The sequence below is a fragment of the Streptomyces flavovariabilis genome (assembly GCF_000725785.1).
Taxonomy (GTDB): Bacteria; Actinomycetota; Actinomycetes; order Streptomycetales; family Streptomycetaceae; genus Streptomyces; species Streptomyces hawaiiensis.
This window is the reverse complement of the sequence record NZ_JNXD01000012.1, coordinates 171,374-228,654: the sequence shown is the minus strand read 5'-3', so window position 1 is coordinate 228,654 and position 57,281 is coordinate 171,374. Positions and strand designations below refer to the sequence as shown.

Genomic DNA, 57,281 nt, shown 5'->3' with positions numbered 1-57,281 from the left:
CGACGGGCGTCCACGGCGCAACCGCCGTAGCCGAAGGAGTCGGTTCCGCCGTCGCCGGTCGCGCCGCCGGGCTTCACCGGGGTGACCTCGGTCCACTTCCCGTTCGTCGTACGCAGCTTGTGCACGCTGCCGTCGGACTGGCCGTTGGGTCCGGGGGCGTCGGCGTACGTCACGTACAGCTCGCGCGTGTGCTTGTCGTACGCGGCCCGGACCGGCACCCGGGCGGCGGTGCCGGCGGGCTGCCCGGGGACGGCCTCCCAGGTGGTGCCGTCGGCGGTTCTGTAGAGGTTCGCGGACGTGCCGTCGGAGTCGCCCCAGCCGGCGTAGACCGTACGGCCCGCCGCGACGAGGAGGGTGACGCCCTGGCCGGTGGCGCTGGGGGCGGCCGGGAAACTCACGGCCTTGAACGTCGCGCCACGGTCGGTCGACTTGAGCAGCCCGTCGTGCCGGGTGCCCAGCCACAGGGTGTCGCCGTCCCGGGGGTCGACGAGGAGCCGCTCGCCGCACCCGCGGCCGTCTTCGTTGGCCCCGAGCTTGACGGTCAGGTCGGTGCGCTTCCAGGTGGCGCCCCGGTCCTCGGAGCGCAGCACGGCCCCGTTGCCGGCCCAGGACTGCGCGTATGTGCCGAGGGAGAGGTACAGCCGGTTCGGATGGGCGGGGTCGACGGCCATGGCCTCGACGCCGAGCAGGTTCCAGTCGTCCCAGCCGATGTGGTCGGTCAGCGGCGTCCACCGGTCGGTCCGGTCGTCCCAGCGGTAGGCGCCGCCGATGTCGGTGCGGAGGTAGGCGAGTCCCCTGACCGACGGGTGGAACAGCACCCCGGTGACGAACCCGGTGCCGCCCTGGACGGCGTTGCGCCAGCGATATCCGCTCTTCGCGGCGGCCGCGGGCGGGACGGCGGCGGCGTGCCCCTGAGTGACCGGGAGGGAGACGACCGCGGCGACGGCGGCGGTCCCGGCCAGCACGGAACGTCTGCTGAGGTGGAACGTGCTCATGACATACCTCGGTTCTTGCAGAACAGGGAGGGGTGGATGCCCTTTTCTTGGGGACGCGGGGAACCGCGCGATCGACCACGGCGCAGCCGCGCTCGACACACAGACCGAAAGCCCTACGGCGAGAACTCGGCCATGAGGTCTCAGCCCTTGATGGCTCCGGTGAGCATGCCTTTCTTGAAGTGCCGCTGGACGAAGGGAGAGGCGACCGCGACGGGAATCAGCGCGAGGACCATGACGGCCATCTGCAGGCCCAGGGCGGAGAGTTGCCCGGTACGAACCGCCTGCTGAAGACCGGTCGGCGCCTCGGTGTTCTTCTGGACCAGCTGGATGAGCACGTTCTGCAGCGGCATCATCTCCTGGTCGGTGAGGTAGATGGAGGCGTTGAACCAGGCGCTCCAGTACCCCACCGCGTAGAACAGGGAGATGACCGCCAGCACCGCCCGTGACAGCGGCATGATGATGGTGAGCAGGATGCGCAGGTCACCGGCCCCGTCGATGCGGGCGGACTCGGTGAGTTCGGGCGAGATGCCCATGAAGAAGGCCCGCAGGACGAGGATGTTGAAGACACTGACCGCGCTCGGCAGGACCAGCGACAGGTAGGTGTCGGTGAGGCCCAGCGACTGCACCAGAAGGTACGTCGGGATGAGGCCGGCCCCGAAGAACATGGTCGCCATCATGGTCATCAGGAAGAACCGGTGGCCCAGACTGCCCGGCCGGGACAGGCCGTAGGCCGCGAGCACCGACACCGCCATCGAGAACAGCGTGCCGAAGAGCGTGACCCCGACCGAGACCATGATCGCCCGGCTGACCTGGCCGCCGCTGAGCAGTTCGGTGTAGTTGACGAAGGTGATGCCCTGGGGGATCACGACCAGACCGCCGACCCGGTCGATCACCGGCTTCGGGGAGAGGCTGGTGACGATCACGATCCACAGCGGTCCGAGCACCGCCAGGCAGCACAGCAGGAGGAAGCCGCTCTTGGCGGTGATTCCGGCCTTGCTGGGCGGCTCCTCCCACACGGGGCGGGCGGGAGCCTTGAGGCTGCGGACGAGCTGCGTGTTGAGGCTCATTTCTTGTACACCCCCTGCTCGCCCAGCAGGTGTGCGAACTTGTTCGCGCCCAGGACGAGACAGACTCCGATGGCGCCCTTGACGAGGCCGACCGCGGCCGCGTAGCTGAAGTCGCCGTTCTGGATACCCATGTTCCACACGTAGGTGTCGAGGACCTCGCTGGCCCCCGCGCCGACCGCGTCCCGCTGGAGCAGGAACTGCTCGAATCCGACGCTCAGCGCGTCGCCCACCCGCAGCACCAGCAGCAGCGCGATCACCGGGCGCAGCGCGGGCAGCGTCACGTGCCACATGCGCCGCCAGCGTCCCGCGCCGTCCATGGCGGCGGCCTCGTAGAGGTCGGTGCTGACGGCGGCCAGCGCGGCGAGGAAGACGATGATCCCCCAGCCGGCGTCCTTCCACACGGCCTGCGCGGTGACCAGGTACTTGAACAGGTCCGCGTTGGTCATCAGGTCGAAGCCGCTCCAGCCGTGGTCCTCCAGGGTCTGGGCGATGATGCCCGCGCCGCCGAACATCTGCTGGAAGACGGTGACCACGAGGACCCATGAGAAGAAGTGCGGCAGATACATGATCGCCTGCGCCACCGCCCGCACCCGGGGCCTGATCACGCTGTTGATGAGCAGCGCGAGGGCGATGGGGATCGGGAAGAACAGCACCAGCTGGAGCGAGAACAGCACGAGGGTGTTCTTCGTGGCGCTCCAGAACAGCGGGTCGTCGACCATCCGCGCGAACTGCTCCACGCCGACCCAGGGACTGTGGAAGATCGCCGTGACGCCGTTGCTGGAGGCGTATGGATCGTAGTCCTGGAAGGCGACGACGTTGCCGAGCAACGGGACGTAGTTGAAGATCAAAAGCAGCACGATGACGGGCAAGGTCATCAGGATGAGCGCGCGGTCCCGGCGCAGGCGGATCCGCCAGTGGACCTTGCCCGCCTTGCCCGCCTTGCCCGCCTTGTGCGGCACCCCGTCCTTCGCCACCGCCGTGGCGACCGCGACCGTCGGCTCCTCGACGGCCGCGGGAGGACGAGTCCCGTCGGGCCTGCTCCCGGCCGTGAGAGACATCAGTTACCGCTGCCGTTCTTGTCGATGAGCTCCTTGTACCAGTCGCGCAGCTTGTCGCCGCCGGAGGACTTCCAGGTGGAGATGGCCTGCTGGACGTCGGACAGCTTCTTGTTGCCGCGCACGTAGTCGATCTCCAGCTGCTCGAACTGGCTGGAGAGGTTGGCGTAGCGGGACGGCTCGACGATGTTCATGCCGAAGGTGGAGGTCTTCTTCATGAAGGCCCCCATCCGCTGCTGCCACTCGACCTGCTTGCGGGCGATGTCCGGGAGGTCGGGGTGGGCGTAGTAGGCGGCCGGCGCGGCCAGCATCACCCAGGCGTTGAGCACTTCGGAGTTGCCCAGGTCGTTCTTGACCGGGACGCCGTCCTTGACCGTGTAGTGGGTGCCCTCGACGCCGTAGTCGACGAGCATCCGCTCCTTGGTGCCGTAGGGCGCGGCGGAGAAGTTTGCGGCGGCCAGCGCGTTCTCGATCGTCGCCTTCGAGGCGCCCTTGCGGATCAGCGACCAGATGGTGGCGGGCTGGGACGCGTACAGCGTCGGGTTGCCGCCGTCCGCGCCGAAGAGGTCGATGGCGTCGATCTGGAGGTCCGGGTTGGACTGGGCCTGTTCGGCGGCCTTTCCGTACCAGTCGGCGATGTTGGTGTTCCAGACCAGGATCTGCCCGGCGGCGAAGCGCTGGCCCGCGTCGCCCGAGCGTGCCTTGTCGTCGGGGTGGACCACGCCCGCGTCGAACAGCTTGCGGACCCACTCCAGGGCTTCCAGGTACTCGGGCTGCTCGACGCGGTAGGTCAGCTTGCCGTCGGATCCGGTGTCCCAGCCGATCGTCCCGGAGCCGCGGACGCCGAAAATGCTCCACGCCGACCAGGTCATGTCACCGCAGGCCCACACCTTGGCCTTGGAGCTGGTGGCCTCCTTGGCCCAGCTCATGAACTCGTCGGGCGACTTGGGTACCGCGTAGCCCTTCTTGTCGAAGAGGTCCTTGCGGTACAAGGGCGTGATCCAGTTCGCGGTGGCGGCCGGCATCGGGATCCCGCGCAGTGCGCCGCCGAAGATGCCCATGCGCCAGGCGTCGGACGGTATCGCGGCCAGGTTCGGGTACTTCTTGACCTTGTCGCCCGCCAGGTAGGGGCCCAGGTCCATGAACTTCGCGGTGACCGCGTTCGCGATCTTGCCGACCAGTTCCCAGCCGGGCACGACCACCATGTCGGGTATGGAGCTGGAGGCGAGGACGGCGCCGAGCTTCTGGCCGTAGGTGTTGCCGTCCTGGTTCTGCCAGGTGACCTTGGTGCCCGCCGCAGCGTCGAGCGCCTTGTAGTAGGCGCAGCCGGCCTTCGGCGGGGACCCCCAGAACGGGGACATGACCTTGAAGGGGGCGCCGGTACCGAGCTTGTCCGGGACCGACGTGGAAAGCCCCGCGAGGTCGACCTTGCCGGTGTATCCGGAAGCCGAACCGTTCTTCGAGGGCAGGTCCGGCTTGGCGACCGTGCTGGCGACGAACGCCGGGAGCAGCTTGTCCGCGGCCTTGCCCGACGTCGTCCCGTCCTTCGAGCCGCTGTCCGACCCGCCGCAGGCGGCGAGCAGCGGTACCCCGCCGGCCACGGCTGCGGTGGCGACCGCCGTGGAGGCGAGGAAACTTCTCCGGCTCGGTCCGGAGGAGGCGGCGTTCGGCGTCATTGCGTCAACCCTTCATGGCGCACCAGGACACCCGGCGGAGGGCCGTCGGCTGCGGTGTCTCGAGTGGAACTGGCTGAGCCGAAGCGATACTCCGACGCGTGACGCGGAAGGTGCACCACCGGGTGGCGGACTTCACAGTCGAAGCGCTTCGATGTTGCTGCGAGGTTAAGTGAACACCCAGGGGTGCACAAGGGGCGATTCCAAGATTCCTCCGAGGTGTGCACGAGCACGTACGGCTCCAGCGGGGCGTTGGTATGGCACCCCGAAGCTCGGAGTTGTTGCGCCGGGGTGTCTTGACACCCACCCCTGTGCCGATCGAGCATCGAAGCGCTTCGAAAGAGCCTTGCCGCTCCATCGCAAAGGGATTCCCACGTGACCGCACACACGCCGCCCATGCCGCCGTTCCGCGATCCGCGCCTGTCGTTCGCCAAGCGGATCGACGACCTCCTGTCGCGGCTGACGGTCGAGGAGAAGACCGCTTTCCTGCACCAGTTCGCGCCCGCGGTCGAGCGGCTCGGGGTCGCCGCCTTCCGCACCGGCCAGGAGGCCCTGCACGGCGTGGCGTGGATGGGCCCGGCGACGTCGTTCCCGCAGGCGGTCGGCCTCGGCGCCACCTGGAACCCGGAGCTGGTGCGGCGCGTCGGCGACGCGGTGTCCAAGGAGATCCGCGCGATGCGCGCCAAGGACGACCGGGTCGGCCTCAACGTCTGGGCACCGACGGTCAACCTGCTGCGCCACCCCCTGTGGGGCCGCAACGAGGAGGGCTACTCGGAGGACCCGAAGCTCACCTCGGCGATCGCCACGGCCTACACGCGCGGCCTGCGCGGCGACCACCCCACCTACTGGCGCACCGCGCCCGTGCTGAAGCACTGGCTGGCCCACAACAACGAGACGGACCGCTCCACGACGTCGAGCTCGGTGCGCCCGCGCGTGCTGCACGAGTACGATCTGCGGGCCTTCCGCGAGACGGTCGAGGCGGGCGCGGTGGCCGGGGTGATGCCGGCGTACAACCTGGTCAACGGCCGCCCCAACCACGTCTCCCCGTACCTGTCCGAGCATCTGCGGACCTGGACCGAAGAGGACCTGCTGGTCTGCTCGGACGCGGGGGCGCCGAGCAACCTGGTCGACTCCGAGCACTACTTCGACACCCATGAGGAGGCCACCGCCGCCTCCCTCGTCGCGGGCGTCGACAGCTTCACCGACCACGGCACGGACTCCTCGCAGATGACCGGACGGCTGCGCGGCGCCCTGGCACGCGGTCTGCTGACCGAGGCCGATCTCGACACGGCCGTCCGCCGCCAGCTCTCGGTCCGCTTCCGGCTCGGCGAGTTCGACCCGGAGTACGACCCGCACGACGCGACCGGCGAGTTCGACACCCCGGCGCACCGCGCCCTCGCCCAGGAGGCCGCCGAGCAGGCGATCGTGCTGCTCAGGAACGACGGGGTGCTGCCCCTCGCCCCGGGCACCCGCATCGCGGTGGTCGGGCTGCTCGCCGACGAGTGCAAGCTCGACTGGTACAGCGGCACGCTCCTGCACCGCTCGACCCCGCTGGAGGGCCTGTACGAGCGGTTCGGCGCGCAGCGGGTGGAGTTCGCGGAGGGCGTGGACCGGGTCCGGCTGAAGACCTCCGCGGGTGCGTTCCTGCACGTGCCGGTGGCCGAGGAGGCCCCCGACGAGGTGCGCGGCGCCGAGGGCGCGCTCGACCCGGCACTGCTCGCGGGCCGCACCGACCTGCCCGCGCTCACCACCCACGCGACCGGCACCGAGCTGGCACTGGTCGACTGGGGCGAGGGCGTCCTGACCCTGCGCGCCCCCGACGGCCGCTACCTCTCGGTCGCCGAGGACGGCTACCTGCGCGCCTCCGCCGACCAGCCGGGCGGCTGGATCGTGCAGGAGACGTTCCGGCTGGAACCGCACGGGAACGGACACCTCCTGAAGCACCTGGGGACGGGCCGGCACGTGTGTGTCTCCGCCGACGGCGTGAAGGTTGCCGACGAAGATCCCGAGGTCTTCGAGCTGGTCGTCGCCGAGCGCGGCGAGGAGACGGTGGCGCGTGCCGCCGCCCAGGCCGACGTGGTCGTGGTGGTGGCGGGCAACGACCCGCACATCAACGGCCGCGAGACCGAGGACCGTACGACCCTGCGACTGCCCGCGCACCAGGAGCGGCTGTTGCGGGCCGCGCGTGCGGCGAACCCGGCGACCGTACTGGCGCTGGTCTCCGCCTACCCGTACGCCGTCGACCCCGCCGGGCTCCCGGCGGTGCTGTGGACCGCGCACAGCGGCCAGGCGGCAGGCACCGCCCTGGCCCGTGTCCTGGCCGGTGACGTCTCCCCCGCCGGGCGCCTCCCGCAGACCTGGTACGCCGACGACGCCGACCTGCCCGGCCTGCTCGACTACGACGTGATCGGCGCCCGTCAGACGTACCTGTACTTCGAGGGGACGCCCCTGTTCCCCTTCGGGCACGGCCTGTCGTACGCGTCGTTCGCGTACGGCGACCTGACGGCCCGGGTCGAGGACGCGACGGTGCGGGTCTCCTTCTCCGTCACCAACACCGGTGACGTCACGGCCGACGAGGTGGCCCAGCTCTACACCCGGGCCGTCGGCGCGTCCGTGCCGCGTCCGCGCCGCGAGCTGCTGGACCACCGCCGTGTCACCCTTTCCCCGGGGGCGACGGCCGAGCTGGCCTTCGACGTCCCGCTGACCGCTTTCGGGTTCTGGGACGTGGCCCAGGACCGGTGGCGCGTTGAGCCGGGCGGGTACGAGCTGCTGGCCGGGGCGTCCAGCGAGGACGTCCGGCTGCGGACGACCCTGACGCTCGACGGTGAGCCGACCCTGCCGCGCGCGGTCGTCGCGCACGGCCTCCCCGCTGCCGGGTTCGACGAGCACAGCGGTATCGAGATCGTCGACCGGACGAAGGTGTCGGGCGACGCGGTGACGCCGGTGGACTCGGCGGCGGGCGAACTGGTCTACCGTGCCTGCGACTTCGGACGCGGCATCTCCGGCGTGACGGTGGAAGTGGCCGGTGAGGGCTCGGTCGAGCTGTCCCTCGACGGCGGCCCGGCACTCGCGGTGCTGTCGACCGCCGTGCCCACATCCGGCCCCTACGACTACGTCTCGCTGAGCGCGTCCGTCGTCGCCGCGGGCGTCCACGACGTGCACCTCAGGCTGCGCGGCCCGCTGCGGCTCGCGCACGTCGGCTTCTCCGGCTGAGGGTCCGGAGCAGGCCGGCGCCAAGAAGGGGCCCGGCACCGGAAGGCATCGGTGCCGGGCCCCTTCGCAGAGCTTATATGAAAATGGTTTCCATAAGCCAGAGGGTGGACTAGAGGTCGATGCCGGTGAGGACCAGCACCCGCTCGTACGTGTAGTCCTCCATGGCGAACCGCACGCCCTCGCGGCCCACGCCGGACTGCTTGACGCCGCCGTACGGCATCTGGTCGGCGCGGTAGGACGGCACGTCACCGATGACCACGCCGCCGACCTCCAGGGCGCGGTGGGCGCGGAAGGCGGTCTGCAGGTCGTGGGTGAACACACCCGCCTGGAGGCCGTACTTGGAGTCGTTGACGGCGGCGAAGGCCGCGGCCTCGCCGTCCGCCTTCTGCACGGTGAGGACCGGCCCGAAGACCTCCTCGCAGGAGAGCGTGACGTCGGCGGGGACCTCGGCCAGGACGGTCGGCGCGTAGGAGGCGCCGTCGCGCTTTCCGCCGGTGAGCAGCCGGGCCCCGGCGTCCACGGCCTCCTGGACCCACGTCTCCACGCGCCGGGCGGCGTCCTCGCTGACCAGCGGGCCGACGTCCGTCTTGTCGTCGCTCGGATCGCCGGTGACCTGGGCCTCGACGGCGGCGACGACGCGCGGCAGGAGCCGGTCGTACACCGAGGCGTCGGCGATGACCCGCTGCACGGAGATGCAGGACTGGCCGCCCTGGTAGTTGGAGAAGGTGGCGATGCGGTTCGCCGCCCACTCCAGGTCCTCGTCGCTCGCCCAGTCGGCGAGGACGACGGCCGCGCCGTTGCCGCCCAGCTCCAGGGTGCAGTGCTTGCGCGGCACCGAGTCCATGATCGCGTAGCCGACCTTCTCGGAACCGGTGAAGGAGATGACGGGCAGCCGCTCGTCCTGCACCAGGGCCGGCATCTTGTCGTTGGCGACCGGCAGGATGCTCCAGGAGCCCGCCGGCAGCTCCGTCTCGGCCAGCAGCTCGCCGATGATCAGGCCGGACAGCGGGGTCGCCGGAGCCGGCTTCAGGATGATCGGGGCGCCGGCGGCGATGGCCGGGGCGATCTTGTGGGCGCAGAGGTTCAGCGGGAAGTTGAAGGGCGCGATGCCGAGCACGACGCCCTTCGGGAAGCGGCGGGTGAGGGCGAGCCGGCCCTGGCCGCCGAGGTCGGTGTCGAGCCGCTGGGCCTCGCCGCCGTTGAACCGCCGGGCCTCCTCGGCCGCGAACCGGAACACGGACACGGCCCGTCCGACCTCGCCGCGCGCCCACTTCAGGGGCTTGCCGTTCTCGGCGGAGATCAGCTGCGCGATCTCCTCGGTGCGCTCGGCCAGGCGCTTGCTGACGTGGTCGAGGGCGGCGGCCCGGACGTGGGCGGGGGTGGCGGCGAACTCGTCCACAACGGCGTGCGCGGCGGCCACGGCCTCCTCGACCTGCGCGTCCGTCGGCACACTCACCTCGCCGACGAGCCGCCCGTCCCACGGGGATGTGACGTCGAAGGTGTCCTCGCCGGTGGCCTGGCGGCCGGCGAGCCAGAAGGCGTAGGTGGCCGCCACATTGTTCTTTGGCATAGGGGTTCCGGCCCTTCGGCGTTGGGGTGATCCTCTGCTACGGGACCAACGGTAGGCGCGAGGTGGCCGAAGGGCGTTTGTCCGGGTCGTAGCAGTGAGGGACGCGGACACTCCGGTTTGGCTACTCGGTGGTGGTCGCCTTCAGGGCGAGCCAGAGCTCCATCCGGACGTCCGGGTCGTCCAGGGAGCGGCCCAGGATCTCCTCGACCCGGCGCATGCGGTAGCGCAGGGTGTGGCGGTGGACGCCGAGTTCGGCCGCCGCCGCGTCCCACTGGCCGTGCTTGGACAGCCAGGCGCGCAGGGAGGCGACGAGGTCACCGCGGCCGGTGGCGTCGTGCTCGTTCAGCGGCCGCAGTATCCCGTCGGCGAACGCCCGCACCGCGTCGTCCGCCAGCAGCGGCAGCACCGATCCGGCCGCCATCTGCTCGTGCTCCACGAGGACGCGTCCGCGCCGCCGCGCCACCGACAGCGCCTGCCGGGCCTGCTTGTACGCGGCGGACGCGGCGATCGGCCCGGCCGGTGCCGACAGGCCCACGACCAGTTCGTCGTCCTCACCGCCCGGCACCTTCTCGCGTATGCCGGCCCGGGCCGTCTCCAGGGCGGCCGCGTACTCCCCGCAGGCCGCCGCGGCGGCACCGCCGTCCGCGGCCAGCACCACCAGCCGCTCCCCCTCCGGCACCACCAGCACGGCCTCACCGGCCCGGGCCGCCGCGGACTCCACGACGTCGGCGAGCGCCGCGAGGGGGTCACCGCCGGTGTCGGCCGCGGCGAGCGCTGCGGCCGAGGGCCGCTCGACGGGCGGAGCGCCGTTGCGTGCCTCGGCCCGGGCCAGCGCGGCCGACGCCGACACCGGCACCCGCTCCGCGACCATCATCCGGAACGGCGCGTCCAGCAGTTCGCCGTACAGGTCCCCGGCGACCGCGCGGGCATGGTCCGGCTCCCCGGCCAGCAGCATGCGCAGCACCGCCGCACCGACCCGCTGCTCGGCCGCCTGGAGGGACCGGGAGCGTTCCGTGGTGAGGGTCAGCAGCGCGATGGCCGAGTGGACGGCGTAGCGCTCGGCGGTGCCCGGGGCGGCGGCCGTACCGACGGCGAGGGCCGCCCGGGGCCGCCGGCCGGTGCCGATGGTGTGCAGCTCGACGCGGTCCTCGTTCTCCGGCCCGCCGACCACGGAGGAGGCGGGCGCGGGGCGGTCCCGCAGCTTCTGCACGTCACCGGTGAGCCGCGCGGCGCGCCGCCCCGCCCACTCCGGTGCCGCGGCGACGACCGCGCCCGAGGCGTCGTACAACGCCGCCCATCCGTCGACCTGCGAGGCCAGCGCGGCCAGCAGCCCCTCCGGGCCGCCGGTCTGGGCCTGCCGGGTCAGCTCGCGCTGGGCGGCGAACCCGGCGGTGACGGCCCGGTACTGGTCGGCGGCGATCGCGGCGGACACGGCCTTGCTGATGGCGAGGAACGGGGTGCGGCGCGGCACCTCCAGCAGCGGCAGGCCCTCCTCCTCGGCCGCGTCGACGAGCGCCTTGGGGATTTCCTCGTAGTTGACGCCGACGGCGAAGCCGAGCCCCGCCACTCCGGCCCCGGCCAGCCGCCGCACGTAGCGGCGCATGGCCTCCGGGTCTTCGGCGTCCAGCTTGAGCGCGGTGATCAGCAGCAGTTCCCCGCCCTCCATGTAGGGCACGGGGTCGGCGAGCTCACTGGGGTGCGCCCAGCGCACCGGCACGTCGAGGCGGTGTTCGCCTGCCCGCACGGTCAGCTTCAGCGCGGAGTGGTGGACGAGCGAGGCGAGCGTCGGGGGCATGAGGCCTTCTGCGTCAGGGCTGTGTGATCTCTGTGGTCTTTTGGCCGCAGCGTATGAACGACCTGTGACGATTCTGCCTCACCGTACGATCCCCGCGTACCCGCACGGCTGGAAAGGGGTCAGCCCCGCAGATCCACCAGCAGCGGTGGCGCGTGTTCACCCTTGACGTCGGTCAGCGACAGCACCGCGTGCCCCGCCGGCACGCCGTGCGCCAGCTCGGAGGCGGACCAGCGCTCCCGCTCGACCTGCCGCACGGTCACCGCCCGCGCGGTCGGCGCCTTGCCGGTGATCACCCGGCGCAGCATGTGCACGGCCTTGCCCGCCGGGGTCTCCGCGATGATCTGCCGGTCGGTGACGTCGCGGGCCTCGGTCCACTCCTTGCCCCAGACCTCGGCGAAGTCCTGCCCGTCCCACGGCGTGAGCCCCGCCAGCGCCATCCGGCATCCGGTGGCCCCGAGCAGCGGCCCCCGCAGCGGCCGGGCCACGTCGTCCAGGGTCCGCAGGGTGAGCACGACTCCGGCGTTGCCGGACCGCAGCCGCTGGATGCCCCGCACGGCCTCGGGCGTCACCACCCCGGTCGCGTCGTCCAGCAGCAGGCACGCGAACAGCGACCGGTCCTCGCGTACGGCGACACTCGCCGTGAACTGCGCGAGCACGAGCCGGGCCAGCATCCGCGAGGCGTCGGCGTGCCCGCGCTGGGGCAGGTCGATGCGCACCCGCACCGGGTGGTCGAGGGCCTTGAGCGTGAAGGGCCGGGACTGCCCGGAGGTGTCGAAGAACCCGGCGAAGGCGGGCCGGTCGAGCAGCGCGACACGGTCGCCCAGCACCCCGGCGACGTCCCCGGGCTGCCCCATCTGCCGCTCCCGGGCGTCGAGCTCCCGCAGCAGCGACTCCTGCCCGGCCTCGTGGAGCCCCTGCCGCAGCTCGGCGAACGGCCCCGGCGCGCCGTCGAGCAGCTGCCGCAGCTCGGGCACGGAGGGGAAACGCCCGTGCACGGCCCGGAACGGCCCGAGCAGCTGGGCGAGGACGGTGGTGGAGCGGCGGCTGTCGCTGCCGGGATGCGGATCGGCGAGATCCCCGACGAGCGCCTCGGCGAGCACGGCAGCGGCCTCGTCCGGGTCGGTGCTGCCGCCGTACAGATCGAGGTCGTACTCGGAGTCCTGGTTCCCGATCCGTACGACCACGTCATACGCGTCGGCCGGTCCGAGCCCCGCGCCGGCCGCCCCGACGACGACCACGGCGGCACGCCCGGCGAGGGCGTGCAGACAGAGCGACTCGGCGAGGGGGCGGACGACCGTCCCGGTCTTGCCGGAACCGGCCGGGCCGACGGCCACGAGCGAGGTGCCGAGCAGGTCGGGCCCGAGGGCCAGCCCGGTGCCGCGGTAGGCGTACGGGTTGCGGGCGTCGTCCACGGTGGTCCCCAGCCGCACCTGTCCGGTGACGAGGTCGTGCCGGGCGAGCCGGGCGGGCAGGTCGCGCTCCCCGGAGGGGTGCAGGCACGCGGCGGCACCGTCCTTGAGCACGGCGCCGCTGAACGTGGCGAGGCTGTGCCGTCCGGTGCGGACGCCCTGCCAGGCACGGAGGATCCGGGCATGGTCGACGTCCCGCATCAGCCCGGAGCGGGCCTCGGCGGCGAGGCGCTCGGCGGCGTCGGCGGCCCCGGCGGCGCGCAGTTCGTTCCACTGGGCCGGGTCGTCCTCGGGGGCCGTACGGGCCTCCAGCGCCTCCGGCCGGCGGAAGCGGGGGGTGACGAAGCGGCGCCACACCTCGCCCCAGCGGCCGAGCCGGGCCGCCCCGACCATGATCCCCAGGGCGACGAGCAGCTCGTACCCCCGGTAGACGATGAACGTCCCGGTCTCCCCGAGATCACTGTCGCCACCCCGCCAGGCGTCGGGAACGATCAGGTCGAACGGCACCCACCACCAGTTGCCGAGGTACCCGTTCTGCAGCAGCGACCAGATCAGCCATCCCACGAGGAAGGCGATCAGCGCGCCGCTCAGCAGCTGCCGGGAGGGGATCTCCTCGGGCTCTTCCGCGGGCCGCGGCCGGTGCCCGAACCGCCACACGCCCGGCGCGGCGTCGGGACGTGGCGCGCGCAGCCAGGTGAGGAACGCCGACCCGTCCGGCAGCGGCGGCATCCCGGGGGCCCGGGGCGGCCGGGGCGGCATCGCGGGCACCTGAGGAGGTCCCGCCGGGCGCGGCACGGGGCTCGCATGCGTACCCCGCGCGTCGTGCGTCCCGTCGCTGTCCATCGCCCTTGCCCCCTGACCTGCCGCTCCGTCCACCGTCAGCGAGCCAATCTAACGCCCTCCGCTGGGGAGTTCACCGCTTACGCGGCCGGGTCCTGGGCACCGGTCCACGTAACTGCCATGTCCACCCCGGACAACGCGCTCCGCCGACAACGCCCACATGGAGCATGCCCACCCCCCTTCCCCCGCCCTAGCCTGCGAGAAAAGAAGCCGAGCGTCCGTAAGAGACCATCCGCACCACCCCCAGGAGCCCCGCATGACCGCACTTCCGCAGGAGCGCCGCGTCGTCACCGCCATTCCCGGTCCGAAGTCGCAGGAGCTGCAGGCCCGCCGTACCGCCGCGGTCGCGCAGGGCGTGGGGTCCGTGCTGCCCGTGTTCACGGCGCGTGCGGGCGGCGGGATCATCGAGGACGTCGACGGCAACCGACTGATCGACTTCGGGTCGGGCATCGCCGTGACGTCCGTGGGCGCCTCCGCCGAGGCCGTCGTACGACGGGCGTCGGCGCAGCTCGCCGACTTCACCCACACCTGTTTCATGGTCACGCCCTACGAGGGGTACGTCGAGGTCGCCGAGGCACTCGCCGAGCTGACCCCCGGTGACCACGCCAAGAAGAGCGCCCTGTTCAACTCCGGCGCCGAGGCCGTCGAGAACGCCGTGAAGATCGCCCGGTCGTACACCAAGCGGCAGGCCGTCGTGGTGTTCGACCACGGCTACCACGGCCGCACCAACCTCACCATGGCGCTGACCGCGAAGAACATGCCGTACAAGCACGGCTTCGGCCCGTTCGCGCCCGAGGTGTACCGGGTGCCGGTGGCGTACGGCTACCGCTGGCCGACCGGGCCCGAGAACGCCGGCCCCGAGGCCGCCGCGCAGGCCATCGACCAGATCAGCAAGCAGGTCGGCGCGGAGAACGTCGCCGCGATCATCATCGAGCCGGTGCTCGGCGAGGGCGGCTTCATCGAGCCGGCCAAGGGCTTCCTGCCGGCGATCAGCCGGTTCGCGAAGGACCACGGCATCGTCTTCGTCGCCGACGAGATCCAGTCCGGCTTCTGCCGTACGGGCCAGTGGTTCGCGTGCGAGGACGAGGGCATCGTCCCGGACCTCATCACGACGGCGAAGGGCATCGCCGGCGGCCTGCCGCTCGCGGCCGTCACCGGGCGCGCCGAGATCATGGACGCCGCGCACGCCGGCGGCCTGGGCGGCACCTACGGCGGCAACCCGGTCGCCTGCGCGGGTGCGCTCGGCTCGATCGAGACGATGAAGGAGCTCGACCTCAACGCCAGGGCGAAGAACATCGAGTCGATCATGAAGGCCCGCCTCACCGCCATGGCCGAGAAGTTCGACCTCATCGGGGACGTCCGGGGCCGTGGCGCCATGATCGCCGTCGAGCTGGTCAAGGACCGCGCCACCAAGGAGCCGAACCCGGAGGCGACCGCCGCACTCGCCAAGGCCTGCCACGCCGAGGGCCTGCTGGTCCTGACCTGTGGCACCTACGGCAACGTGCTCCGCTTCCTGCCCCCGCTGGTGATCGGCGAGGACCTGCTGAACGAGGGCCTCGACATCATCGAGCAGGCGTTCTCCCGCATCTGAACCCCGGTTGCGCGCATCTGAGCCCCCGTCGGGGCAGGTGAGCCGCCCCGGTTCCGCTACCGGGGCGGCGAGCGTCAGAGCGTGTGAAGAAGGTGTGCGAGGTGGATGACAGGGGGCCCTACGGCCTGTCCTGTGCCCTGCCCCTGTCGTAGGTTCTACCCAGATGAGAGATACACCCCGCCCACAGGGCACTGTGGGTGACATCAGGCCGGGGCCTCCCCAGCTTCGACCTGGTCGTGCCCTCGCGCACACAACCGGAGCCTGAGGCTCTGGATCTCCTCACCGATCGGACGGTCGCCCGCCCCAAACCCCCCGGGGCGCGCGACGTTCCGGTCCGGACGGCCGCCCCGGAACCACCCCCCCCTGTTCCGGGGTGGCCGACCTCCCTTTCCGCCCCCTTGTGCGGCGCCGTGAGTCGTATCAGGCCTTCGTGGCCGGCGCGGGCTCCGGGCGGTGAATCCCCCGCGGGCGGTACCCCAGGACGTCGGCCAAGCCGAGAACGTCCGCGAGCAGCCAGATGATCGCGAGCCACATCTCCGTGCCCTGGAGGCCGGGGGCGCGGCCCGGGCCGGTGCCGTCGGGTGTGGGGCCGAAGCCGAAGCCCTCGCCCGGGTGCCAGCGGCGCAGCGCGGCCGTGAGCTGAGACGCCGCCCAGGCGCGGGCCTCCTCACCGCGATGGGTGATCTGCCGGGCGCAGAGCCACAGGGGGTGGATCACGTCCAGGACGTTGCAGGCGTTCTCGCGGCCGGGTGCGAAGTGACGGGGGTCGCGAGCGTGGTCGAGCACCGTGTCGATCACCCGCTCCGCGTACGGCACGGGCAGGCCGAACTGGGCGAAGGAACCGCGGGTGAGCCGGTAGTAGCCGTTGACCATCTGCTGGCGCCCGGACATCCGGGTGGGTGAGCCCCACATCCCGGTCCACGGGTCGGCGTGGGTGTGCAGCCAGCCGAACAGCGCCTCCAGCGCCCCCGGCACGGCCGCCTCGCCCCCGGCCCGCAGGTTCCAGTGCGCGGCGGTGGCCCAGGAGTCGACCCACGCCCCGGCGTGCCAGGCACGGTCGTCCCAGGGCAGTCCGCCGAGGTGCCGGACCAGCCGGTCGGCCGTCGTGGTCCGCACCGCGTGGACCGGGTGGGCGAAGGAACTGCCGAGCAGGTCCAGCGCGTAGCCGACGCACAGCACGTGATAGGCCGCAGCCCCGTCCTCCGGCAGTCCGGCCGGGCCGGGGAGCGGTGGAGCCGCGCCGTACTCGGGGACCAGACCGGTCGCCGGGTCCTGCAACGCCCGGAGCCGCTCGACGTGCTCGGCGGCCGGCAGGTGCGGCGGTACGTCCCCCAGGAGCAGGTCGGCGATCTCGACGGCGTCGCAGTGGGCCCGCACGGTCGGCTCGGTGCCGGGCCGGTCGACGTAGCGGCCGGTGTCCGGACGCCAGGAGCGGTCCAGCAGGTCCGCCGCCTGCGCTCGGGCGGTCTCGGCGAAGGCCGTCAGTTCCCCGGCGAGGGCCTCGGTGCCGGCCGGGCGCTTCGCTCCGTGCGGCTCGCGCCGGTCCCGGATCCGGCGCGCGGGGTTGCCCGCCGCCACCGTCCACGCGGGCAGGTCCTTCGTCACGACGGCCCCCGCGCCGATGACGCAGTGGTCGCCGATGGTGACACCGTCCACGACGATCACCTGCGAGCCGATCCACACGTCGTCGCCGACCGTGATCCCCCGGCTGGTGACCGGCTGCCGATGGACCGGCAGGCCGGGCGCGAAGCCGTGATTGAAGGCGAGGAGCGAGCTGTGGGCGCCGACGCGTACGCCGTCCCCGAGGGTGACGGCGCCCCGCACCACCGTGAAGGGATTGATCGTGCAGTCGGCACCCGTGCGTATCTCGCCGGTGACGTAGGCCTGGGCCGCGATGTACGAGCGGTCGCCCAGGTGCAGGAGGTCCGGGTACACCGCGGACGTCTCCGCGACGAAGCAGCCCTCGCCCAGACGCACCTCCCCGGGTCCCGCGAGCAGCCGCTTCTGCCGCTGCTCCTGGGCTGCCCGCTGACCGTCCGAGGCCTGCCCGGCGAAGAGCCACGGACAGTGGTCGAAGAGGCCGTCGTCGTGTGACGGGTGGTTCACGTGATCCTCCGCAGGGGCCGCGAGTGGACGTGAGGGCTCGTGCCAAGCTGTGCCCCATGCCGATCTCCGCGAACCAGGAACGCGCCGCACTCCCGGGAGCCGTCGCCCTCCTGCTCGCCCTTCCGGCCCTCCTCTTCGCCCTGATCACCTGGCAGGTCGTCGCCGACGGCCCGCTCGTCCGGCTCGACGAGCGCCTCAGCCGCGTCCTCGTGAACCCGGACCGCTGTTCCGAGCTCCTCGCCGACCTGGGCAACATCCCGGTCGCCTGCCCGGTGCTCGCCGTCGCGCTCGGGTACGTCGCCGTACGCCACCGTCGCGCCGGGGCGGACCGCTGGTGGCTGCCCGTCGCCGCGGGGGCCCTGCTCATGGCCCTGGTCCCGGCGCTGGTCGTCCCGCTGAAGGTGCTCACCGACCGCCCGGGCACCCCGGCCGTCCCGCCCGGCACCGGCTACTACCCCTCCGGCCACACCGCCACCGCCGCCATCGCCTACGGCACCGCGACCCTGCTTCTGCTCCCCTGGCTCCGCACCGCCCTGGCCCGCCGCGCCCTGATCACCCTCTGCGTCGCTCTCGTCCTCGGCACGAGCTACGGCCTCGTCCGCCGCGGCTACCACTGGCCACTGGACGTGGTGGCCGGCTGGTGTCTGTGCGCGGTGCTGCTGTCGTCGCTGTGGCTGTTCGTCCGGACGGCGCAGGCACCCGGCCGGTCTCAGGCACCGGGGCCCTGACCGTCGTTCTGCGTCGCCGGCCCCGCCGCCGCCTCGTGCATCGCCAGTTCCAGCAGGGCCGGGTCCGTCAGCAGGCCGGAGCCGTCCGGTGGAACCAGCCAGCGGACGCCGCCGGGCGAGGAACGGCCCGGGTACGGCACGACGATCCAGGTGCCGGCGCCCGCCGTGCGGATGCCCGTGCCGAGCCACCGGGCCGCGGTGCCCGGCGGCACGAAGAACCCCATGCGGGCGTCGCCGAAGTCGACGAGCACGGGGCCCGGCCGGTCGAGGACGCGAGTGAGCACGTCGAGCGTGCCGTAACCGAGTTCGCCGGGCAGGATGAGCACGTCCCAGGCGCTGCCGGCGGGCAGCAGCGCGACCCCGAGCGGGTTGCGCTCCCACGCCCAGCGGCAGGCCCCGGGATCGGGTGCCACGGATGCGAGCCACTCGACCGCCGTCTTCGCACCGGTCATCGGAAAGACCCCCTTCTCCCTCACGAATCTCACGGCCGCCGCGAGGCATCCGTGAGGTCATCACGAGAGAGAAGGGGGTATCCCCCCGGCCATTACGCGGGTTCCGGCACGTCGTTGGAGTGAACCGGGTCACACGCGGTCGATCAGCTGTCGAATCCCAGCCCCAAGCGGTCCATCGTGCGCAGCCACAGATTGCGCCGGCCGCCCTGGGCGTCCGCCCGGGCCAGTGACCACTTGGTGAGGGCGATGCCCGTCCAGGCGAACGGCTCGGGCGGGAACGGCAGCGGCTTCTTGCGGACCATCTCCAGCTCGGTGCGCTCGGTGCGCTCCCCCGACAGCAGGTCCAGCATCACCTCGGCGCCGAACCGGGTGGCGCCGACGCCGAGGCCGGTGTACCCGGCCGCGTACGCCACCTTGCTCTGGTGGGCGGTGCCGAAGAACGCCGAGAAACGGGAGCAGGTGTCGATCGCGCCGCCCCAGGCGTGGCTGAAGCGGACGCCCTCCAGCTGCGGGAAGCAGGTGAAGAAGTGCCCGGCGAGCTTGGCGTAGGTCTCGGGGCGGTCGTCGTACTCGGCCCGGACCCGGCCCCCGTAGGGGTAGACCGCGTCGTAGCCGCCCCACAGGATCCGGTTGTCGGCGGACAGGCGGAAGTAATGGAACTGGTTGGCGCTGTCGCCGAGGCCCTGGCGGTTCTTCCAGCCGATCGAGTCGAGCTGCCCGGCGGTGAGCGGCTCGGTCATCAGGGCGTAGTCGTAGACCGGGACGGTGTACGAGCGGACGCGTCTGACCAGGTTCGGGAAGATGTTGGTGCCGAGGGCGACCTGACGGGCGCGGATCCGGCCGTAGGGGGTGCGCACGGCCATGCCGGGGCCGTACGGCTTCAGGGTCAGGGCGGGGGTGTGCTCGTACACGCGCACGCCCAGCTCCACGCACGCCCGCTTCAGGCCCCAGGCGAGCTTCGCGGGGTGCAGCATGGCGACGCCCCTGCGGTCCCACAGGCCCGCCTGGAAGGTGGGTGAGTCAACCTGCTCCCGTACGGCGTCGGCGTCCAGGAACTCCACGCCCTCGGCCAGGCCCCGGCGGGCCGTCTCCTCGTGCCACTCGCGCAGCTCCTGCGCCTGGTAGGGCTCGGTGGCGACGTCGATCTCGCCGGTGCGTTCGAAGTCGCAGTCGAGGGAGTGCCGGGCGACGGCCGCCTCGATCGCGTCGAGGTTGCGGTCGCCCAGCTCCTGGAGCTTGTGGATCTCGTCGGGCCAGCGGGCGAGGCCGTTGGGCAGGCCGTGGGTCAGGGAGGCGGCGCAGAACCCGCCGTTGCGGCCGGAGGCGGCCCAGCCCACCTCGCGGCCCTCCACCAGCATCACGTCCCGCTGCGGGTCGCGCTCCTTGGCGATCAGCGCCGTCCACAGCCCGCTGTAGCCGCCGCCGACGACCAGCAGATCGCAGGTCTCGGAGGTGGTGAGGGCGGGTTCGGGCCGGGGCCGGCCGGGGTCGTCCAGCCAGTACGGGACCGGCTGGGCGTCGGAAAGCGAACGGATCCACTGATTCATGGCGCTCGGGGCCATGATGTCAACTCCCTACGGCTATGCCTTGTGCCTGTTGCGGCGGCTTCCGGCGATCATGGAAACCAGGACGAACAGTACGGCGACGACGAACATGGTCGTGCCGATGACATTGATCTGAACGGGCGTTCCGCGCTGCGCCGAGCCCCAGACGAACATGGGGAACGTGACGGTCGAACCGGCGTTGAAATTCGTGATGATGAAGTCGTCGAAGGAGAGCGCGAAGGCGAGAAGCGCACCGGCAGCGATGCCGGGCGCCGCGATCGGCAGCGTGACCCGGACGAAGGTCTGGAACGGGCCCGCGTACAGATCCCGTGCCGCCTCCTCCAGCTTCGGGTCCATCGACATCACACGCGCCTTGACGGCCGTGACCACGAAACTCAGGCAGAACATGATGTGGGCGATGAGAATCGTCCAGAAGCCCAGCTGCGCGCCCATGTTGAGGAACAGGGTGAGCAGCGAGGCGGCCATGACGACCTCGGGCATCGCCATCGGCAGGAAGATCAGCGAGTTCACGGCGCCACGGGCACGGAACCGGTAGCGGACCAGGGCGAAGGCGATCAGGGTGCCGAGGAGCGTGGCGCCGAGCGTCGCCCAGAACGCGATCTGGAGGCTCAGGGACAGCGAGCCGCACAGTCCGGAGACGCCGCACGGGTCCTTCCAGGCGTCCAGGGAGAACTGCTGCCATTCGTAGTTGAAGCGCCCCTTCGGTTTGTTGAAGGAGAACACCGTCACGACGACGTTCGGCAGCAGCAGATAGCCGAGGGTCAGCAGTCCCGCCAGGACGACGAGATTTCTCTTGAGCCAGTTGACGAAGGGCATTTAGACCAGATCCTCCGTCCCGGACCTGCGGATGTAGAGCGTGACCATGAGCAGAATGGCCGCCATGAGGATGAAGGACAGCGCCGCGGCCGTCGGATAGTCGAGCACTCTCAGGAACTGCGTCTGGATGACGTTTCCGACCATGCGGGTGTCGGTCGAGCCGAGCAGGTCGGCGTTCACGTAGTCACCGGCCGCCGGAATGAAGGTCAGCAGCGTGCCGGAGACGACACCCGGCATCGACAGCGGGAAGGTGACCTTGCGGAACGTCGTCGAGGGGCGTGCGTACAGGTCGCCGGCGGCCTCGTGGAGCCGGCCGTCGATGCGCTCCAGTGAGGTGTAGAGCGGCAGGATCATGAACGGCAGGAAGTTGTACGTCAGACCGCACACCACCGCGAGGGGCGTGGCGAGGACGCGGTCGCCGGCGGTCCAGCCGAGCCAGCTGGTGACGTCCAGGACGTGCAGCGTGTTGAGCGCGCCGACGACCGGGCCGCCGTCCGCGAGGATCGTCTTCCAGGCGAGGGTGCGGATCAGGAAGCTGGTGAAGAACGGCGCGATCACCAGGATCATGATCAGGTTCTTCCAGCGGCCGGCGCGGAAGGCGATCAGGTACGCCAGCGGGTAGCCGAGCAGCAGGCACAGGATCGTCGCGGTGCCCGCGTAGAGCACCGAGCGGACGAACTGCGGCCAGTACGCGGACAGCGCGTCCCAGTACGTGGCGAAGTGCCAGGTGACCTTGTAGCCCTGCTCCAGGGAGCCCGTCTGTACGGACGTGGAGGCCTGGTAGATCATCGGCAGCGCGAAGAACACCAGCAGCCAGAGGATGCCGGGCAGCAGCAGCCAGTACGGCGTGAAGCGGCCCCGGCGCTTCGGGGGCTTCGGTTCGGGCGCTTGCGGCGCGAGGGGTGGTGGCGCCTCGGTGAGTGTCGACATCAGGCCGCCTCTTCCACTCCGGCATCGGCGTCCTGGGCGGCGTCCAGGCCGAAGGTGTGGGCCGGGTTCCAGTGCAGGACGACCTCGGCGCCGGGCACCAGGCGGGGGTCGCGGTCGATGTTCTGGGCGTAGACCTCGAAGTCGGAGCAGACCGGGCTGTCGACGACGTACTGCGTGGAGACGCCGATGAAGCTGGAGTCGGCGATCCGGCCCGTGATGCGGTTGCGGCCCTCGGGTATCTCACCGGCGTCGTCCGCGTGGGTGAGGGAGATCTTCTCCGGGCGGACGCCGACCAGCACCTTGCCGCCGGTGCCCGCGGGCGCGGAGCAGCGCGCCTCGGGCAGGACGAGCTTGCCGCCGCCCGCCTTCAGCACGATCTCCTCGCCGCTGGTGGAGTCGACCTCGGCCTCGATGAAGTTGGAGGTGCCGAGGAAGTTCGCGACGAACGTGGTGCGCGGGTTCTCGTAGAGGTCGGTGGGCGCGCCCAGCTGCTCGACGCGGCCCGCGTTCATCACGGCGACCGTGTCGGCCATGGTCATGGCCTCCTCCTGGTCGTGCGTGACGTGGATGAAGGTGATGCCGACCTCGGTCTGGATGCGCTTGAGTTCGAGCTGCATCTGGCGGCGCAGCTTCAGGTCGAGGGCGCCGAGCGGCTCGTCGAGCAGGAGCACCTTGGGGTGGTTGATCAGCGCGCGGGCCACGGCGACGCGCTGCTGCTGGCCGCCGGAGAGCTGGTGCGGCTTCTTGCGGGCCTGCTCACCGAGCTGGACGAGCTCCAGCATCTCCTCGACCTGCTTCTTCACCGACTTCAGGCCGCGCCGGCGCAGGCCGAAGGCGACGTTCTCGAAGATGTCCAGGTGGGGGAAGAGGGCGTACGACTGGAAGACCGTGTTCACGGGCCGCTTGTACGGGGGCAGGGCCGTCACATCCTGGTCGCCCAGGAAGACGGTGCCGGCGGAGGGTTCCTCCAGACCGGCGATCATGCGCAGGGTGGTGGTCTTGCCGCAGCCGGAGGCGCCGAGCAGGGCGAAGAAGGAGCCCTGCGGCACGGTCAGGTCGAGCGGGTGCACGGCGGTGAAGGCGCCGTAGGTCTTGGCTATGCCCGTGAGACGGACGTCGCCGCTGGGGTCGGTCTTGTTCGTCATGGTGGTCACGCCCCCGTCAGCTTCGCGAACTTCGCTTCGAACTCGGTCTCTTCCTTCGAGCTCAGCGAGCGGAAGGCGTGCGACTTGGCGGCCATGGCCTTGTCGGGGATGATCAGCGGGTTGTTCGCCGCGTCCTCGTCGGTCTTCGCCAGTTCGGCCTTCACGCCGTCGACGGGGCACACGTAGTTGATGTACGCGGCGAGTTCGGCGGCCGCCTTCGGCTCGTAGTAGAAGTCGATGAGCCGCTCGGCGTTGGTCTTGTGCCGGGCCTTGTTGGGGACCAGCAGGTTGTCGGTCGACGTCACGTAGCCGCTGTCCGGGATGAGGAAGTCGATGTCGGGGCTGTCCGCCTTGAGCTGGACGACGTCCCCGGCCCAGGCGACACAGGCCGCGAAGTCGCCGCTGGTCAGGTCCGAGGTGTAGTCGTTGCCGGTGAAGCGGCGGATCTGGCCCTTGTCGACGGCCTTCTGGAGGCGGGCGATGGCCGCGTCGTAGTCGTCGGCGGTGAAGTCGGCCGGGTCCTTGCCCATGTCGAGCAGGGTCATGCCGATGCTGTCGCGCATCTCCGACAGGAAACCGACCCGGCCCTTGAGCCTGGGGTTGTCGAGCAGATCGGATATCGACGTCACCTCGACGCCGTCGAGGGCCTTCTTGTTGTAGGCGATGACGGTCGAGATGCCCTGCCAGACGTACGAGTAGGCGCGGCCCGGGTCCCAGTCGGGGCTGCGGAACTGGGCCGACAGGTTGGCGTAGGCGTGCGGCAGGTTGGCCGGGTCGAGCTTTTGCACCCAGCCGAGGCGGATGAGGCGGGCGGCCAGCCAGTCGGTGAGGACGATGAGGTCGCGGCCGGTGTCCTGGCCCGCGGCGAGCTGCGGCTTGATCTTGCCGAAGAACTCGTTGTTGTCGTTGATGTCCTCGGTGTACTTGACCTTGATGCCGGTCCGCTCCGCGAACCGGTCCAGCGTCGGGTGGCGCTTGCCGCTGTCGTCGACGTCCATGTACTCGGTCCAGTTGGAGAAGTTCACCGTCTTCTCCTTGGACGAGTGGTCCTCGGCCGGGACGCCGCCCTTCGACTGGCCGGCCGCCGGGATGCCGCAGGCACTCAGCGTCCCCAGTCCGCCGGCCGCGAGCGCCCCGCCCGCGGAGGCGCGCAGCAGCGACCGCCGGGTGAGGGCGGCCCTGCCGTTGGTGAAACTCCGCCGCATGGCGGCCACTTGGGCCGGGGACAGGCGGTCGGGCTCGTACTGCTCCATGCGCGTGGTGCCCTTTCGGAGGGTGGGCGGCCGTTGGTCGGGCGGCCTGCGTACGACTATCGATCCCCGAAGACGGTGCGGTGCCAGTCCTTCGCGGCCACCGCGGTGTTGTCGAACATGACGTGCTTGATCTGGGTGTACTCCTCGAACGAGTACGCGGACATGTCCTTGCCGTAGCCGGAGGACTTGGAGCCGCCGTGCGGCATCTCGCTGATGATCGGGATGTGGTCGTTGACCCACACACAGCCCGCCTTGATCTCACGCGTGGCCCGGTTCGCCCGGTACACGTCCCGGCTCCAGGCGGAGGCGGCCAGCCCGTACGAGGTGTCGTTGGCGAGCGCGAGACCCTCGTCGTCGGTGTCGAACGGCAGCACGACCAGGACCGGCCCGAAGATCTCCGACTGGACGACTTCACTGTCCTGGGCAGCGTCGGCGATCAGGGTGGGCCGGTAGTAGGCGCCCTTGGCGAGCTCCCCCTCGGGTGCCTCGCCGCCGGTCACCACGCGCGCGTAGGCCCGCGCCCGGTCCACGAACCCGGCGACCCGGTCCCGCTGCACGTGCGAGATCAGGGGGCCGAGGTCGGTCCCGGCGGCGAAGGGGTCGCCGAGCCGGACCGTCTCCATCAGCGCCGCGGTCCGCTCCACGAAGGCGTCGTACAGCGGCCGCTGCACGTACGCCCGTGTGGCGGCCGTGCAGTCCTGCCCGGTGTTGATGAGCGCGCCCGCGACCGCGCCGTGGGCGGCGGCCTCCAGGTCGGCGTCGTCGAAGACCAGGAAGGGGGCCTTGCCACCGAGTTCCAGGTGGAGGCGCTTGACGGTGGCGGTGGCAACCTCCGCGACGCGCTTGCCGACGGCGGTGGAGCCGGTGAAGGAGGTCATGGCCACATCGGGGTGGCCGACGAGGTGCTCCCCGGCCTCCCCGCCGGTGCCGGTGACGATGTTGATCACACCGTCCGGGATCCCGGCGTCAGTGGCCGCCTGCGCGAAGAGCAGCGAGGTCAGCGGGGTGAGCTCGGCGGGCTTCAGAACGATGGTGTTACCCGCGGCGATCGCCGGGAGGATCTTCCAGGCGGCCATCTGGAGGGGGTAGTTCCAGGGCGCGATCGACCCGACGACCCCTATGGGCTCGCGCCGGACGTAGGAGGTGTGGTCCCCGGAGTACTCACCGGCGGACTGCCCCTGGAGAAGGCGTGCGGCACCGGCGAAGAAGGCGGTGTTGTCGATGGTCCCGGGGACGTCGAACTCCCGGGTCAGCTTCAGCGGCTTGCCGCACTGGAGCGACTCGGCGCGGGCGAAGTCCTCGGCCCGGTCGGCCAGGACCGCGGCGAACCGATGCAGGGCGTCGGACCGCTCGCCGGGGGTGGCTCCCGCCCACCCGGGGAAGGCCGCGCGGGCGGCGGCGACGGCCCGGTCGACGTCGGCCGTGCCCGCCAGCTCGTAGGTGAGGACCTCCTCGCCCGACGCCGGGTCGACGACCGCGTGCGTATGGCCGGAGGTGCCCCTGGTCAGGCGCCCCGCGATGAACTGCGCGCCCTCCGCGAAGCGCTCCTCGGCCGGGAATCGGTCCGGGGTGGCAGTGCCCGGGTTGTGCATGTCGCTCTCCTCCGTGTCCCCTGATGGGGCCGGCGTGGCTCAGGCTCGATTTGAGTGCCGATCCTGACAGAGGTATGCCACTCCAACAAGTGATTCCGTTGTTGATTTTTGGTTACGCGACGGAATCTGTCGACCAGGTGTCGAGTTCACCGCGAAAAGGCAGGACGCTGTGTCAGTGGTGCGTGCCAGACTCGCGTGCATGGAGAAGATCACGGGGGCGGTCGGCTCGCAGGAGGCCCTGATCAGGGCGGTCCGCGCAGGGGCCAGGATCAGGTTTCTGCACTTCTGGGGGCACCGGCCGCGGCCGGACGGCCGGATCGGGGCGAGCTGCCTGAGCCAGTGGTGGCCGGCGCCGTTCACGGTGAACGGCGTGGCGTACGCGACGGCCGAGCACTGGATGATGGCGGAGAAGGCCCGGCTCTTCGAGGACGCGGCGGCGGAGCGCGCCGCGCTGGCCGCCGGGCATCCCGCCGACGCGAAGAAGGCCGGGCGGCTGGTGCGCGGGTTCGACGAGGCGGTGTGGGCGCGGGAGCGGTTCCGGATCGTCGTCGAGGGCAGCGTCCACAAGTTCGCCGCGCATCCAGAACTGCTGGCGTATCTGCAGGGCACGGGCGACCGGGTGCTCGTCGAGGCGAGCCCCGTGGACCGGGTGTGGGGCATCGGACTGGCCGCGGACGACGAGGCGGCGATGGATCCGGAGCGGTGGCGGGGGCCGAATCTGCTGGGGTTCGCGCTGATGGAGGCGCGGGAGCGGCTGCGGGCAGCGGGAGCATGAGTGAGGGGCCGGTCCCCTGGACCGGCCCCTCCTGAACCCGGAGCTTCCGTTCAGGCAGCCGCGCCGAGCCCGCCCATGATGCTGGCGAACAGCAGGAAGCCCAGCAGCGGCAGGATCACGGTGGCGATGATGCCGCAGACCAGGCCCGCGGTCGCCGCGCCCTTGTTGGTGGCCTCACCGCGGGTGGCCCTGCCCCGGCCGATGGCGCCGAAGATGATCGCGAGAATGCCCAGGATCACGCCGAAGAACCACATGATGAACGTCACGCTGCACACCACGCCGATGATGCCCAGCACCAGCCCCGTGGTTCCCATGCCGTTGCTGGGCTGGGCGGGCATCCCGTAGCCCGGCGCCTGCGGGTAGCCCACGGGCGGCGCGGCGGGGTAGCCGGGGCTGCCCTGAGGGTAGCCGTAGCCCGGGCCGGGCTGCTGCGGATAGCCGTACCCGGGAGCCGGCTGCTGCGGCGGCTGGGCCGGCGGGCCGAAACCCGGGGGCGGGTTGGTGTTGGACATGGACGTTCTCCCCTCCGTTGTCAGACCAGGGCATCGTAGTGGCCAAGTCGGCCGTGGAGGGCGGCAGTTTCAGCGGTGGGACGGGGCGGTGGCCACCGGGCCGAGGGTCCCGTAGTACGGGTCGTCGTCGGAACTGTCGCTGTTGATCGCGGCCGTGATGCCGACGGCGATCAGGACGATCACCGTGATGCCGAGGATGATCCCGATGATGCCCATGATCAGTCCGGCCTGGGCCTGACCGTGGTTGGTGGCCACTCCGGCCTCGGCCCGCTTGCGGCCCTTGATGCCGAAGACGACGGCGAGGATGCCGGTGACCAGGGAGACCACGCCGTAGAGGCAGAAGAGGGTGCAGGAGATGATGCCGAGCACCATCGCGGCGACGCCCATGCCGTTCTGGGGGGCCATGGGCATGCCGGGCCAGCCGTGCCCCGCCGGGGGGTAGCCGGAGTAACCGGGGTAGCCGTAGCCGCCGGGGGCGACGGGTGGCGGCGGGACCGCCCCGGTGCCGGTGGTGTCGAACTGCGGCGTGCCGGCGGGCGGGGTGAAGCCGGCGCTCGGCATCGAGGTGACCGTGGCCTGGTCGTGCACGGAGGGCGGCCCTTGGGGCGGCTGGTCCTTGTCGAGCGACGGCTTGTTCTCCGGGGGCGCCCACGGGTCGTGGCCGCCGCCTCCGCCGGGCTGCGTCGGGTCCGTCATCTGTGCATCCCCCCTGGGTCGATCGTGTCGCCATGCTACGGGGCTGCCCGGCGCGGGCCACAGGGCGGGTGGGCGCGGCCGGCCCCCGGGCCGGCCGCGCCCACGCGGCGGAGCCGCACATCGGTCCAGGCCCGCGCCCCCGAGAGGGGACGCTGTGCCACGGCCTACGATGATGCCGAGTCATCGATCAGCCGATCACCCGCGCCCGCCCGCCCTGTGCCGGCCGGGGCGCCGTTCCGGGGAGGAACCTTGACCCAGCATCTCGTCGACCCGCGCGCCCCGCGCGACCTCACGGCGTTCATCGCGACCCTGCCCAAGGCCGAACTGCACGTGCACCACGTGGGATCCGCCTCCCCCCGGATCGTCTCCCAACTGGCCGCGCGGCACCCCGACTCGAAGGTGCCGACCGACCCCGAGGCGCTGGCCGACTACTTCACGTTCACCGACTTCGCGCACTTCATCGACGTGTACCTGTCGGTCGTCGACCTGATCCGCACCCCGGAGGACGTCCGGCTGCTGACCTACGAGGTGGCCTGCGACCTGGCCAGGCAGCAGGTGCGGTACGCCGAGCTGACCATCACCCCCTTCTCCTCCACCCGCCGCGGCATCGACGAGCGGGCCTTCATGGACGCGATCGAGGACGCCCGCAAGGCCGCCGAGGCCGAGTTCGGGACCGTGCTGCGCTGGTGCTTCGACATCCCCGGCGAGGCCGGTCTGCAGGCCGCCGAGGAGACGGCCCGGCTCGCCACCGACGACCGGCTGCGCCCGGAGGGTCTGGTCTCCTTCGGTCTCGGCGGGCCCGAGGTCGGCGTGGCGCGGCCGCAGTTCAAGCCGTACTTCGACCGGGCGATCGCCGCCGGGCTGCACTCCGTCCCGCACGCCGGCGAGACGACCGGCCCGCAGACGGTGTGGGACGCGCTGACCCACCTGCGGGCCGAGCGCATCGGGCACGGCACCAGCTCCGCGCAGGACCCGAAGCTCCTCGCGCACCTCGCCGAGCACCGGATCCCGCTGGAGGTGTGCCCGACCTCGAACATCGCCACGCGCGCGGTCCGCACCCTCGACGAGCATCCGATCAAGGAGTTCGTGCGGGCCGGGGTCCTCGTCACCATCAACTCCGACGACCCGCCGATGTTCGGCACCGACCTCGACAACGAGTACGCGGTCGCCGCCCGGCTCCTGGACCTCGACGAGCGGGGCCTGGCCGAGCTGGCGAAGAACGCCGTCGAGGCGTCCTTCCTGGACGCGGCGGGCAAGGCCCGGATCACGGACGAGATCGACACGTACACCGCGCAGTGGCTCACCCGGTGACGCCCGCGCCGGTCGCGGTGGCCCACCGGGGCGACCCCTACCGCGTGCGTGAGAACACCGTCGCCTCGCTGCGTTCCGCGCTGCGCCGGGGCGCGGACGCGGTGGAGATCGACGTACGGCTCACCCGGGACGGGGTGCCGGTGCTGCTGCACGACGCGACGCTGAAGCGGCTGTGGGAGCACGAGCGGCCGGTGCTCGCGCTGTCCTGGGAGGAAGTGCGCGGGCTGACCGGCGGCGGGGTGCCCACCTTGGCCGATGCGCTGACCGCGACCGCCGGGCACCGCGTGATGATCGACCTGCCCGGATCGCCCGAGGTGCGGGCGGTGCGCCGGATCATGGGCGTCGTGGCGGAGGCCGGGGCGGCGGACCGCGTCTACTACTGCGCGGGCGCCGACGCCATGCTCGCCGTGCGCGCGGCGGATCCGGCTGCCGAGATCGCCCTCACCTGGACGACTGTGGCCCCGCCCCGGCCCGTGCTGCTGGAGGCGATCCGCCCGCGCTGGCTCAACTACCGCTTCTCGCTGGTGGACCGCCCGCTCGCCGAGCGCGTGCACGCCGACGGCTACCTGGTCTCCGTCTGGACCCCCGACACCCGCCGCTCCATGCGGCGGCTGCTGGAGGCGGGCGTGGACTCGATCACGACGAACCGCGTCGACGTGCTGTGCGCTACACGCGCGAGCGCTGCGGCACCGTCGACGGGTCGGCCGGGGCCGAGCGCGTGACGTACTGCGGCACCGGCGCACTGTCCGTGCCGGTGTCGCGGACGAGCCCGTAGCGGAGGGCGCCGTCGGCGGGGCCCTCGTTGATGTCCCTGACCACGGCCTCCCGGTCCGACGGGAAGACGGTGATGCCGTAGTCGCAGCCCCGTTCGTTCTGGGTGAGGGTGACGGTGCCGTCGAGGTAGAAGTACTCGTTCTGCCACATCTGCTGGGTGCCGGGCGGGAGGACGGCGTAGCCGATGGCGGGGCCGCCCATGCCGGTGGCGTAGCCGTTCGGGGCACCGGGCAGCGGGTCGTCCATCCGGCGCCAGCCGCCGGACGCCACGTGGAACAGCCTGCCCTTCAGGCCGGTCCAGGAGGGCATGACCAGCGCGCCGGGCCGGGATCCCGGCGAGATCTGCCAGCGGACCAGGACATATCCCCGGCCGGTGAGGGTCACGCTGTCGCCGCGGTGCTGCATGACGGCCTTCGGGCCGCCGGTGCTGGTGATGCCGGACTCGGGACGGCGCGGCAGGGCGGCGGGCCGGGCGTTCGGGTCGGGGGCGCGGTCGACGGCGTCGACGACCGTGCCGTACGGATCGGACTTCTTCGTCGCCGAGGGCGAGGACTTGGGGGTGGGGGCGGCCGGGGCGGAGGAGCGCGGCGGTGCGGAGGTGGCCGGGGCCGGGGCCGGGGGGATGGACGCGGCCCGGGGCGGCGGGGCGTCCGGCGGCTGGGTGACGACGTAGGCGCCGCCCGCGACGATCGTCGCGCCGGCGGTCATCGCGACGGCCGGCTTGGTGAGCGCGCCCAGCAGCTTGGCGGACCACCCGGCGGAGGTGGCGGCCACGGCCGTCTTGCCGCCGAAGGCGAGCGACAGCGTGAAGCCGACGGGCAGCGGGACGAGGGCGATGCCGACGAGGAGGTGTTCGGCCGGGACGACCGCCTCGCGGGTGTCGCCGCAGTAGCCGCAGCCGCGGATGTGCCGGGCCAGCCGCTTGCGCCACACCGAGTCGGGCCGGCCGTTCCAGCGGCCGGTCACCTCGCGCAGGTCGGGGCAGGCGCCGTCCAGGGCGCGGACGATGCCGCGCGAGGTCTCCAGGCGCTCCTTCATCCGCTGGACGCGCACCGCGGCGTGCTGCCGGGTGATGCCCACGGCGGCAGCCAGCTCGCGCCGGGTCAGTTCGCCCGCGACCTCCAGCCACCACAGCGACAGCAGCTGCCGGTCCTCGTCATCCAGCCACCGCACCGCCTCGGCGACCTCGCGCCGCTGGCCCTCCAACTGGAGTCGCAGCACGGTCAGTTCGGCGAAGTCGGAGGTTGCCGCCTCCTCCAGCCGGTCCGGGGTCCTGCGCCGGGCCCGGTCGCGGATCTGCCGCATGGCGATGGCCACCAGCCAGGACCGGAAGCTGTCCGGGTCGCGCAGTGAGCCGAGGTTGTCGACCGCGCGCAGCATGGTCTCCTGGACGACGTCGTCGACGTCGGCGTGCCCGTTCAGGGCCCGGCCCACGATGTTGTAGACCAGCGGCAGCCAGCCCGCGACCAGTTCGTCCAGCGCCCGCCGGTCGCCGGCCTGTGCGGCCGTGATGACGGCGCGCCGGTTCTCACTGTCCACGAGGCCCCTCGCCGGCTGGGATCGGTACTTTTCCGCACGCACCCTCTCAGGCGGCACGGGGGTCTTGGCTATGCGGGGGATCACATGCGGGGAGACGGCGTGAAGCTTTCCGGGACAACGGCTTTCCTCAACCGCTGAGCACCGGGGTGGCCACCGGCGCGGTCAGCGCCTCCAGCCGCTTGATCCGCTGCCGTACGACGTACAGCGGGATCACCCCGAGCACCCCGAAGGCCATGTCGATCACCGACCACCAGAAGGGGATCTGGCGGATCGGTCCGCAGATCAGGGCGAGCGGCACGATGCCCGCACAGGCGATCATCCCGAACTCGACGACCCAGATGTTGCGGACCGGGTCACGGTAGGGCCCGTAGAAGGCGACCGCGATCACCAGGTGCGCGAAGGCCAGCCAGTCCGTGCCGTAGAGGAGGAAGGGGTGGTCGGCGTCGGCCCGGTCGAGACCGGCCCGGACGCGCGCGATCCAGTCCGTCAGGCCGGGCAGGTGCTCGCCGACGGAGAGAGCACGCAACGCGTCCTCCGTCCACCGCAGTTCGTGAACGAGGGGAAAGGCCGTGGCGCCGCTCAGCACCAGGCACACGACGAAGAAGACCAGCCAGGCGCGGATGCCCTTCACGAGGGCGGCTCTGTCGCTCATGGCGGCACTCTACGCCCGTGTTGAACATGTTCAAAAATGGTTCCGGGTGCAGCGGAACGGCCCCGGGCGAGACGGAGTGCCGCCCAGGGCCGTGAGTTCACTACCGCGTGACTACGCGTCCAGCGACGTCATCACGTGCTTGATCCGCGTGTAGTCGTCGAAGCCGTACCCCGACAGGTCCTTGCCGTAGCCGGACTTCTTGAAGCCGCCGTGCGGCATCTCGGCGACCAGCGGGATGTGCGTGTTGATCCACACACAGCCGAAGTCGAGCTTCTTGGACATCCGCATGGCACGGCCGTGGTCCTTGGTCCACACGGAGGAGGCCAGCGCGTACTCGACGCCGTTGGCCCACTCGACCGCCTGCTGCTCGTCGGAGAACGGCTGCACGGTGATGACCGGGCCGAAGACCTCCTTCTGGATGATCTCGTCGGTCTGCTTCAGGCCCGAGACGACGGTCGGCGCGTAGAAGTAGCCCTTGTCGCCGACCCGCTTGCCGCCGGCCTCCACGCGCGCGTGCGCGGGCAGCCGGTCGATGAAGCCCTCGACCTGCTTGAGCTGGTTGGGGTTGTTGAGCGGGCCGAACAGCACGTCCTCGTCGTCCGGCTGCCCGGTCTTCGTCTCGGAGGCGGCCTTCGCCAGCGCGGAGACGAACTCGTCGTGGATGGACTCGTGGACGAGCACGCGCGTGGCGGCGGTGCAGTCCTGGCCCGCGTTGAAGTAGCCGGCGACCGAGATGTCCTCGACGGCCTTCGGGATGTCGGTGTCCTCGAAGACCACGACCGGGGCCTTGCCGCCCAGCTCCAGGTGGACGCGCTTGACGTCCTTGGAGGCGGACTCCGCGACCTGGATGCCGGCCCGTACGGAACCGGTGATGGAGGCCATCGCCGGGGTCTCGTGCTCGACCATCAGACGGCCGGTCTCGCGGTCGCCGCAGATGACGTTGAAGACGCCCTTGGGGACGATCGAGCCGATGATCTCGGCGATGAGGACCGTCGAGGCCGGGGTGGTGTCGGACGGCTTCAGCACGACGGTGTTGCCCGCCGCGATCGCCGGGGCGAACTTCCACACCGCCATCATCATCGGGTAGTTCCACGGCGCGACCTGCGCGCAGACGCCGACCGGCTCCCGGCGCACGATGGAGGTCAGGCCCTCCATGTACTCACCGGCCGAGCGGCCCTCGAGCATCCGCGCCGCGCCCGCGAAGAAGCGGATCTGGTCGACCATCGGCGGGATCTCCTCGGAGCGGGTCAGCCCGATGGGCTTGCCCGTGTTCTCCACCTCGGCCGCGATCAGCTCCTCGGCACGCTCCTCGAAGGCGTCCGCGATCTTCAGCAGGGCCTTCTGGCGCTCGGCGGGCGTGGTGTCGCGCCAGCCGGGAAAGGCCTCGGCGGCCGCCGCCATCGCGGCGTCCACGTCCGCCTGCCCGGACAGCGGAGCGGTCGCGTACGCCTCGCCCGTCGCGGGATTGACCACCTCGGTGGTCCGTCCGTCGGCGGCGTCCCGGAACTCACCGCCGATGTAGTTGCGCAGACGACGCAGCTCGGTGCTCACTGCCGGCCCTCCAGTTCGGATGTCCAGTACTTGAGACACCCACCCTAGTCGGCCGACCCACGTTTTCAACACCCCCGCTCCCTTCGATCGTGCGGAATCCGCAGGAGTCAGGGACTCAAACAACGGATTTCATCGATCCAGGCTTGCGGAAGTGTCGAGACCTCGTGCACAGTGACCTCGTGGCCAGTCGAAGCGCAGACCAGAAGGGCTCGCGGGAGTCCCGCGAGCCCTCCCGCGAGTCCAGGAACGGCAGCTCGCCGCAGCTGGACGCCGTCTCCCTCGCCATCATCGAGCAGCTCCAGGAGGACGGCCGCCGGCCGTACGCCGCCATCGGCAAGGCCGTGGGCCTGTCCGAGGCGGCCGTGCGCCAGCGCGTCCAGAAGCTGCTCGACCAGGGCGTGATGCAGATCGTCGCCGTCACGGACCCGCTCACCGTGGGGTTCCGCAGACAGGCGATGGTCGGGGTCAACGTGGAGGGCGACGTGGAGTCGGTCGCCGACGCGCTGTCGGCCATGTCCGAATGCGAGTACGTGGTGATGACCGCAGGCTCCTTCGACCTGATGGTGGAGATCGTCTGCGAGGACGACGACCACCTTCTGGAGGTCATCAACAAACGCATCCGGGCTGTGCCCGGAGTGCGCTCCACCGAGAGCTTCGTCTACCTCAAGCTCAAGAAGCAGACCTACATGTGGGGAACCCGATAATCGTGAGGACCCGATAGCCGTGAGCAAGGACCTCTCCCAGACCGCGTACGACCACCTGTGGATGCACTTCACGCGCATGTCGTCGTACGAGAAGGCCCCCGTTCCCACCATCGTCCGGGGCGAGGGCACGTACATCTACGACGACAAGGGCAAGCGCTACCTGGACGGCCTCGCCGGCCTCTTCGTGGTGCAGGCCGGACACGGCCGGGTCGAGCTCGCCGAGACCGCCTTCAAGCAGGCGCAGGAGCTCGCGTTCTTCCCGGTGTGGTCCTACGCCCACCCCAAGGCCGTCGAGCTGGCCGAGCGTCTCGCCCACCACGCGCCGGGCGACCTGAACAAGGTTTTCTTCACCACCGGCGGCGGTGAGGCGGTCGAGACCGCCTGGAAGCTCGCCAAGCAGTACTTCAAGCTGGTCGGCAAGCCCACCAAGCACAAGGTCATCTCCCGCGCGGTCGCCTACCACGGCACCCCGCAGGGCGCCCTGTCCATCACCGGCCTGCCGGCCCTGAAGGCCCCCTTCGAGCCGCTGGTCCCGGGCGCCCACAAGGTCCCGAACACCAACATCTACCGCGCCCCGATCCACGGCGACGACCCCGAGGCCTACGGCCGCTGGGCCGCCGACCAGATCGAGCAGCAGATCCTCTTCGAAGGCCCGGACACCGTCGCCGCGGTCTTCCTGGAGCCGGTGCAGAACGCGGGCGGCTGCTTCCCGCCCCCGCCCGGCTACTTCCAGCGGGTCCGCGAGATCTGCGACCAGTACGACGTGCTGCTCGTGTCGGACGAGGTCATCTGCGCCTTCGGCCGGCTGGGCACGTACTTCGCCTGCGACAAGTTCGACTACGTGCCGGACATGATCACCTGCGCCAAGGGCATGACCTCGGGCTACTCCCCGATCGGCGCCTGCATCATCTCCGACCGCCTGGCCGAGCCGTTCTACAAGGGCGACAACACCTTCCTGCACGGCTACACCTTCGGCGGCCACCCGGTCTCCGCCGCCGTGGGCCTGGCCAACCTCGACCTGTTCGAGCGCGAGAACCTCAACCAGCACGTCCTGGACAACGAGGGCAACTTCCGCGCCACCCTGGAGAAGCTCCACGACCTGCCGATCGTCGGCGACGTCCGCGGCAACGGCTTCTTCTACGGCATCGAGCTGGTGAAGGACAAGGCCACCAAGGAGTCCTTCAACGACGAGGAGACCGAGCGCGTCCTGTACGGCTTCCTCTCCAAGGCGCTGTACGACAACGGCCTGTACTGCCGCGCCGACGACCGAGGTGACCCGGTCGTGCAGCTCGCCCCGCCGCTGATCTCCGACCAGTCGACGTTCGACGAGATCGAGCAGATCCTGCGCGCCACCCTCTCGGAGGCGTGGACCAAGCTCTGACCGGCCGTCGCTCCGATAGTCTGCCTGGATGATCAACACCGGCCCCGGTGCCGCCCGTTCGAGTGAGAAACGGCGGCCCGGGGCCGCGTGCTGTCCGGCGTCCCGCCGCCTTCTGCCTAGCGTGCCCAGTGACCGATCGGCCCTGCCTTCGTTCCCCCGCACGGGGGATGGCACGGGAACTACGGATCTGAACCGAGGTGTACGCGCATGGAGGCCCCGCCGGACAACGACGTGCTCTGGGCACGCGCCCTGCACTTCCAGCACGACGACGGCTCGCCCGCGCTCTGCGGCGTCTCGCTCGGCGTGCGCGAGGGCGAGATCCTCGCCCTGAGCGGACCGCGCGGCAGCGGAAAGACGACCCTGCTGCGGTGCCTGTCCGGCCTCGTGCCAGTCCGGCGCGGCGAGGTCTGGTTCAACAGCGTGCCCGTGCACACCATGGGCCCCCTCACCCGCGAGCGGCTGCGCCGTGACCGCTTCTGCTGGATCGACCCGGCCCCCTCCCTGGTGCCTGAGCTCAACGCCTGGGAGAACGCCGCCCTGCCGCTGATGCTGCGCGGCACCAGCCGGCGCCGCGCCAAGACCGTGGCCATGGAGTGGCTGGAGCGCCTGGACATCGGCGACAGCGCCCGCAAACGCCCGCACCAGCTGGTGCAGGCCGAGCGCCAGCGGGTCTGCATCGCCCGCGCCCTGGCCCCCGCGCCGTCGGTCCTGTTCGCCGACGAGCCCACGGCGCCCCTGCACCGCGCGGACCGCGCCCATGTGCTGCGGACCCTCACCACGGCGGCGCGCTCCCACCGCATCACCGTCGTCCTCGCCACCCACGACGCGGAGACCGCGGCCCTCGCCGACCGCACGGTGTCCCTGCTCGACGGGCGGCGCGTGCAGACGGTGCACCTGCCGCCGGTCAGCGAGAACGCCGAGCCGGAAGGCCGGGCAGCGTGCTCGCTCTCCGTCTGACCCGCGGCGCCCACCCCGCCGTCCAGCTGCGCCGCCTCCTGGTCGCGGCCGCCTCGGCGGGCACGGGATTCCTGCTGCTCTGCGCCCTCGGCTACGCGATGAGCCACCCCGGCTCCCCCGGCTCCGCCCTGCTGCGGCTGGCCTGGTGCGCCGCCCCGCTGGCCGCCACGGTGTACTTCGCGGTCGCGGTGGCCCGTACCGACCCCGGCACCAAGCCCCGCACGGGCCTCTCGGCGATCGGCCTCGGCCCGGTGCGCATGATGGCCGTCTCGGCGACGACGACGGCCCTGTCCTGCACACTCGGCTCGATGCTGGCCCTGCTCGTCTTCCTGCACCTGCGGGGCGACCTGACGGGCATGCCCTTCGACGGCGCCGCCGCCGAGTCCCTCGCCGCGGGCCGGCCCCTGCCGCTGCCGGGCGCCCTGACTCTGCTGGCCTTCGTGCCCGTCGGCGCGTCGGTGGCGGTGGCGCTGGCCCTGCGGCCGCGTGAGGCGGGGCCGTCCGGGCCCCGGGCGGCCCGGACGTACGGCCGCTTCGGCGCCTACCGCCGCACCAGCACCCGCGAGACCTTCGGGGCCTACGGCCGGTTCGGCCGGCAGACCGTCCGGCCCACGAACGGCCGCACCGCCGAGCCCGCCGCGAAGAGCGGCCCGCCGGCGGCCCGGACGAGCGGGTCGGCGGCGGCGGTCGCGGCCCCCGGCGGGACGGTGAGCGCGGTCGCGGACCCCCCGGCCCAGTCGCCCGGCCGGCCGCTCGATGACCCGGCGCATGCGACCGCCCCGCACCCGGCCTCACCGGAAGCGGCCGGCGATCCCGCCCAGTGGCTCAGCCCGCGCGCCGCGGCGCCGGACGCGGCCGGTGCCATCAGCCCCGCCGGGGACCTGGCACGGCACCCGGGCCCGCCCGCCACGGCATCCGACGACGCCGACGGTTCCACCGCCCCGGACGCGGCCCTGCCGGACAGCACCGCCGCCCCCTCCGGCCTGCCCTGGGGCATCACCGTGCTGGCCGCGGGCCTCGCCGTGGAGAGCTACACCAGCCGCACCGCCCCCACGCCCCCCGACCTCTCCTTCACCGGCGCCTCCCCCGGCGTGATGGCGGGCTGGGCGCTGGCCGCCGCCGGGCTGGCCCTGGCCGGTCCGGGCCTGACCCATCTGTGCGGACGGCTGCTCCAGTCGGCCCGCCCCGGCGCCCTGCGGCTCCTGGCCGGCCGCATCCTCATGGCGGAGGCCCTCCGCATCGGGCGCCCCCTGGGCGTCGTCAGCGCGGTCCTGTCCGCCGCGTGGGCCATGGCGCTGCTGCACGCCCCGGACGGGCTCTCGCTCGGTCCGCTCACCACCCTCGGCGTGCTCCTCGTGGCCGGCTGCACCGTGGCGACGCTCCTCACGGCCGCCGTCGAGGCCCGGCAGGCCCGCGCCGCGACCACCGCCGCACTGCTGCGGCTCGGCGCCCCCGCCACGATGCTGCGCAGTGCCGCCGCCGTCCGCGCGGGCGCGCTGCTCGCCCTGTTCGGTCCGCTCACCCTGACGGTCGCGGAACTGGCGGCGCTCCCCCTGGCGCGCTGAGCCCCGCTGCCGCCGCCGGAAAACTCGTACGAGAAAAATCTCCGAACGGCGATGAGTTCCGGACCTGCCCCCCGTCTATCCCCGCGTAACGACACGCACTTGATGGGAGAGACCCCGCATGTACCAGCAGATGATCTTCGTGAACCTGTGCACCGGCGACCTGGACGCCTCGAAGAAGTTCTTCACGGGGCTCGGCTTCACGATCAACGAGCAGTTCAGTGACGACACCACCGCCTCGGTCGTGATCAGCGAGACCATCGTGGTGATGGTGCACACCAAGGAGAAGTACTCCCAGTTCACGAAGAAGGAGATCGCGGACTCGGCGAAGACCAGCGAGGTGCTGCTCGCGCTGAGCGCCGAGAGCCGCGAGAAGGTCGACGAGCTGGTCGAGAAGGCGGTCGCGGCGGGCGGTGCCGTCTCGGGCGAGACGCAGGACCACGGCTTCATGTACGGCCGCGCCTTCGACGACGTGGACGGCCACACCTTCGAGGTCGTGTGGATGGACCCGGCGGCGGTCGAGGGCTGAGAGGCGCTGTGCCAGCATGGGCGGGTGCAGACGATGCCCGCCCATGCGGCCCACCACGACGACCGTGAGATAGAGACCCTCGAGGAGTTCGACGCGACCGTCTCGGCGCGCGGCACACTCGCCGGATACCGCGTCCAGGCCGTCGATCTGACGGACCGTACGCGCGAGCTGCTCGCCACGGACACGGCGGGCGCGGTCTTCCTCGGCTGCGCGATGCGCGAGGACGCGGCGGCGAAGATCCGCGGCGACGGCGCCCTGGTCTTCCCGCCGGTCCCGGGCCTGCCGTTCGACCCGTACCGCGGTCTGGTCTACTCACCGGACGAGCTCTTCGCGTCGCTGGCCGGCGGCTACGAGGCCACGCCCGACGCCCTCGCCTACGCCTGGTTCCAGCGCACGAAGGCGGACGGCGACATCTACGCGTCCATGCTCCGCGCGGTGCACGACGACTCCGTCTCGGACGCGCTCGACGAGCTCCTGTCCGGCGCCCGGGTCGTGGGCGTCATGGGCGGCCACGCGATGGCCCGCGGCACCGAGGAGTACGCCGGCGCCGCACGCCTCGGGCGGGAGCTGGCCCGCGCCGGCTTCACGGTCGCCACCGGTGGCGGCCCGGGCGCCATGGAGGCGGCCAACCTCGGCGCGTACGCCGCCCCGTTCGGCGACGAGATGCTCTCCGAGTCGCTCGAACTCCTGGGCAAGGCACCGCACTTCACCCCGTCGATCACCCAGTGGGCGTCGGCCGCCTTCGAGGTGCGCACCCGCTGGCCGCAGGGCGGCCGTTCGGTGGGCATCCCGACCTGGTTCTACGGCCACGAGCCGCCGAACGCCTTCGCCTCCCACATCGCCAAGTACTTCGCCAACGCCACCCGCGAGGACGGCCTGCTGGCCCGGTCCAACGCGGGTGTGGTGTTCCTGCCGGGGGCCGCAGGGACCGTACAGGAGATCTTCGACAACGCGACGCCCAACTACTACGAGTCGCGTGGCGAGCCGACGCCGATGGTGCTGGTGAACCGCGTGCACTGGACGGAGAAGCTGCCCGCGTGGCCGCTGCTCCGGTCGCTGGCCGGGGGGCGTTCGATGGAGGCGCGGATCGCGCTGGTGGAGCGGATCGAGGAGGCGCCGGAGGCGTTGAAACGTCTCGGCGGTTAATAAGAAGGCAAAGCAAGTGCTTGCAAGCCGCATATGCGTTGACACTACTTATGCAGCGCTTATAAACCTGTGAGCCTCCCGGTAGTGCTGATGTTCCGTCAACACTGCCTCAGCCCCCCGCTTTAGCAATCCTGTGAAGGACAAACGTGGCAGTTCTGTCCGTATCCCGCCGCGCACGTGCCGTGCGTGTCCTCGGTGTCGTCTCCGCCTCGGCCGCGCTCGCGCTCGGTACCGCCGGCAACGCGCTCGCCTGCAACATCAACGAGTTCTCCGCCGAGGCGAAGTGCGACGGCGACAAGGGCGTCATCACCGTCACCGATGTGGACCCCGCCGGCGTCCCGGCCACGGTCACCGTGTACCTGGAGAACAACGGCGCCGACGTGAAGAAGGTCGGCGAGCAGGAGGTGAAGGGCTCGCGCGAAGGCACCACCATCACCTTCGCCGAGGACTGGAAGCCGAACGCCGAGTACCGCATCCACGTCAAGGCCGCTCCCTACGTCGACGAGGACATCAAGCCGAACCTCGTCACCCCGGCCACCGCCTGCAAGAAGGAGGAGGAGCCCCCGGCTTCGACTCCCCCGGCGACGCCGACCCCGTCGGCCTCCCCGTCGAAGCCGGCGGAGGAGACCGAGACCCCGGCTCCGGAGCCGTCGGAGAGCCAGAGCACCTCGCCGGCGGGCAACGCGCCCGCCCCGGCCGGTGACTCCAACCTCGCCGAGACCGGTGCCAACTCCAACACCGGCATCATCGCCGGCATCGCGGCGGCCCTGGTCGTCGTCGGTGGCGGTGCGGTGTTCTTCGGCATGCGCCGTCGCGGGGCGAACAGCGACAGCTGACCCCCGCGCACACCATCACGTGGCCCGCCCCCGACTCAGGGGGCGGGCCACGTCCCGTCTCATCCGAAGGTCGCCCGCTCCAGCCAGAACTCCAGCAGCCGCCGGTCGCCGAGCACCTTCAACTCCGGCGCTTCGAGCGGCAGTCGGCGGTAGAACGCGAGCATCACCGCGGTGAGCGGCCCGCGCAGGGCGACCGTGGCCGTCTCGTGTCCCCGGCGCCAGGTGACACCGCCCTCGGTGAGCTCGACCAGCCACTCGGCGTCGAGCCCGGGTTCGGTGTCGGTGGCGTGCAGGCGGATGCTGCGGCCAGGGCCGCGCAGTTCGCTCGCCGCGTCGTGCGGCTGCGTCCGCTGCACGTACTCCACGATCTGGAGCCACTCGTCGATCGCGTCGGCGGCGACATCGGGGGCGAGCTCGTAGGGCAGTCCTGCGGCGAGCGTGGCGTCCGCGCGGTGCACGGTGATCTCGTGCGTCATCCGGCGGGCCCAGAACCCGGTGCTGCGGATTCCCGCCCATGCCCACACCTCGGTGTCCGGCCCGGCCTCGCGCAGCGCCGCGACGACCCGCTCGCCGCTCTCCGCCAGCCATGCGTCCAGCACCGCGGCGTCACCCCGGGCCGCGGGTCCCTCGATGTGTGGCACCCGCGCCTCGGCAACCTCCTCCTGGGCCCGGGTCCGCACGATGAACTCCACCCAGCGCAGCGCACCGCCCGTATGCCGGACCAGGTCCTCCAGCGACCAGTCGGGGCAGGTGGGCACGGTGCCGGACAGATCGGGGCCCGAGGTCACGACGGACCTCAACAGGCCGACCTGGTGGGCGATCTCATCGCAACAGCGGTCGTGCGCGAGCATCGTCATGTCCGGCACCCTAAGCCGGAAGCGATCAGCCGAGCACCACGATTTCGGCCGGGTCGAACTCCACGCCGACCGCGTCCCCGACCTCCGGCGCGTCCCGCAGCGCACACGCCGCATCCAGGCGGGGGGCGTCCCCGGGCTGGAGATGCACGGCGACATGGGTGCCCTTGAAGGTACGCGCGGTCACCGTGCAGCGCAGACCCGCGTCGGCGGCCGCCAGGCGCACTCCGGCGGGCCGCACCAGCAGGGTCCGTGTGCCCTGCGGGGCACCTTCCGGCACCGGCACCTTGCCCCACGGCGTGTCCGCGGCCTCCGCCCCGACCGTCGCCTCGACCACGTTCTCGAAGCCGAGGAAGCGGGCGACGAACGCGTCGGCGGGCCGCTGCCACACCTCGAGGGGCGTACCCGACTGGGCGATCCGCCCGTCCCGCATCACCACGACCCGGTCGGCCAGCGCGAAGGCCTCCCCCTGATCGTGCGTCACGGCGAGCACGGTCGTGCCCAACCGGCCGAACAACTCCTTCAGTTCGACCACCAGCCGCTCCCTGAGCGACCGGTCGAGCTGCCCCAGTGGCTCGTCCAGCATCAGCAGCCGGGGGCTCGGGGCGAGGGCCCGGGCCAGCGCCACCCGCTGCTGCTCCCCGCCGGACAGCGCGGCGACGGCCCGGCGGCCCGCGCCGGGCAGCCCCACGAGATCCAGCAACTCCTGCACTCGCTCGGCCTGTTGCCGCTTCGGCTCGCCGTGCATCCGCAGCCCGAAGGCCACGTTGCCGCCCACGTCCCGCTGCGGGAACAGCTGGTGGTCCTGGAACATCAGCCCCACGCCCCGCTTGTGCGCGGGCACGCCCGCCTGGTCGCGCCCGTCCAGCACCACCTGCCCCGAGTCGAGCGGCTGCAGCCCGGCCACCGCCCGCAGCAGGGTCGACTTGCCGCTGCCGCTGGGCCCGAGCACGCACACGACCTCGTGCTCGGCGACCTCCAGATCGACGGCGTCCAGCACCGCCCGCCCACCGAAACGGACCGTCGCACCCCGCAGAGCGAGCAGCATCAGAACTCCCCCGTCCGGTCCGTGCGGAGCCTCTCCAGCACCAGCAGGGCCACGGCGCACACCACCATCAGAATCGTCGAAAGGGCCATCGCCTGGCCGTAGTTGAGGTCACCGGGCCGCCCCAGCAGCCGGGCCACGGCCACCGGCAGCGTCGGCCGGTCGGGCCGTGCGATGAACACCGTCGCGCCGAACTCCCCGAGGGACACGGCGAAGGCGAACCCGGCCGCGATCAGCAGCGCCCGCCGCACCATCGGCAGGTCCACCTCCCGCCACACCCGCCAGGGCGAGGCCCCGAGCACCGAGGCCGCCTCCCGCAGCCGCACGTCCACCGCCCGCAGCACGGGCAGCATGGTCCGCACCACGAACGGCACCCCGACCAGGGCCTGCGCGAGCGGCACCAGGATCCACGAGGACCTGAGGTCCAGCGGCGGCTCGTCGAGGGAGATCAGGAATCCGAAGCCGACGGTCACCGCGGACACCCCGAGCGGCAGCATCAGCAGCGCGTCGAAGCCACGCACGAACCGCCCGGCGTCCCGGCGGGTGAGCGCGACGGCGGCGAGACCGCCGATCAGCACGGCGATGAGCGTGGCGGCGACGGCAAACGACAGGGAATTGCCGATCGCCTCGATCGGCGGGACCAGGAACACTCCCCCGTCCTCCCGGGTCAGTGCCCGGTAGTAGCCGAAGCCCGGCGCGCCCAGGGACCGCTGCACCAGCACCGCCAGCGGCAGCACGAGCAGCACGGCGACGGTGCCGAGCACCCCGCCCAGCAGCGCCCACTGCCCCGCCCCGCGCGGCCGGCGCGCGGTCCCGGACGCGTCCACCAGCCGCAGTGCGGTCTCCCGCCGCCGCACGGTCCAGGCGTGCACCGCGAGGATCGCGCCCACCGCGACGAACTGGATCATGGTCAGGACGGCCGCGGTGGACAGGTCGAAGATCTCGGACGTCTGCCGGTAGATCTCCACCTCCAGGGTGGAGAAGGTGGGCCCGCCGAGGATCTGCACGACACCGAAGGAGGTGAAGGTGAACAGGAAGACCATGAGAGCCGCGGCGGCCACGGCAGGCGCGAGGGCCGGCAGGGTGACCTGCCGCCAGGCCTTCAGCGGGGACGCGCCGAGCATCCGCGCAGCCTCCTCCTGCCGCGGATCGAGCTGCGCCCAGAGCCCGCCGACCGTCCGGACGACGACCGCGTAGTTGAAGAAGACGTGCGCGAGCAGGATCGCCCACACCGTGGTGTCCAGGCGTACGCCCCACAGCCCGTCGAGCAGTCCGCCCCGCCCGACCAGCGCCAGGAAGGCCGTACCGACGACGACCGTCGGCAGCACGAACGGGACGGTCACGACCGCCCGCAGGACGTGCTTGCCGGGGAAGTCGAAGCGCGCGAAGACGTATGCGCCGGGGAGCGCGACGAGCAGCGTGAGCGCGGTGGAGGCGAACGCCTGCCAGGTGGTGAACCACAGCACGTGCCGGACGTCGGACTGCGCCAGCACCTCCCCGATCCGCCCGAGGTGCCAGGTCCCGTCGGCCTTCAGGCCGCGCGCGACGATCGCGGCGACGGGGTAGGCGAAGAAGACCGCGAAGAACGCGACGGGCACGGCCAGCAGACCGAACCGCGCCGCCGCGCCCCGCCTCCGAGCGGCTACTTCAGTACGAGTGAGGTCCACGACTTGACCCACTGGTCACGGTGGTCGGCGATCTTCGCCGGGTCCATGGTCTCCGGGTCCTTCGCCTGCGGCCCGTACTTCACGAACTCCGGCGGCACCTGGGCGCCCTCGCGCACCGGATACACGAACATGTTCATCGGCATGTCGTCCTGGAACCGCTTGCCGACGAGGAAGTCGAGGAAGGCCTTGCCGCCCTCGGTGTTCTTCGCGTTGCTGAGCAGCCCCGCGTACTCGACCTGCCGGAAGCAAGTGCCCTCGGCGACCCCCGTCGGGGCGGAGCTGGGCTTCGGGTCGGCGTACAGCACCTCGGCGGGCGGCGAGGAGGCGTACGACACGACGAGCGGCCGGTCGCCCTTGGCCTTCTTGCCGCTGCTGGAGCCGGAGAACTCCTCGTTGTAGGCCTGCTCCCAGCCGTCGACGACCTTCACACCGTTGGCCTTGAGTTTCTTCCAATAGCCCTCCCAGCCGTCATCGCCGTACTTGGCGGCGGTGCCGAGCAGGAAACCGAGACCGGGCGAGGACGCGGAGGCGTTCTCGGTCACGAGCAGGTTCTTGTACTGCGGCTTGACCAGGTCGTCGAAGCTGCGCGGCGGCTCCAGCTCGCGGTCGGCGAAGTACTTCTTGTCGTAGTTGACGCAGATGTCGCCGGTGTCCACGGGCGTGACCCGGTGCTTGTCCTGGTCGACGCGGTACTCCGGCAGGATCAGGTCGGATCCCTTCGCCTCGTACGACTGGAACAGGCCGTTGTCGAGGGCGCGGGACAGCAGGGTGTTGTCGACGCCGAAGAAGACGTCGCCCTGCGGGTTGTCCTTGGTCAGGATGGCCTTGTTCACGGCCTGCCCGGCGTCGCCGTCCTTCAGGACGTCGACCTTGTAGCCGGACTGCTTCTCGAAGGCCGCGATGACGTCCTTGGACGCGGCCCACGAGTCGTGGCTGACGAGCGTCACGGTCTTGGAGTCGCCGGACCCCTGGCCTCCGTCGGACGACCCGCACGCGGCGAGCGTGCCGGCCATGCCGAGCCCGACGACTGCCGCCGTCAGCCGCTTGATGTTGTTACTCACTGGATTCCTCCTGGAGTGACCAGGAGAAGACGCGGCCCCGCCCGGGACTTCCGGGGTCCCGGGCAGGGCGCAACAGCTCGAGTGATGACCGATCTCCCTACCCAGAATGACCTGGGCCAGGTTCGGAGGGTCTGCGGCCGTGTGCCGCACTCTCAGCGCTGTGGCGCTCCCCTGTCGGAATATGCAGATGTTCTTACGGCGGTCAGACTACCGTTCGGTGGCCGCGAGCTGACCACACGCCCCGTCGATCTCCTGACCACGGGTGTCCCGGATCGTCACCGGCACACCATGAGCGGCGATCGCCTCCACGAACGCCTTCTCGTCCTCGGGCCGGGAGGCCGTCCACTTCGACCCGGGCGTCGGGTTCAGCGGAATCAGGTTCACGTGCACGGGCCTGCCCTTGAGCATCCGGCCGAGCCGGTCACCCCGCCAGGCCTGGTCGTTGATGTCCCGGATCAGCGCGTACTCGATGGACAGCCGGCGCCCGGACTTGGCGCTGTACTCGAAGCCGGCGTCCAGCACCTCCCGGACCTTCCAGCGCGTGTTCACGGGGACGAGGGTGTCGCGCAGCTCGTCGTCGGGGGCGTGCAGCGAGATGGCGAGGCGGCACTTGAAGCCCTCGTCGGAGAACCGGTGGATGGCCGGGACGAGCCCGACCGTCGAGACGGTGATGCCGCGCTGCGAGAGCCCCAGCCCGTCGGGCTCGGGGTCGGTGAGCCGCCGGATGGATCCGATGACCCGGTTGTAGTTGGCGAGCGGCTCGCCCATGCCCATGAAGACGATGTTGCTGAGCCGCGCGGGACCGCCGGGAACCTCCCCGTCCCGCAGCGCCCGCATGCCGTCCACGATCTGGTGCACGATCTCGGCGGTGGACAGATTCCGGTCGAGACCGGCCTGCCCGGTCGCGCAGAACGGGCAGTTCATGCCGCATCCGGCCTGCGAGCTGATACACATGGTCACCCGGTCCGGGTAGCGCATCAGCACGGACTCGACGAGCGTCCCGTCGAACAGCCGCCACAACGTCTTGCGGGTGGTGCCCTGGTCGGTGGACAGATGCCGCACGACGGTCATCAGCTCGGGCAGCAGGGCCTCCTGCAGCCGCCCCCGGGCACCGGCCGGAATGTCGGTCCACTGCTCCGGATCATGCGCGTACCGCGCGAAGTAGTGCTGCGAGAGCTGCTTGGCACGAAACGGCTTCTCCCCGACAGCGGCTACGGCCTCCTTGCGCTCGGCAGGAGTGAGATCGGCGAGATGCCGCGGCGGCTTCTTGGCTCCGCGGGGGGCTACGAAAGTGAGTTCTCCGGGCTTAGGCATGGCTCAACCAGTGTCGCAGATCATCAGCGGTGGCCCGTGCCCCGCCTGCGGCACCGGGAGGGAGACGCCCTACTCGCCCGTGTGCTCCAGCCGGTCCTTGAGGAGCTGCTCGTTGCGCGGGAGTTCCTTGCGGACCTGGGGGCGCATGACGAGCGGCACCAGGACCTTGCCGACGCCGTGGCCCTCCAAGTCGATGTCGATCGTCACATGGGAGCGCTGTCCCTCGTCGAACGGCTCGACCTCGCCGTGCACCCGTGCCCGGACGGGGCCGTCGACACCATGCATGCCCCAGGTATGCGGCGGGTCGTACTCGGTGACCTCCATGGTCATCGGCATGACGCGGCGGCCGACGTGCCGGGTGACCCGGACCCGGGAGCCGATGCCGAAGGGTCCCTCGTCGAGGCGTTCCGCGGACACGGCGCTCAGCTGCCACTCCGGCATTCGCGGGGTGTCCGTGATGTAGTCGTAGACGTCCTCGGGACGCCGGTCGACATCGATGGTCTGTCGAATGCTGGCCATGATGGCCCCCTTTGCGGCGTACACCTGAATCGTCCCACTTGGTCTCCCCGCAGGCACCCCCACAGAACGACGGCGAGCCCCCGCCGATCACCGGGCGGGGGCTCGCCGTGAAGACCGATGCGCTCAGCCGGACCCCACGAAAAGGACCAGCAACAACCACACCACCGGAGCCGTGGGCAGCAAGGAATCCAGCCGGTCCATGATGCCGCCGTGCCCCGGCAGCAGCGTGCCCATGTCCTTGATGCCGAGGTCCCGCTTGATCATGGACTCGCCGAGGTCGCCGAGCGTGGCGCTGACCGCGACCGCGAGGCCCAGCACCAGGCCCTGCCACCAGGCGCCGTCGTCGATGAGGAACTGCATGCACAGCGCGCCCGCGACCATGGCGAAGGCGACCGCGCCGAGCAGACCCTCGCGGGTCTTGCCGGGGCTGATGCGCGGGGCGAGCTTGTGCCGGCCGAACCGCCAGCCGACGGCGTAGGCCCCGGTGTCACTGACGACCGTGAGCAGCAGGAAGGTGACCACCCGCTGCGGCCCGTCGTCCGCGGTCAGCATCATCGCGACGAAGGTCGCCAGGAACGGCACGTAGAACGCCGCGAAGACGCCCGCGGTGACGTCCCTCAGGTAGCCCTCGGGCGGTTCCGTCATGCGCCAGACCAGGACGGCCAGTGCCGTGAGCGCCATGGCCACCCACGCGCCCTCGGCGCCCCGGACGTAGCCGGCGACGACCATCGCGGCACCGCCGAGCGCGAGCGGCACGAGGGGCGCCCGGATGCCCTTGCGTTCCTCCAGCCGCTTGGTCAGCTCCCACAGGCCCACGACCACGGCCACCGCGACGACACCGACGAAGACGGCCTTGACGACGAACAGGGACGCGACGATCACCGCACCGAGCCCGACACCGACCCCTATCGCGGCACTCAGGTCGCGACCCGCGCTCTTCTTCGGCGGCTTGGGCGCCGGCTGCGAGGCGTCGGGCATGGGCTCCGGATTCGTGTCGTTTCGGACCGGGGTGCCGCTCGGCCGAGCAGTCCCCCGGTCGTCATCCTGGTTTCCGCCGAATTCGGTCATGTCGGGCACGATGGGCATGGGGCGAGTCTGAGGCGCTTCATACGCATCGTATGCGGGACCCGCCGGAGCGGCCCCCGGGACGTGACCCTGGCCGGGGCTGTGGAGCTGCCCGTGGCCGTGGCTCTGCACGTGCCCGTGGCCCTGCCCTTGGTCGGTGGGCCCCCAGTACCCGGCCTGTGACGGCGCCCCCCAGGAAGAGTCGTTCATCAGACCTCGAGCAGCTCCGCTTCCTTGTGCTTCAGGAGCTCGTCCACCTGTGCGACGTACTTCGCGGTGGTGTCGTCGAGTTCCTTCTCCGCACGGCGGCCCTCGTCCTCGCCGACCTCGCCGTCCTTGATCAGCTTGTCGATGGCGTCCTTGGCCTTGCGGCGCACGGAGCGGATGGAGACCTTGGCGTCCTCACCCTTGCTCTTGGCGACCTTGATGTACTCGCGGCGACGCTCCTCGGTGAGCTCGGGGAACACCACCCGGATGATGTTGCCGTCGTTGCTCGGGTTGACGCCCAGGTCGGAGTCGCGGATCGCCTGCTCGATGTTGCGCAGGGCCGTCTTGTCGAACGGGGTCACCACCGCCATGCGCGGCTCCGGCACGGAGAACGAAGCCAGCTGGTTGATCGGCGTCGGCGCGCCGTAGTAGTCGGCCACGATCTTGTTGAACATCGCCGGGTGCGCACGGCCGGTGCGGATCGCGGCGAAGTCCTCCTTGGCGACCACGACGGCCTTCTCCATCTTCTCCTCGGCCTCGAGGAGGGTCTCTTCGATCACCACTTGCTCCTGCGTGTCTTGAGTAGGCCCGGCTGCGGTTCCATGTGGGGCGGCGGCCGGCTGCGTCGCGTCTTCTTCCTGCACGGTTCCCGACCGGCAGGACATTGTCCATCCCCCGGCCCGGCTCCGTCCCGTCCGTCCCCCGGACGGGGTTGTACCCGGGGTGTCAGTCCCGGCTGCCGGGGTCCCCCACCAGCGTGCCGATCTTCTCACCCTTGACGGCGCGTCCGATGTTGCCCTCCGCCAGCAGCTCGAAGACCACGATCGGGAGCTTGTTGTCACGGCACAGCGTCACGGCCGTGGCGTCGGCGACCTTCAGATCGCGCGTGATGACCTCGCCGTAGCCGAGGTGATCGAACTTCACCGCGTCCGGGTTGGTCTTGGGGTCGGAGTCGTAGACCCCGTCCACGCCGTTCTTGCCCATCAGCAGCGCCTCGGCGTCGATCTCCAGGGCGCGCTGGGCGGCGGTGGTGTCGGTGGAGAAGTAGGGCATGCCCATCCCGGCGCCGAAGATGACCACACGGCCCTTCTCCAGGTGCCGCACGGCGCGCAGCGGGATGTAGGGCTCGGCGACCTGGCCCATGGTGATGGCGGTCTGCACCCGGCAGTCGACGCCCACCTTCTCCAGGAAGTCCTGGAGGGCGAGGCAGTTCATGACCGTGCCGAGCATGCCCATGTAGTCGGAGCGGGCCCGGTCCATGCCGCGCTGCTGGAGTTCGGCACCGCGGAAGAAGTTGCCGCCGCCGATGACGATCGCGATCTCCGCGCCGTCGCGTACGACGGCCGCGATCTCGCGGGCGATCTTGTGCACCACGTCGGGGTCGACGCCAAGGCCCCCGCCACCGGAGAAGGCCTCTCCGGACAGCTTCAGCAGAAACCGGCCGCGCACTTTGCCGTCGTCGCTCTTCTGGGCCTTGGTGGTCATGGGGGATCCCGCCTCTTTCACGTGTTGCACATACCAAGAAGGCCATTGCCGGTGGGGCGTGTTTCGCATCCCATACGGCAATGGCCTCCTCGTCAGATCTGCTGTCGCCCGCCACTCGTGTGACGGCGCACGCGGACGACTGCTGTCGACCCTATCGGGGTCGGGCGTCGAGCGCGGTACGGACTCAGATGCCGACCTTGATGCGCGTGAAGCGCTTCAGGGTGACACCGGCCTCGTCCAGGACCTTCTGGACGGACTTCTTGTTGTCGAGCGCGTACGGCTGGCCGAGCAGCGTGGCGTCCTTGAAGAAGCCGTTGAGGCGACCCTCGACGATCTTCGGCAGGGCGGCCTCGGGCTTGCCCTCGGCGCGGGTGGTCTCCTCGGCGACGCGGCGCTCGGACTCGACGACCTCGGCCGGCACGTCCTCCTTGGAGAGGTACTTCGGCGCGAAGGCGGCGATGTGCTGGGCGACGCCCTTGGCGATCTCCGCGTTCGGCTTGTCCAGCTCGACGAGGACACCGATCTGCGGGGGCAGGTCGGGCATCGTGCGGTGCATGTACGCCGTCACGTAACCGTCGGCGAACTGCGCGAAGCGGTCCAGGACGATCTTCTCGCCCAGGTTGGCGTTGGCCTCGTCGACGAACGCCTGGACGGTCTTGCCGGCCTCGATCTCGGAGGCGAGCAGGGCCTCGATGTCGGCCGGGGAGGTCTTGGCGACGTGCTCGGCGATGGTGTTGGCCGCGGCCTGGAACTTGTCACCCTTGGCGACGAAGTCCGTCTCGCACTTCAGCTCGACCAGGACACCGGAGGAGTTGTCGTCGGCGATGATCGAGACGACGGCACCGTTCTCGGCGGAACGGCCCTCGCGCTTGGCGACGCCCTTCTGGCCCTTGATGCGGAGCGCCTCGACGGCCTTCTCGACGTTGCCCTCGGCCTCGTCCAGCGCCTTCTTGCAGTCCATCATGCCGGCGCCCGTGAGCTCACGGAGCTTCTTGACGTCGGCGGCGGTGTAGTTCGCCATGAGTCTGTGAATCTCTCTCGAAGTCTGGAAGATCGAAGATCTGCGGATGCGCCCCATGGAGCCGGAGGGGCGCTGTCCTTCCGCTGCCCTACGGGTCAACGGCGGGAGCTGGCTCCATCGCGCCCGAAGGCGCTGGTGGATACGGCCGCTCCCGCCGTCAACGCGGACTGACGGGTCAGGCCTGCTCGGCCTCGGCCGGCTTCTCGTCCTCGGCCGGCTTCTCGGCCTCGGCCTCGGCGGCGGGGGCCTCGGCGGCCGGAGCAGCCTCGGCGGCGGGGGCGGCCTCGGCGGCCGGAGCAGCCTCGGCGGCCGGAGCGGCCTCAGCAGCCGGGGCAGCCTCGTCGGCCTTCTTCTCGCCCTCGAGCAGGTCGCGCTCCCACGCGGCCAGCGGCTCGCCCGCGGCCTTGTCGCCCTTGCCCTCGGTGGCGACACCGGAGCGGGAGATGAGGCCCTCGGCGACCGCGTCCGCGATCACACGGGTGAGCAGGGTGACGGAGCGGATCGCGTCGTCGTTGCCCGGGATCTTGTAGTCGACCTCGTCGGGGTCGCAGTTGGTGTCGAGGATCGCGACGACCGGGATGTTCAGCTTCCGGGCCTCACCAACGGCGATGTGCTCCTTCTTGGTGTCCACGATCCAGACGGCGCTGGGCACCTTCTGCATCTCGCGGATACCGCCGAGGGTCTTCTCCAGCTTGGCCTTCTCGCGCGAGAGCACGAGAAGCTCCTTCTTGGTGAGACCGGACGCGGCGACGTCCTCGAAGTCGATCTGCTCGAGCTCCTTGAGGCGCTGCAGACGCTTGTAGACGGTCGAGAAGTTGGTGAGCATGCCGCCCAGCCAGCGCTGGTTGACGTAGGGCATGCCGACGCGGGTGGCCTGCTCGGCGATGGCCTCCTGCGCCTGCTTCTTCGTGCCGACGAACATGACCGTGCCGCCGTGGGCGACGGTCTCCTTGACGAACTCGTAGGCGCGGTCGATGTACGACAGCGACTGGAGCAGGTCGATGATGTAGATGCCGTTGCGCTCCGTGAAGATGAAGCGCTTCATCTTCGGGTTCCAACGACGGGTCTGGTGACCGAAGTGGACGCCGCTCTCCAGCAGCTCCCGCATCGTGACGACGGCCATGGCCGTATCTCCTTGAATTTCTCGGTTGTGCCGCGGATGCCGGACGGCTTCCGCGCCTGACGCCCACTGCGCGCCGTTCCACGAGGGACCGAGGGGCGCTGATACGGGCCCGTTGCCGGGGTTCATATCGGGGCGTGCGAAGTCGACCCGATGGCTCGGGTCGCCACCAGAAGTGTACGGGACCCGCGGGGTGCCGGATGACGCCGTTGTCCACAACCGGGCCCCCGTCCACAGCCGCGAGCGGCGACACCGGCGTTCCGGGACGCTCTCCGCATGCGAGCGAACCGATGTGTGCGTGTCAGTGCGCGCCTGATCCTGCTGGTGATCGTCACCACGACGGCCCTGCTGGCTCCGCCCCCACCCCTGTTCACGGCGGGTGCGGCGGCGCCCCTTGCGGACGCCGGCGTGCCGCCGGTCGGCCGCACCTGGCCCGTCGGCTCACACCCCCGGGTCCTGCGGGGCTGGGAGCCCCCGGCGACGGCCTACGGCCCGGGCCACCGGGGCGTGGACCTGGCGGCGCCCGCGGGCACACCGGTTCGAGCGGTGGCCGCGGGCCGGGTCTCCTTCGCGGGCCGGGTGGCCGGCAAGGGAGTCGTCTCGGTGGACCTCACGGGGACGGGCGATCCCCCCTTGCGGACGACGTACGAACCGGTGACGGCGACGGTCGAGAAGGGTGCGGAGGTGGAACCGGGCGAGGTGCTCGGCACCGTGGACGCGAGCGGCTCGCACTGCACGACGGTCACGTGCGTCCACTGGGGGCTGCGCCGCGGCGAGGAGTACGTGAACCCGCTGTCGCTTCTGCCGCCCTGGCTCCTGCACAGGGGCCCGTCGAGACTGCTTCCCGTACTGGGCGCCGGGCCGCCCGGCTGAGGGCGACAGCCACACCCTGGCCTCAGCCCGGCGTCGTCAGCCCCGCACACCCCGCAAGGCCATGGAAACCGCCGCATCGACGATGGCGCCCGGCTCCTCCGCCGCCCCCAGCTCGATCCGCCGCACGGCCGCGTCCACCACCCCCTGCAACAACATCGCCGCCAGCCGGGGCTGCTCGTGCCCCAGCTCGCCCAGCGCCTCGACGATCATCGCGACCAGCCCGCCGTGCGCCGCCCGGATCTTCTCCCGCGCCCCCGCGTCGAGCTCGCTGGCGGAGATGGCGACCACGGCGCGGTGCCGCCGGTCGCCGACCAGCTCCAGCTGCTGCCGCACATACGCCTCGACCTTGGCCTCGGCCGTCCCGGCCCGCTCCATCGCCGCCGACACGTCCGCCGCCCAGACCGGGAAGTCGACCTCGCACAGCTCCTCGACCACGGCCGCCCGTGACCGGAAGTACTCGTAGACGGACGATCGCGCGAGGCCCGTCCGCTCGGCGAGGGCCGGGAAGGTCAGCGCCTCCGTACCGCCCTCGGACAACAAGGAACGAGCCGCGTCCAGCAGGGCGGCTCGCTGCATCGACCGGTGCTCGGCCACGGAGGCCGCTCGAATCCTTGGCACATCAACACTCTACGGACGCCCCCCGCCGGACGGGAGTGCTTGTCGCCGGCCCGACGACATCCCGCCAGGTCAGCGGCCGAAGCTCGCCAGTTTCGCTCTCAGCTGCAGCACCGACTTGGTATGGATCTGGCTGACCCTGCTCTCGGTCACGCCCAGCACGTTCCCGATCTCGGCCAGGGTGAGGCCCTCGTAGTAGTACAGCGTGACCACGGTCTTCTCCCGGTCGGGCAGCGTGTTGATCGCCCGCGCCAGAAACCGCCGCAGCTCCCTGTCCTCGGCGACCTCGACGGGGTTGTCGGCGGCGGTGTCCTCCAGCGTGTCCATGACGCTGAGCCCATCGCCGGCCTCACCGCTCCCGTGCAGCAGCTCCTCCAGGGCCACCACGTTGGCCAGCGACAACTGGCTGAACACCGCGTGGAGTTCCTCGACGGCGATGCCCATCTCGGAGGCCACCTCGCCCTCCGTCGGGGTCCGCCGCAGCCGTGCCTCCAGCGTGGCGTACGCACGCTCCACGTTGCGCGCCTTCTGCCGCACCGAGCGGGGGATCCAGTCCAGTGCCCGCAGTTCGTCGATCATCGCGCCGCGGATCCGGGTGATCGCGTACGTCTCGAACTTGATCTCGCGGTCGATGTCGAACTTCTCGATCGCGTCGATCAGCCCGAACACCCCGGACGAGACGAAGTCCGCCTGCTCGACGTTGGACGGCAGGCCCACGCTGACCCGTCCCGCGACGTACTTCACCAGCGGCGAGTAGTGCAGGATCAGCTGCTCCCGCAACCGCTCGTCCCCCGTCGCCTTGTACGACCGCCACAGCTCGTCGAGCGTCGAGGGAGCGGGCGGCCGCACGCTGCCACCGTCACGGGCGGCTGGGGGGATCGCCGCCCGGTCGGACCCGGAGGTGTGCTGGGGCATTCGTCGCCTTGTGCCGTTCTGCTGCGGAGTGGTGCTGGGGTGGGCTGTCTGTCTGATGTCGAGTTGCCTGTCCGTGTCGGATCCACGTGAGCGTAGCGTGACTGCGGTGTCGCGGTGCGCGAAGGGCGAAGGCCGAGGCGGGCGCAGATACGTTCCGGAGGACGCCCCCGCAGGGCATGGCGGTCGCTCACTGTGATCACCCGAGGGCCCCAACTGGGCGCATTTCCAAGGGATGTCGGAGTTCCCCCGGACGGCCGAACACAGACGGTCAGCCCAGCCCGCGACCCCCGCGGACCGACATCACCGCCTGGCGTGTCAACTTCCAGCCGTCGCCGTGTCGTTCGACGTAACCGAGTGCTCGGAGTTCGTACAGTCTCGCGATCGCGTCGTCCGGTGCGGTCTGTGCGGAGCGCGCGATCTCGTCGGGCCGGGCCACCCCGCGTCCGGGCAGTGCGGCGAGCACCTGCCGGGCGGCAGGTTCCAGCAGGTCCCGGGGCAGGACGGGGCCTCGCCGGTCGGGGGCCAGCTCTCCGATGTCACCGACCAGTTCGACGACGTCCGCGACATCGGTGACCAGGACGGCCTCTGCGCGCAGCAGATCGTGCACTCCGGCGCTGAGCCCGCTGGTGGCCGGGCCCGGCACGCCCATCGTGTGCCGGCCGAGGCGCTGTGCCGCCCGCGCGGTGACCAGGGAGCCGCTGCGGTGGGCGGCCTCGACGACCACCGTGCCGCGGGTGAGAGCGGCGATCACTCTGTTCCGCAGGATGAACCGGCTCGGCGTCGGGTGATCGCCGGGTGGCAACTCGCCGATCACCAGTCCCTGTTCGGCGATTCTGCTGATCAGCCGGGTGTGGCCGCGGGGGTAGGGCCGGTCGACCCCGCAGGCGAGGACGGCGACGGTGGCGCCGCCGGCGCCGAGCGCTCCGCGATGGGCGGCGCCGTCGACTCCGTAGGCGCCGCCGGACACCACGACCCAGCCCTGCTCGGCGAGACCGGCGGCGAGGGTCGCGGCCATATGGGCCCCGTACTCGGTGCAGGCCCGGGCGCCGACCACGGCGACCGACTTCAGAGCCCACATCCGCAGGCTGGGCCGCCCGCGCACCCACAGCCCCAGGGGCCGGGCATCCCCCAGATCGTCGAGCTGCCCCGGCCACTCCGCGCCCCCGGGAGTCACGAACCGCACGCCGGCGTCCCGGGCCGCCTCCAGATCCCGGCGCGGCCGGGCGGCATGCGCCCTGGCCACCAGTCCGGCCCACCGCTTCCCGCTCACCCCCGGCAGCACGACCCCGCCCTCCCCGAGCCTCCGTACCACTTCCGCGACCCCGAGCTCCCGCACCCATCGCCCGCCGACCTCGTCGCCGGGCTCGATGACACGAGTGAGCAGGATGCGGCCGAGCAGCTCGTCGTCCGGTTCGTCGCCGGCGCTCATGTCGGTGCCCCGATGGCCATGGGGACGCCTCGCGGCACACCGGTGCGCAGCTGGAGGGCGAGGGCGACGTCCGTGGCGTCGGGCCGGTCGTGGCCGACGAGGTCGGCGACGGTCCAGGCCACGCGCAGGACGCGATCGAGGCCGCGGGCGGTCAGGACGCCCCGCTCCAGGCTCCGCTCGGCCTCGTCCATCGCGCCGGGCAGGGCGTGCCAGCGGCTGCGCAGCTCACGGCCGGGCACCTCGCTGTTCGTGCACCAGGGGGTGCCGGCGAGGCGCCCCGCAGCCCGTTCCCGGGCCGCCCTGACCCGGTCGGTGACCGTCGCGGTCGACTCGCCCCTGGCGCCGGAGGCGGTCAGCTCGGTGCGGGTGACGCGGTCCACCTCGACGCGCAGGTCGACCCGGTCCAGCAGCGGGCCGGAGAGCCTGGCCTGGTAGCGGCGGATGACCGAGGGCGGGCACTCGCACAGGTCGTCGCGCTGCGAGAACCGGCCGCACGGGCAAGGGTTGGCGGCGAGCACCATGAGGAACTTCGCGGGGAAACGCACGACTCCCGCGCTGCGCGCGATCACGACATGCCCCGCCTCCAGCGGCTGCCGCAGTGCGTCCAGAGCCCGACTGCTGAATTCCGGGGTCTCGTCCAGGAACAGCACCCCGCGGTGAGACAGCGACACCGCGCCGGGCCGCGCGATGCCCGGGCCGCCGCCGACGAGTGCCTGCATGGTGGCCGAGTGGTGCGGGGCGCAGTAGGGGGCGGCATCGATGAGCGGCTTGCCGGGGGGCAGCAGGCCCGCCACCGAATGGACCGCGGTGACCTCGAGCGACTCCTGCCGGCCGAGCCGGGGCAGGATGGCCGGCAGCCGCTCGGCGAGCATCGTCTTGCCGGCGCCGGGCGGGCCTTCGAGGAAGAGGTGGTGCCCGCCCGCCGCGGCCACCTCCACGGCCGTGCGGGCCGAGGTCTGCCCGACGACGTCCGCCAGGTCGTGGCCGTGGTCGTGGTGGGCCGCGCCGATGCTCTGCATGCCCGTGGCCGCGCCGGTCCCGGGCATGCGCAGCCCGGCGAGCAAGGGATCGGGGCGGCCCTGCTCGTCCGGTTCCTCGTCGGGCACCGGTTCGTCGGCCAGGATGGCGATCAACTGCCGCAGACAGCGGACGCCCAGCACCGACACGCCGGGCACGAGGGACGCCTCGGCGGCAGCGCACTCCGGCACCACCACCTGTTCGTAGCCCGCGTCCGCCGCCGCCAGCACCGCCGGCAGCACCCCCCGCACCGGCCGTACCCGCCCGTCCAGCCCGAGTTCGCCGATCATCACGATGTCGGCGAGGACCCGCGGGTCGATGCGCTCCGCCGCGCCCAGGACGGCCGCGGCGACG

The 57,281-nt window shown here is 71.4% G+C and carries 49 protein-coding genes, 1 pseudogene and 1 riboswitch (2 of these 51 running past the window's edge); of the genes and pseudogenes, 15 read left to right on the top strand and 35 right to left on the bottom strand.

Translation table 11 applies throughout. The features are described 5' to 3' along the window. The 4 genes from IO24_RS0122955 to IO24_RS0122940 all read right to left on the bottom strand — a co-directional run. Positions 1-995 carry the beginning of a sialidase family protein gene (locus IO24_RS0122955; protein ID WP_031138291.1) on the bottom strand. The gene continues 1,210 nt to the left of window position 1, outside the view, so the window shows 995 of its 2,205 coding nt (coding positions 1-995); its start codon is at positions 993-995; its stop codon lies beyond the left edge, outside the window. A 140-nt stretch (positions 996-1,135) separates the two neighbouring features. Next, the gene (locus tag IO24_RS0122950) at positions 1,136-2,062 is read right to left on the bottom strand and encodes a carbohydrate ABC transporter permease (protein ID WP_031138289.1); all 927 of its coding nucleotides are present in this window, start codon (positions 2,060-2,062) and stop codon (positions 1,136-1,138) included. Next, the gene (locus tag IO24_RS0122945; protein WP_031138287.1) at positions 2,059-3,120 is read right to left on the bottom strand and encodes an ABC transporter permease; all 1,062 of its coding nucleotides are present in this window, start codon (positions 3,118-3,120) and stop codon (positions 2,059-2,061) included. The genes IO24_RS0122950 and IO24_RS0122945 overlap by 4 nt, the downstream gene beginning before the upstream one ends. Continuing rightward, entirely contained in the window at positions 3,120-4,793 is a 1,674-nt protein-coding gene (locus IO24_RS0122940; protein WP_031138285.1) for an extracellular solute-binding protein, read from the bottom strand. The genes IO24_RS0122945 and IO24_RS0122940 overlap by 1 nt, the downstream gene beginning before the upstream one ends. A 372-nt stretch (positions 4,794-5,165) precedes the next feature. Here IO24_RS0122940 and IO24_RS0122935 point away from each other — a divergent pair, with 372 nt between their 5' ends. Further along, positions 5,166-8,003: a glycoside hydrolase family 3 C-terminal domain-containing protein gene (locus IO24_RS0122935; RefSeq protein ID WP_031138283.1), complete on the top strand. Its 2,838-nt coding sequence runs from the start codon at positions 5,166-5,168 to the stop codon at positions 8,001-8,003. A gap of 109 nt (positions 8,004-8,112) precedes the next feature. On the opposite strand, the gene IO24_RS0122930 is transcribed toward IO24_RS0122935, so the two are convergent. From IO24_RS0122930 to IO24_RS0122920, 3 genes are all read right to left on the bottom strand, one after another. Beyond that, complete coding sequence (locus IO24_RS0122930) at positions 8,113-9,558, bottom strand: aldehyde dehydrogenase family protein (protein WP_031138281.1); 1,446 nt, start codon at positions 9,556-9,558, stop codon at positions 8,113-8,115. Between the two features lie 136 nt (positions 9,559-9,694). Continuing rightward, positions 9,695-11,368 (bottom strand): PucR family transcriptional regulator, encoded by a 1,674-nt coding sequence (locus IO24_RS0122925; protein ID WP_031138279.1) that lies wholly within the window; start codon positions 11,366-11,368, stop codon positions 9,695-9,697. A 119-nt stretch (positions 11,369-11,487) separates the two neighbouring features. Next, entirely contained in the window at positions 11,488-13,620 is a 2,133-nt protein-coding gene (locus IO24_RS0122920; RefSeq protein ID WP_031138277.1) for a hypothetical protein, read from the bottom strand. Between the two features lie 253 nt (positions 13,621-13,873). On the opposite strand from IO24_RS0122920, the gene gabT reads away from it, so the two are divergent. Together gabT and IO24_RS46655 are read left to right on the top strand one after the other, a co-directional pair. Beyond that, positions 13,874-15,208, top strand: coding sequence for a 4-aminobutyrate--2-oxoglutarate transaminase (gene gabT / locus IO24_RS0122915; protein ID WP_031138275.1), 1,335 nt, complete (start codon positions 13,874-13,876; stop codon positions 15,206-15,208). A gap of 163 nt (positions 15,209-15,371) precedes the next feature. Then, positions 15,372-15,597: pseudogene (locus IO24_RS46655) on the top strand (phosphatase PAP2 family protein); the annotation flags it as partial. A 31-nt stretch (positions 15,598-15,628) separates the two neighbouring features. On the opposite strand, the gene IO24_RS0122910 reads toward IO24_RS46655, so the two are convergent. After that, positions 15,629-17,314, bottom strand: coding sequence for an acyltransferase (locus tag IO24_RS0122910; protein ID WP_031138273.1), 1,686 nt, complete (start codon positions 17,312-17,314; stop codon positions 15,629-15,631). A 56-nt stretch (positions 17,315-17,370) separates the two neighbouring features. Between IO24_RS0122910 and IO24_RS0122905 the strand changes: the two genes are divergently transcribed. Next, positions 17,371-18,042 (top strand): phosphatase PAP2 family protein, encoded by a 672-nt coding sequence (locus tag IO24_RS0122905; RefSeq protein WP_031138271.1) that lies wholly within the window; start codon positions 17,371-17,373, stop codon positions 18,040-18,042. Here IO24_RS0122905 and IO24_RS0122900 read toward each other — a convergent pair. The 7 genes from IO24_RS0122900 to IO24_RS0122870 form a co-directional block, all read right to left on the bottom strand. Beyond that, positions 18,024-18,494: a hypothetical protein gene (locus IO24_RS0122900; protein ID WP_031138269.1), complete on the bottom strand. Its 471-nt coding sequence runs from the start codon at positions 18,492-18,494 to the stop codon at positions 18,024-18,026. The two genes, IO24_RS0122905 and IO24_RS0122900, sit on opposite strands and share 19 nt — an antisense overlap. A 143-nt stretch (positions 18,495-18,637) precedes the next feature. Next, entirely contained in the window at positions 18,638-20,056 is a 1,419-nt protein-coding gene (locus tag IO24_RS0122895) for an NAD(P)/FAD-dependent oxidoreductase (protein ID WP_031138266.1), read from the bottom strand. Positions 20,057-20,074: 18 nt separating this feature from the next. Further along, positions 20,075-20,875: an ABC transporter permease gene (locus IO24_RS0122890; protein WP_031138264.1), complete on the bottom strand. Its 801-nt coding sequence runs from the start codon at positions 20,873-20,875 to the stop codon at positions 20,075-20,077. Then, on the bottom strand, positions 20,876-21,805 hold the full coding sequence (locus IO24_RS0122885; protein ID WP_031138262.1) for an ABC transporter permease: 930 nt from the start codon (positions 21,803-21,805) through the stop codon (positions 20,876-20,878). Then, a complete protein-coding gene (locus IO24_RS0122880) occupies positions 21,805-22,950 on the bottom strand; it encodes an ABC transporter ATP-binding protein (protein ID WP_199808859.1) in 1,146 nt (381 codons plus the stop codon). Before IO24_RS0122880 ends, IO24_RS0122885 begins: the two co-directional genes overlap by 1 nt. Positions 22,951-22,955: 5 nt before the next feature. Further along, positions 22,956-24,203: a polyamine ABC transporter substrate-binding protein gene (locus tag IO24_RS0122875; RefSeq protein WP_031138258.1), complete on the bottom strand. Its 1,248-nt coding sequence runs from the start codon at positions 24,201-24,203 to the stop codon at positions 22,956-22,958. Positions 24,204-24,259: 56 nt separating this feature from the next. Beyond that, complete coding sequence (locus tag IO24_RS0122870) at positions 24,260-25,795, bottom strand: gamma-aminobutyraldehyde dehydrogenase (RefSeq protein WP_031138256.1); 1,536 nt, start codon at positions 25,793-25,795, stop codon at positions 24,260-24,262. A gap of 199 nt (positions 25,796-25,994) precedes the next feature. Between IO24_RS0122870 and IO24_RS0122865 the strand changes: the two genes are divergently transcribed. Further along, positions 25,995-26,570 carry an NADAR family protein gene (locus tag IO24_RS0122865; RefSeq protein WP_031138254.1) on the top strand — a complete coding sequence of 192 codons (576 nt, stop codon included), beginning with the start codon at positions 25,995-25,997 and terminating at the stop codon, positions 26,568-26,570. Positions 26,571-26,620: 50 nt separating this feature from the next. On the opposite strand, the gene IO24_RS0122860 is transcribed toward IO24_RS0122865, so the two are convergent. Beyond that, positions 26,621-27,082 carry a DUF4190 domain-containing protein gene (locus IO24_RS0122860; RefSeq protein WP_031138251.1) on the bottom strand — a complete coding sequence of 154 codons (462 nt, stop codon included), beginning with the start codon at positions 27,080-27,082 and terminating at the stop codon, positions 26,621-26,623. 69 nt (positions 27,083-27,151) lie between these two features. Beyond that, entirely contained in the window at positions 27,152-27,778 is a 627-nt protein-coding gene (locus IO24_RS0122855; protein WP_031138249.1) for a DUF4190 domain-containing protein, read from the bottom strand. A 249-nt stretch (positions 27,779-28,027) separates the two neighbouring features. Here IO24_RS0122855 and IO24_RS0122850 point away from each other — a divergent pair, with 249 nt between their 5' ends. Both IO24_RS0122850 and IO24_RS0122845 read left to right on the top strand, forming a co-directional pair. Continuing rightward, a complete protein-coding gene (locus IO24_RS0122850) occupies positions 28,028-29,089 on the top strand; it encodes an adenosine deaminase (protein ID WP_031138247.1) in 1,062 nt (353 codons plus the stop codon). Then, positions 29,086-29,811: a glycerophosphodiester phosphodiesterase gene (locus tag IO24_RS0122845; protein ID WP_234335269.1), complete on the top strand. Its 726-nt coding sequence runs from the start codon at positions 29,086-29,088 to the stop codon at positions 29,809-29,811. Before IO24_RS0122850 ends, IO24_RS0122845 begins: the two co-directional genes overlap by 4 nt. On the opposite strand, the gene IO24_RS0122840 is transcribed toward IO24_RS0122845, so the two are convergent. From IO24_RS0122840 to IO24_RS0122830, 3 genes are all read right to left on the bottom strand, one after another. Beyond that, positions 29,756-31,402, bottom strand: coding sequence for an RNA polymerase sigma factor (locus tag IO24_RS0122840; RefSeq protein WP_031138242.1), 1,647 nt, complete (start codon positions 31,400-31,402; stop codon positions 29,756-29,758). The genes IO24_RS0122845 and IO24_RS0122840 overlap by 56 nt on opposite strands. Positions 31,403-31,529: 127 nt before the next feature. Next, positions 31,530-32,054 (bottom strand): membrane protein, encoded by a 525-nt coding sequence (locus IO24_RS0122835; protein ID WP_031138240.1) that lies wholly within the window; start codon positions 32,052-32,054, stop codon positions 31,530-31,532. Between the two features lie 111 nt (positions 32,055-32,165). Then, the gene (locus IO24_RS0122830) at positions 32,166-33,605 is read right to left on the bottom strand and encodes a gamma-aminobutyraldehyde dehydrogenase (RefSeq protein WP_031138238.1); all 1,440 of its coding nucleotides are present in this window, start codon (positions 33,603-33,605) and stop codon (positions 32,166-32,168) included. Positions 33,606-33,769: 164 nt separating this feature from the next. On the opposite strand from IO24_RS0122830, the gene IO24_RS0122825 reads away from it, so the two are divergent. The 7 genes from IO24_RS0122825 (at position 33,770) to IO24_RS0122795 (ending at position 40,720) form a co-directional block, all read left to right on the top strand. Beyond that, positions 33,770-34,309, top strand: a complete 540-nt coding sequence (locus IO24_RS0122825; RefSeq protein ID WP_031138236.1) for an Lrp/AsnC family transcriptional regulator — start codon at positions 33,770-33,772, stop codon at positions 34,307-34,309. A 19-nt stretch (positions 34,310-34,328) separates the two neighbouring features. Beyond that, positions 34,329-35,690 carry an aspartate aminotransferase family protein gene (locus IO24_RS0122820; RefSeq protein WP_031138234.1) on the top strand — a complete coding sequence of 454 codons (1,362 nt, stop codon included), beginning with the start codon at positions 34,329-34,331 and terminating at the stop codon, positions 35,688-35,690. Positions 35,691-35,897: 207 nt separating this feature from the next. Further along, positions 35,898-36,647 (top strand): ABC transporter ATP-binding protein, encoded by a 750-nt coding sequence (locus IO24_RS0122815; RefSeq protein WP_031138232.1) that lies wholly within the window; start codon positions 35,898-35,900, stop codon positions 36,645-36,647. Then, positions 36,629-38,212 (top strand): hypothetical protein, encoded by a 1,584-nt coding sequence (locus IO24_RS0122810; protein ID WP_031138230.1) that lies wholly within the window; start codon positions 36,629-36,631, stop codon positions 38,210-38,212. The genes IO24_RS0122815 and IO24_RS0122810 overlap by 19 nt, the downstream gene beginning before the upstream one ends. A 118-nt stretch (positions 38,213-38,330) precedes the next feature. Beyond that, entirely contained in the window at positions 38,331-38,738 is a 408-nt protein-coding gene (locus IO24_RS0122805) for a VOC family protein (RefSeq protein ID WP_031138228.1), read from the top strand. 24 nt (positions 38,739-38,762) lie between these two features. Continuing rightward, on the top strand, positions 38,763-39,884 hold the full coding sequence (locus IO24_RS0122800; protein WP_031138226.1) for an LOG family protein: 1,122 nt from the start codon (positions 38,763-38,765) through the stop codon (positions 39,882-39,884). Between the two features lie 146 nt (positions 39,885-40,030). Then, positions 40,031-40,720 carry an LAETG motif-containing sortase-dependent surface protein gene (locus tag IO24_RS0122795; RefSeq protein WP_045296457.1) on the top strand — a complete coding sequence of 230 codons (690 nt, stop codon included), beginning with the start codon at positions 40,031-40,033 and terminating at the stop codon, positions 40,718-40,720. A 59-nt stretch (positions 40,721-40,779) separates the two neighbouring features. On the opposite strand, the gene IO24_RS0122790 is transcribed toward IO24_RS0122795, so the two are convergent. From IO24_RS0122790 to rpsB, 11 genes are all read right to left on the bottom strand, one after another. After that, complete coding sequence (locus IO24_RS0122790; RefSeq protein ID WP_031138222.1) at positions 40,780-41,577, bottom strand: maleylpyruvate isomerase family mycothiol-dependent enzyme; 798 nt, start codon at positions 41,575-41,577, stop codon at positions 40,780-40,782. 25 nt (positions 41,578-41,602) lie between these two features. Beyond that, positions 41,603-42,622, bottom strand: a complete 1,020-nt coding sequence (locus IO24_RS0122785; protein ID WP_031138220.1) for an ABC transporter ATP-binding protein — start codon at positions 42,620-42,622, stop codon at positions 41,603-41,605. After that, the gene (locus tag IO24_RS0122780) at positions 42,622-44,286 is read right to left on the bottom strand and encodes an ABC transporter permease (protein ID WP_031138218.1); all 1,665 of its coding nucleotides are present in this window, start codon (positions 44,284-44,286) and stop codon (positions 42,622-42,624) included. The genes IO24_RS0122785 and IO24_RS0122780 overlap by 1 nt, the downstream gene beginning before the upstream one ends. Next, positions 44,262-45,299, bottom strand: coding sequence for a thiamine ABC transporter substrate-binding protein (locus IO24_RS0122775; protein ID WP_045296465.1), 1,038 nt, complete (start codon positions 45,297-45,299; stop codon positions 44,262-44,264). Before IO24_RS0122775 ends, IO24_RS0122780 begins: the two co-directional genes overlap by 25 nt. Positions 45,300-45,423: 124 nt before the next feature. Beyond that, a riboswitch (TPP riboswitch) is annotated at positions 45,424-45,530 on the bottom strand. A gap of 24 nt (positions 45,531-45,554) precedes the next feature. Beyond that, the gene (rlmN, locus tag IO24_RS0122770; RefSeq protein WP_031138214.1) at positions 45,555-46,661 is read right to left on the bottom strand and encodes a dual-specificity RNA methyltransferase RlmN; all 1,107 of its coding nucleotides are present in this window, start codon (positions 46,659-46,661) and stop codon (positions 45,555-45,557) included. Positions 46,662-46,730: 69 nt separating this feature from the next. Continuing rightward, the gene (locus tag IO24_RS0122765; RefSeq protein ID WP_031138212.1) at positions 46,731-47,180 is read right to left on the bottom strand and encodes an SRPBCC family protein; all 450 of its coding nucleotides are present in this window, start codon (positions 47,178-47,180) and stop codon (positions 46,731-46,733) included. Between the two features lie 123 nt (positions 47,181-47,303). Further along, positions 47,304-48,455 (bottom strand): phosphatidate cytidylyltransferase, encoded by a 1,152-nt coding sequence (locus IO24_RS0122760; protein WP_078899362.1) that lies wholly within the window; start codon positions 48,453-48,455, stop codon positions 47,304-47,306. Beyond that, positions 48,455-49,012, bottom strand: coding sequence for a ribosome recycling factor (frr, locus tag IO24_RS0122755; RefSeq protein WP_031138209.1), 558 nt, complete (start codon positions 49,010-49,012; stop codon positions 48,455-48,457). The genes IO24_RS0122760 and frr overlap by 1 nt, the downstream gene beginning before the upstream one ends. Positions 49,013-49,178: 166 nt before the next feature. Beyond that, on the bottom strand, positions 49,179-49,937 hold the full coding sequence (gene pyrH / locus IO24_RS0122750) for a UMP kinase (protein WP_030852122.1): 759 nt from the start codon (positions 49,935-49,937) through the stop codon (positions 49,179-49,181). A gap of 184 nt (positions 49,938-50,121) precedes the next feature. Next, a complete protein-coding gene (gene tsf / locus IO24_RS0122745; RefSeq protein ID WP_031138207.1) occupies positions 50,122-50,958 on the bottom strand; it encodes a translation elongation factor Ts in 837 nt (278 codons plus the stop codon). Positions 50,959-51,133: 175 nt separating this feature from the next. Then, positions 51,134-52,081: a 30S ribosomal protein S2 gene (gene rpsB / locus IO24_RS0122740; protein WP_031138205.1), complete on the bottom strand. Its 948-nt coding sequence runs from the start codon at positions 52,079-52,081 to the stop codon at positions 51,134-51,136. 273 nt (positions 52,082-52,354) lie between these two features. On the opposite strand from rpsB, the gene IO24_RS0122735 reads away from it, so the two are divergent. Beyond that, positions 52,355-52,951 (top strand): murein hydrolase activator EnvC family protein, encoded by a 597-nt coding sequence (locus IO24_RS0122735; RefSeq protein ID WP_045296454.1) that lies wholly within the window; start codon positions 52,355-52,357, stop codon positions 52,949-52,951. A 36-nt stretch (positions 52,952-52,987) separates the two neighbouring features. On the opposite strand, the gene IO24_RS0122730 is transcribed toward IO24_RS0122735, so the two are convergent. The 4 genes from IO24_RS0122730 to IO24_RS0122715 form a co-directional block, all read right to left on the bottom strand. Next, the gene (locus tag IO24_RS0122730; RefSeq protein ID WP_031138201.1) at positions 52,988-53,545 is read right to left on the bottom strand and encodes a TetR/AcrR family transcriptional regulator; all 558 of its coding nucleotides are present in this window, start codon (positions 53,543-53,545) and stop codon (positions 52,988-52,990) included. A gap of 93 nt (positions 53,546-53,638) precedes the next feature. Beyond that, positions 53,639-54,481, bottom strand: a complete 843-nt coding sequence (gene whiG / locus IO24_RS0122725; protein ID WP_031138199.1) for an RNA polymerase sigma factor WhiG — start codon at positions 54,479-54,481, stop codon at positions 53,639-53,641. 268 nt (positions 54,482-54,749) lie between these two features. After that, positions 54,750-55,910 carry a DNA-processing protein DprA gene (dprA, locus tag IO24_RS0122720; RefSeq protein WP_031138197.1) on the bottom strand — a complete coding sequence of 387 codons (1,161 nt, stop codon included), beginning with the start codon at positions 55,908-55,910 and terminating at the stop codon, positions 54,750-54,752. Beyond that, on the bottom strand, positions 55,907-57,281 hold the 3' portion of the coding sequence (locus IO24_RS0122715) for a YifB family Mg chelatase-like AAA ATPase (protein ID WP_031138195.1). The gene runs 251 nt beyond the window's last position; the window shows 1,375 of its 1,626 coding nt (coding positions 252-1,626); its start codon lies beyond the right edge, outside the window; its stop codon occupies positions 55,907-55,909. Before IO24_RS0122715 ends, dprA begins: the two co-directional genes overlap by 4 nt.

What these genes read in the sequence shown, in the direction of transcription:
- IO24_RS0122885 (WP_031138262.1), bottom strand. Translation starts at nt 21,805, where the DNA reads ATGTCGACACTCACCGAGGCGCCACCACCCCTCGCGCCGCAAGCGCCC.
- IO24_RS0122895 (WP_031138266.1), bottom strand. Translation starts at nt 20,056, where the DNA reads ATGGCCCCGAGCGCCATGAATCAGTGGATCCGTTCGCTTTCCGACGCC.
- IO24_RS0122925 (WP_031138279.1), bottom strand. Translation starts at nt 11,368, where the DNA reads ATGCCCCCGACGCTCGCCTCGCTCGTCCACCACTCCGCGCTGAAGCTG.
- IO24_RS0122940 (WP_031138285.1), bottom strand. Translation starts at nt 4,793, where the DNA reads ATGACGCCGAACGCCGCCTCCTCCGGACCGAGCCGGAGAAGTTTCCTC.
- IO24_RS0122870 (WP_031138256.1), bottom strand. Translation starts at nt 25,795, where the DNA reads ATGCACAACCCGGGCACTGCCACCCCGGACCGATTCCCGGCCGAGGAG.
- IO24_RS0122920 (WP_031138277.1), bottom strand. Translation starts at nt 13,620, where the DNA reads ATGGACAGCGACGGGACGCACGACGCGCGGGGTACGCATGCGAGCCCC.
- whiG (WP_031138199.1), bottom strand. Translation starts at nt 54,481, where the DNA reads ATGCCCCAGCACACCTCCGGGTCCGACCGGGCGGCGATCCCCCCAGCC.
- IO24_RS0122865 (WP_031138254.1), top strand. Translation starts at nt 25,995, where the DNA reads ATGGAGAAGATCACGGGGGCGGTCGGCTCGCAGGAGGCCCTGATCAGG.
- IO24_RS0122900 (WP_031138269.1), bottom strand. Translation starts at nt 18,494, where the DNA reads ATGACCGGTGCGAAGACGGCGGTCGAGTGGCTCGCATCCGTGGCACCC.
- tsf (WP_031138207.1), bottom strand. Translation starts at nt 50,958, where the DNA reads ATGGCGAACTACACCGCCGCCGACGTCAAGAAGCTCCGTGAGCTCACG.
- IO24_RS0122860 (WP_031138251.1), bottom strand. Translation starts at nt 27,082, where the DNA reads ATGTCCAACACCAACCCGCCCCCGGGTTTCGGCCCGCCGGCCCAGCCG.
- IO24_RS0122905 (WP_031138271.1), top strand. Translation starts at nt 17,371, where the DNA reads ATGCCGATCTCCGCGAACCAGGAACGCGCCGCACTCCCGGGAGCCGTC.
- IO24_RS0122765 (WP_031138212.1), bottom strand. Translation starts at nt 47,180, where the DNA reads ATGGCCAGCATTCGACAGACCATCGATGTCGACCGGCGTCCCGAGGAC.
- IO24_RS0122875 (WP_031138258.1), bottom strand. Translation starts at nt 24,203, where the DNA reads ATGGAGCAGTACGAGCCCGACCGCCTGTCCCCGGCCCAAGTGGCCGCC.
- IO24_RS0122760 (WP_078899362.1), bottom strand. Translation starts at nt 48,455, where the DNA reads ATGAACGACTCTTCCTGGGGGGCGCCGTCACAGGCCGGGTACTGGGGG.
- pyrH (WP_030852122.1), bottom strand. Translation starts at nt 49,937, where the DNA reads ATGACCACCAAGGCCCAGAAGAGCGACGACGGCAAAGTGCGCGGCCGG.
- IO24_RS0122805 (WP_031138228.1), top strand. Translation starts at nt 38,331, where the DNA reads ATGTACCAGCAGATGATCTTCGTGAACCTGTGCACCGGCGACCTGGAC.
- IO24_RS0122890 (WP_031138264.1), bottom strand. Translation starts at nt 20,875, where the DNA reads ATGCCCTTCGTCAACTGGCTCAAGAGAAATCTCGTCGTCCTGGCGGGA.
- IO24_RS0122880 (WP_199808859.1), bottom strand. Translation starts at nt 22,950, where the DNA reads ATGACGAACAAGACCGACCCCAGCGGCGACGTCCGTCTCACGGGCATA.
- IO24_RS0122835 (WP_031138240.1), bottom strand. Translation starts at nt 32,054, where the DNA reads ATGAGCGACAGAGCCGCCCTCGTGAAGGGCATCCGCGCCTGGCTGGTC.
- IO24_RS0122945 (WP_031138287.1), bottom strand. Translation starts at nt 3,120, where the DNA reads ATGTCTCTCACGGCCGGGAGCAGGCCCGACGGGACTCGTCCTCCCGCG.
- gabT (WP_031138275.1), top strand. Translation starts at nt 13,874, where the DNA reads ATGACCGCACTTCCGCAGGAGCGCCGCGTCGTCACCGCCATTCCCGGT.
- IO24_RS0122815 (WP_031138232.1), top strand. Translation starts at nt 35,898, where the DNA reads ATGGAGGCCCCGCCGGACAACGACGTGCTCTGGGCACGCGCCCTGCAC.
- dprA (WP_031138197.1), bottom strand. Translation starts at nt 55,910, where the DNA reads ATGAGCGCCGGCGACGAACCGGACGACGAGCTGCTCGGCCGCATCCTG.
- rpsB (WP_031138205.1), bottom strand. Translation starts at nt 52,081, where the DNA reads ATGGCCGTCGTCACGATGCGGGAGCTGCTGGAGAGCGGCGTCCACTTC.
- IO24_RS0122735 (WP_045296454.1), top strand. Translation starts at nt 52,355, where the DNA reads ATGCGAGCGAACCGATGTGTGCGTGTCAGTGCGCGCCTGATCCTGCTG.
- IO24_RS0122785 (WP_031138220.1), bottom strand. Translation starts at nt 42,622, where the DNA reads ATGCTGCTCGCTCTGCGGGGTGCGACGGTCCGTTTCGGTGGGCGGGCG.
- IO24_RS0122790 (WP_031138222.1), bottom strand. Translation starts at nt 41,577, where the DNA reads ATGACGATGCTCGCGCACGACCGCTGTTGCGATGAGATCGCCCACCAG.
- IO24_RS0122950 (WP_031138289.1), bottom strand. Translation starts at nt 2,062, where the DNA reads ATGAGCCTCAACACGCAGCTCGTCCGCAGCCTCAAGGCTCCCGCCCGC.
- IO24_RS0122855 (WP_031138249.1), bottom strand. Translation starts at nt 27,778, where the DNA reads ATGACGGACCCGACGCAGCCCGGCGGAGGCGGCGGCCACGACCCGTGG.
- IO24_RS0122775 (WP_045296465.1), bottom strand. Translation starts at nt 45,299, where the DNA reads ATGGCCGGCACGCTCGCCGCGTGCGGGTCGTCCGACGGAGGCCAGGGG.
- rlmN (WP_031138214.1), bottom strand. Translation starts at nt 46,661, where the DNA reads ATGCCTAAGCCCGGAGAACTCACTTTCGTAGCCCCCCGCGGAGCCAAG.